The following is a 57,671-nucleotide window of genomic DNA, read 5'->3' as shown; positions in this document are numbered from 1 at the left end:
ACATTGAGCAGGTTCTGGGTGGTGAGGAAGTCGCCGGAGAGCAGCGACATCGCCACGACCAGGACTATCAGCGCGCTCAGCGCGCCGTTGTCGAGCAGGACGCGGCGGAGCGTCGCCGCGCCACCCGCGCCACCCGCGTCGCGCTTCATGGTTTCAGTGGCCACGGGAGCCCTCCGCTTCTTCTTCGTTCTGTACGTCCGTCGGGGACGCGGTGCCGACGGCGAGCGCCATCACCGCGTCCTGGGTCGCCTCGTCGGCGGTCAGCTCACCGGCGATCCGGCCCTGCGCCATCACCAGGACCCGGTCGCTCATGCCGAGCACCTCGGGCAGGTCGCTGGAGATCATCAGGACGGCGTGCCCGGAGGCCGTCAGTTCATTGATCAGCTGGTAGATCTCGACCTTCGCGCCCACGTCGATGCCGCGCGTCGGCTCGTCGAGGATCAGCACCTTGACGTCGGCGAGCAGCCACTTGCCGATGACGACCTTCTGCTGGTTGCCGCCGGACAGCGTGCGCACATGCTGGCCGAGGCCGGCCATCCGCACCCCCAGCTGCTCGGCGATCCGCGCGGCGGCCCTGCCCTGCCCCTTGAGGTCCACGAGCCCGGCGCGGGTCGCCGAACGCAGCGTGACCAGGCCGAGGTTCTCCCGCACGGAGGCGTCGAGGACCAGGCCCTGACCCTTGCGGTCCTCCGGTACGAGGCCGATGCCCGCGCCCATCGCGGCGTTCACGTCATGCCGGGGAAGCCGCTCGCCGCGCACGTCGACGCGGCCCGCGTCGTACGGATCGGCGCCGAAGACCGCGCGCGCCACCTCGGTGCGCCCCGCGCCGACCAGCCCCGCGAGGCCGACGACCTCACCGGCCCGCACCTCGAAGCTGACGTCGTGGAAGACGCCGTCGCGGGTGAGCCCCTCGACCGACAGCAACGGCGGTCCCGTGTCCGGGCGTCGACGCGGATACTGCTGCTCGATGCTGCGCCCCACCATGAGACGTACCAGCTCGTCCTCCGGGGTGGAGGCGGGCACCTGGTCGACACTGCGTCCGTCACGCAGGACGGTGACGCGGTCGCCGAGGGCGGCGATCTCCTCCAGGTGGTGGGTGATGAAGACGATGCCGACACCGTCCTCGCGCAGCGCGCGCACGATGGCGAAGAGCTTGTCGACCTCCTCGGAGGTGAGGACGGCGGTCGGCTCGTCCATGATGAGCACGCGCGCGTCCAGGCTCAGCGCCTTGGCGATCTCGACCATCTGGAGCCGGGCGATGCCCAGGTCACGCACCTTGGCGCGCGGGGACACCTGGACGCCGACCCGCTTCAGCAGCGCCTGGGCGTCGGCCTCCATCTTCTTGCGGTCGATCATGCCGAAGCGGCGCGGCTGGCGCCCCAGGAAGATGTTCTCGGCGACCGTCAGGTCCGGGACGAGGTTGAACTCCTGGTAGATGGTGGCGATGCCGAGCCGCTCGGCGTCCTGCGCGCCGTGGATGCGTACGTCCTTCCCGTCCACGACGATGCGGCCGCTGTCGGGGCGGTAGGCGCCGGAGAGCATCTTGATGAGGGTGCTCTTGCCCGCGCCGTTCTCGCCGAGCAGGACGTGCACCTCTCCGCGCCGCAGATCGAAGTCGACGGTGTCCAGCGCGACGACACCGGGGAACGTCTTGCGGATGCCTTCGATGCGCAGCACTTCGTCGGCGTGGCTCACGGCTTGCTCCTTCGCGTGCTCGGGGCGGGCTCGCCGCAGGAACGCCGGACGACGAGGCGGGCGGGCAGGGTCACGGACCGGGGATCGCGGCCCTCGATCCGGTCGATCAGCGCGTGCACGGCGGCCCGGCCGAGGTCGCCCGTCGGCTGGGCGATCGCGGTGACCGGCGGGTCGGTGTGCACGAACCAGGGGATGTCGTCGAAGGCCGCGAGCCCGATGTCGTGCGGGACCCGCAGGCCGTGCGCGCGGATCGCGTCGAGGGCGCCGAGCGCCATCAGGTTGTCGGCGGCGAAGACGACCTCGGGCGGGTCCGGCAGGGCGAGGAAGCGCTCGGTTGCGCGGCGCCCGCTGTCGGCCTGGAAGTCGCCCTGGCCGATGTAGGCGTCGGGCAGCGCGATGCCGTGCTCGCGCAGCGCCTCGCGGAAGGCCTCGACGCGCTCGCTGCCGGTCGTGGTGGCGGCCGGGCCCGCGATGATGGCGAGCCTGCGGTGGCCGAGTCCGTGCAGATGGGCGACGAGGTCACGGACGGCGCGGCGCCCGTCGGAACGTACGACGGGCACGTCCACGCCCGGAATCCACCGGTCCACGAACACCATTGGAGTGCCGGCGCGCACGGCGTCGAGCATCAGCGGGGAGCCGCCGTCGGTGGGGGAGACGAGCAGGCCGTCGATCCGCCGGTCCAGGAGGGTCCGTACGTGGTGGTCCTGGAGTTCGGGGCGCTCGTCGGCGTTGCCGATGATCACGCTGTAGCCGAGCGCGCGGGCGGCCTCCTCGACGGAGCGGGCCAGCTCCGTGAAGTACGGGTTGAGTACGTCGCTGATGACCAGGCCGAGAGTGCGGGTCTGGTCGGTGCGCAGGGACCGGGCGACGGCGTTCGGCCGGTAGCCGAGCGCGTCGACGGCGGCGACCACGCGGGCGCGGGACACGGGGCTGACCGAGGGGTGGCTGTTCAGCACGCGTGACACGGTGGCGACGGAGACGCCGGCTTGGGCGGCGACGTCCTTGATGCTCACGGAGCCCGAAGCCATCTTCGGTCCACCTCCTTGTGGAATCGATTACACGGAGAATTGGAATCGATTACACGGGGGTGTGGCAAGAGGGGGAGGGGGAGTGCGGGGTGAGTGAGACCTGATCGTGATGGACCGCCCGGCCGGGGGCTCAGGCCGTCCCGAACCGCACCGTCAGCCATGGGCTGTCCGGGTCCGTGGTCAGGACGCGGTGCGCGTGCAGTACGTCCGTGTACCAGGAGCCGAACGACTCCTCGTCGAAGTGGAGACAGCGGCCCAGGATGTAGCCCGCGGAGAACTCCTCCCATGAGGAGTACGCGGAGCGCGCGGCCTCTGACGTCCGTTCGATGGCGGCACGCAGCTCCGCCTCGGTCGCGTAGCGCGCGCCCCGGCCCCAGCGGGCCATCTTGGAGGCCCGGCCGATGTCCCAGGCCGCGACGGTACGGACGAAACCGTCCGGTGGCAGCAGTTCATCGGCGCGGAAGCGGGCCTCGTAGCGCAGGACCTTTCCGACCAGGGCGCGCATGGCGGCGACGAAGTCGTCAAGGTCGGGGTCGTCGCCAGGCCGGTGCGGGGCGTCGGGGCCGCCGGTCTCCACGACGCGGTTGCGCAGCGTCACCTCGACGCACTCCCGCCACCGCTCCGGGTCCAGCCGCGGCCCGACCTCGGCGATCACCGCGAGCCGGGCGCCGAGGACGAAGTCCCAGTACCAGGGGCTCACTTCGCGGTTGAGCAGGCGTTCCTGCGTGGCGAGCCACTGCTCCCGGCTGCCCACACCCCAGGACTCGGCGAGGCGGCCCACCTCGTTGCGGTGGCCGGCGCCGTGCCAGTCGAGCGTGTTCCACGGGTCGCCGTTGGCGAAGCACAGGTGCGCGCCGCAGGCGAGGCCGTGCAGGAGCGGGCCGGGCCCGGGCGCCCCCGTACGGCGGGTCTCGACACGGTCGCCGAGGCCGCCGTCCCGGTGGTGGCGCTCGTGCAGGTCGGCCCAGACCTGCCGCTCCTCGTCGGTGGTGAGGTAGTACTGCTCGCACGGCGTCGCCGCGTTGATCACCAGGATGTCCACGTCGTCGGGGCAGCCCTCGGCGAGCGCGCCGAGCGTGACGAACTCGTACACGACAGCGGGGTGCGGGCGCGGCAGCAGCCCCGCCGTGTACACCTGCGCCGCCTTCCGGCCGTCCGGCAGGTCGACGGTGAGCAGCGGGCTCGCGTCCGCGTCGGGGTCCTTCTCGTGCGGCGCCACCGGCCGGTACAGGCCCTCCACGGCGACGGCCCGCAGGTAGGTGTACGCGTCGTCGGCCTCGCAGAGTTCGTACAGATGCTCTTCGAGGTCGGCGGGCGCCTGCCAGCGGCTGCCGTCCGCCGGGGCGGGCACGAAGGGGAAGATCTCATCGTGGAACTCGTCCCCGGCCTCTTCCCCGGCTGCCGCGTGCATCATCGTTCTCCGCTTTCGGGTCCGGGCTAAGCAGTACGTGAATCGATCTTGCACCTTACCCGGGCACCTCGAGGCGTAGCGACTTCAAGCCGTTGATGAAGTGCGAGACCAGTCGGCGGGGCGGCGCCGCGAGGCGCGGCAGCGGCAGCGCACGGGTCACCTCCTCGTGGAACACGCGCAGTTGGAGGCGGGCGAAGTGCGCGCCCAGGCAGACGTGCGGGCCCTCGCCGAACGCCACATGGGGGTTGGGCGAGCGGGACAGGTCGAGGCGGTGCGGGTCGGCGAAGACGCGCTCGTCGTGGTGGGCGGAGGCGTGGAAGACGACGACCTTGTCCCCGGCCGCGATCGGCGTCCCCGCGAGGTCGGTGTCGCGCGCCGCGGTACGCCGGAAACTGAGCACCGGCGGGTGGCTGCGCAGCAGTTCGTCCACGGCCGTGGCCATCCCTGCCCTGCCGTCGCGCAGCCGCTCGTACTCACCGGGGTTCTCGGCGAGCGCGAGCAGCCCGCCCGGCGCGGCGCTCCGCACGGTGTCGTTGCCCGCGACGGTGAGCAGGAAGAAGAACATCTCCAGCTCGGGGGCGTCGAGTCCGGGGTCCGTGGCGAGGGTCGTCAGGATGTCGTCCTCGGGGTGGTCGCGCTTGTGCGCGACCAGCGTCCGCGCGTACGCGAACATGTCGCGCAGCATCGCGGGCGAGCGCGGATCGACGGGCCCGCCGCCGGGTCCGGGCACGGCCGGTGCGGCCTCGTCCGGGTCCTGGTAGCCGATGACGCGCCGCGTCCAGTGCAGCAGGAGGCCGCGGTCGTCCGGTGGGACGCCCAGCAGGTCGGCGAGGTTGAGGAGGGCGTACTCGTCGGTGACCTCGGTGACGACGTCGAAGGTGCCGTCGCCCGCGCGTGCCCCCTCCAGTGCCGCTGCGATCAGGGCACGGGCCCGCTCGCGCGCCCGCACCTCGAAGCGCGCGACCCGCTTCGGCGTGAACGCCCGACTGACGAGCCTGCGCAACCTGCCGTGTTCTGGGGGGTCCTGATTGAGCATCATGCGGCGGATGAACGGCAGATCGTCGGGGGCTGGGTCGCGGATCTGCGTGGCGCCCAGGTACGAGGAGAAGGTGACCGGATCCTTCAGGACGCGGACGACGTCGGCGTGCCGGGTGACGGCCCAGAACCCGGGCCCCGCGGCCCAGCCGAACACCCCGGGCTCCTCCTGCCAGGCCACCGGGTGGTGGTCGCGCAGCACGCGGTAGCGGTCGTGGGGGACCCCATGTGCGTACAGGCGAGGGTCGAAGATGTCGGGGACGGGTGGGGGCGGGGGCGTCGGCGAAGTGCGGGGGCTCATGCCCTGGGGGTCCCGGGGCTCGCTGAGGTCCCGGACGCCCCGGACCCCGTGTCCGCCCGCAAGAAGTCCTCCACCGTGCGGATCAGTTCAAGGGGCACCTCGTCCATCGCGTAATGCCCGGCCCCCGGCAGCTCCGCCAGCTCCCCCTGGGGGTACGAACGCAGCCACGTGCCCCGCATGAGGTCCGCCGACAGTGCCGGGTCGAGCGTGCCGGTGACGGCGAGCGCGGGCACCGGCGACCCCTCGACCTCGGAGTGGAAGTCGTCGTCCGCCCACGAGTCCAGCCAGGCGCGGAACGCCTTGGAGTCGCTGACCGCGAGGGAGCGCTCCACCATGCGGTCAAGCCAGGCCCCGGGGCGCACGCCACCCGTGGTGAAGTCGATGATGGCGCGCCGGTTCTCCGGAAGGTGCGCGGCGGAGGCGAACAACTCCCGCTGCTCCGGGGGAAGTCGCAACCCCGACGCGGGCACGGGCGACACCCCGACGAGACGGCGCACCCGGTGCGGGGCGGCGGCCAGGACCCGCTGCGCCACACTGCCGCCCATCGAGTGGCCGATCAGCGAGAACCGCTCCCAGCCGAGCCGGTCGGCGAGGTCGAGCACGTCGGCCGCGCCCTCGCCCGTCGTGTACGGGCCGACCGCGTCCTTCGCCTCGCCGTAGCCGCGCAGATCCACCAGCGCGTACTGGAACGCGCCGCCGTCGAGATCCGCGCGCACCGGATCGTACGCCGACCGGTCCGCGAACCAGCCGTGCACCGCGATCACCTTGTGGGCGCCGTCGCCGAGCAGGGTGTGGGGGAGCATGAAGGAGGCCACATCGACTCCGATCGCCGGCACGGTCCGACACCGGCATGGTCCGGGCGACACCGGCATGATCCGGGCGACGCCGGTCGACGCCGGCCCGCGTCCACGGTGACCCGAACCGTACGGCCGCGCAAGGGCGCGCCCCCAGGGCTGAGTGCGCTTCAGGGAGCGCGCCGACGAGAACGTCACCGGTACGGGTGGTGCGCGAGCAGCCCCGGGGTGAACTTGCCGGACGGCCTGCGGCCGGGCGCCGCGGTTGGTCAGAATGTGGCATGGCCATCCGTCGCCTCAGTTACCGGCTCGACAAGGAGCCGGACACCGGAGCCGTCCGTCTGATCCCCGCCGGGAGGCGAGGACGGGGATCAGAAGGACAGGAACCGACACAGGACCCGGATGAGTTCGGCGCCGCCGTCGAACGCGTCATCGGGTCGGGCTCCGAGCTGAGCTACAGCCTGCTCCCGGACGGCGGCCGCCTCCTGTGCGCGGCCCTGCCGGGACAGCGCGTCGAGGCGCTGCACCTGAGCGCCGACACACCGGGGCCGGGGCCCGTGTGGCCGATCGACACCTGGCGCTCCGCGGCCTGGGCGCCGGGCGCCGAGGAGACGCTCGGCGCCGGGTTCGTCGAATCCGAACTGCCCGTGCCCGAACTGCCCGTGCCCGAAGCGCACTTCGACCGCGGACTCCTCGTGGACCTCGCCCGGGAGCGCGCGGACCGCGTCGCGCCCTTCCTCACCGATGTCCGCCGCCTCTTCGAGGACCCCGCCGGGCGGCAGATCGTCCTCGTCGAGGAGGACCCCGAGACCGTGGCCCGCTGGGTCGCGCTGGCCTGCGCCTCGCTGCCCGAGGCCTACGTCCCCGCGCTGACGTTCACCACCTGGACCGCCGACCCGCGTCGCGCCCCGCAGCAGATCATCGGGACCGGCCCGGACGCGGACTTCGACCGCGCCGACGCGGCGACCGTCGAGTACCTCTACCGCGTGCACGACGCCACCGGCGGACCCCAGAGCCCGCCCGCCGAGTTCGACGCCTGGGCCCAGCTCACCGCCGAGCGGTGGATCTCCGGGAACCCTCCGCGTCCCGCACCCGGCGTGGGGGCACGGGCCGACGACGCCTTCGCGCTGCTCCCGCTCATCTCCGGCACGGCTGACGGCGCGGCTGACGGCACGGCCGACGGCACGGGCCACGGCAGGACGCCTTCCGGCGCCGACCTGGCGGGACTCGGCGACGACTGTCTGCGCGCGGTCTTCGACGCCCTCAGCCGCTCCGTGGCCCGGGGCGAGGCCGACTCCCGCGCCCTCGACGAACTCGACCGGCTCTGCCGAGGCCTCGAAGGCGACCGGGCCCGCGCGGCGCGCCCGCTGGCCCTGGCCCTCGCCAAGCACCGCCTCGACGCACCCCGCGCCCGCGACGCACTGCCCGGCCTGACCGCCCTCGAAGGGCTGCCGCTCGGCCAGGAGGCCTGGCGGCAGCTCCGCGAGGAGTACGGGGACCGCGCCGACGACGCCCTGCGCCGCGGACTGCGCGGCGCCCTCCCCACCTGGACGGAGCCGCTGCGGCTCGCCCTCGCCGTGGGCGCCGACGGCGGACCCGGGCTCACCGAGGCCATGGACCGGCTCGCGGCAGCACTGCTGCGCCCCGACAAACGTGACTGCGCGCACGCCGTCCAAGTCCTCGAAGAGGTCGACCACCTGCCGCTCACCCGCCGGGTACTGCGCCTGCTCACCGTGGACTTCACCGAGCGCAAACTCGACCGCCTGCGGGAACTGGCCGACTCCCCGCAGGGCGACTGGCTGCGCCGGCACATCAAGGAGGCGCCGCTCACCGTCCGTCTCGCCGCGGCCGCCGCGCACTGGCACGGACCACCGGACCACCTGCGCGGCGCCGAACTCTTCAGGCGGCTCACCGAACTCCTGCCCGGACAGCGGGTCGAGAACAAGGTGACGCTGGCGCTGCTGTGGCACATCGTGTGGCGCAACGACCCGCCGGACCGCGCCGAGCAGTCCTGGATCGCCCGCACCTGCACGCCCCGCCTGATCGCCGAGGCGGATCTCGGCCGCCGCGTCATCGGCTGGCTGAGGGACCCCGACCGCTGCGACCCCGAACTCGTCGAGTTCGCCCGGCAGATGCGCGAAGACGGCAAGCTGGGCGCCGGCGACCGCCACACCGCCGCCCTCCTCGTGGCCGCCCAGGACCTCGCCGACGGACGGCTGCCCCTCACCCGGCCCTCCATCGACCGCCTCGGAGAACTGTTCCGCAAGGCCCCGCCGCCGGGCCCGGTCCTGCGGCAGGGCATCGACGAGCGGGTGGGCCGCGCCCTCGCCGGAGCCAACCCTCTCGACGTCTGCGAGTCCCACGGAGTGCGGATCCTCTTCGCCGCCGGACCCGAGCTGCTGCGGCCCTACCGCGCGTACTTCCTGGACGACCGCACCCACGACCGCCTCCTGCGCGAACTGCCCGCGAAACCCGTCGAGTTGGCCGCGTACTTCCACATCTGGCGGCCCCGGCAGCGGTACGGCGTCAGCGCGGAGTGGCGCTCGGTCGCCGCGGAACTGCTCGACCAGGTCCTCGCGCCGGTCCTCGCGCACGTGGACGACCATCACCTCGGCCGCGTGGCCACCGTTCTCCAGCGCGAGAACCAGGACGTACAGAGCTGGACGGCCTGGCGCCACCAGATCAGACACCGGGACGAGTGACCCGTACGCCCACACCCACCCCCACAAGCACCCTTCACCGCACCACCGGAAAGGACCAGAGTGAGCGACACCACCGACACCGTCGTCGTCGACAACTTCCCCGGCGGCAGTATGGCCAGCCGGCCCGTGCACTTCATCTGGATGCTCGACTGCTCGGGCTCCATGGGCGTCAACGGCAAGATCGGCGAGCTGAACTTCGCCATCCGCGAGGCCATCCCCGAGATGCAGCAGGCCGCCCAGTCCAACCCCGCCGCCTCCCTGCTGGTACGCGCCATCACCTTCGCCAGCGGGGCGAGCTGGCACGTCAGCGACCCGACGCCGGTCGACCAGTTCTCCTGGGAGGACGTGCACATCTACGGCGGCACGGACATGGGCGCCGCGTTCAAACTCGCGGCCGGCGCGCTCCAGACCCCGCCGATGCCGCAGCGGGCCCTGCCGCCGGTGCTCGCGCTCGCCTCCGACGGGCAGCCCACCGACGACTGGCGCGCCGGGCTGCGCGCCATCGACGGGACCCCGTGGGGCAAGCGGGCCGTGCGCGTCGCGGTCGCCATCGGTGACGACGCCGACAAGAGCATGCTCAAGGAGTTCCTCGGCAACCCCGAGCTGGAGCCGCTCCAGGCGAAGAACCCCCGCCAGCTCGCCGCCGCCATCCGCTGGATGTCCACCGCGGTCGTCAAGGACGCCTCCACCCCGAAGGTCGACGACGGCGCGAAGCCCGCGACGCCGATCGACGTCCCGTCGATGACCAAGGGCGAAGACGACATCTGGTGAGCGGACCGCAGACAGCGACCGGACCGGATCCGGTGTCGGGCCGCCGGACGGCCGCCGCCCCCTGGGAGCTGCTCAGCGGCGCGGTCAAAGGAGTGGCGAAGAAGTACAGCCAGGACCGCGGCGCCGCCCTGCCCGTCGCAGGGGGCCGCGCGATCGTCCTCGCCGTCGCCGACGGGCACGGCAGCGCCGCCCACTTCCGCAGCGACCTCGGGGCGCTCTGGGCGGTCGAGGAGTTCACGGCGTGCGCCAGGACCTTCGCGTACGAAGTGGTCCGTGTCGGCGGTGACGCCGCGGCCTGGACCGCACTGCGCGAAGAGGCGCGCCGCCTGCCGCAGCGGGTCGGCCACGGCTGGCACGAGCGGGCCCTGCTGCACGACCGCAACTCGCCCGCGCACGGCGCCCGTCCGGCGACGGCGTGGCGCGCGGCGACGGAGCGCGACCGCAAGGAACCCCCGGACCTCGCCGCGTACGGCAGCACCCTCATAGGCGCGGTGCTCACGGAACGCATGGTTTTCTGCTGGCAGTTGGGCGACGGCGACATCGTGCTCGTCGACGACGCGGGCACCCCGCACACCCCGCTCTCCACCGGACCCGACATGGGCGACGAGACCGACTCGCTCTGCGAGTCCGAGCCCTGGCGCAAGACCCGCTCGCACTGGCAGCCCTTCACGGGCGGCGCCCCGCCCTGCGTGCTGCTCTCCACCGACGGGCTCTCCAAGAGCTTCGCCGACCACCAGGGGTTCCTGGACTTCGCCACCGGAGTCGGCGACCGCGCCGCCGAGCAGGGCGTGGCGGCGGTCCAGAGCCAGCTGCCGGACTGGCTGACGCGGGCCGCCGCGTTCTCCGGGGACGACACGACACTCGTGGGCGCCGTCGCGGCGGGCCCACGGCGCGGCGACGAATCGTAGACGAAGCTCAAGAGCAGAAACGCAGAGAGGAACACAATGGTGAACGGCATGCTCGCCGCCGGAAAGACCCTGGTGGCCGAGTCGGGGGAGAAGCTCGAGGTCGCCGAACTCTTCGGCTCCGGCGGCCAGGGCGAGGTCTACCGCGTCAAGACGCCCACCGGCGACCGCGCGGTCAAGTGGTACTACCCCCAGCTGGCCGACGCCCGCCAGCGGGAGATCCTCGAAGGGCTCATCGCCAAGGGCTGGGACGACGACCGCTTCCTGTGGCCGCGCTCCATCGTGATGGACCCCGAGGGCAAGCAGCCCGGCTTCGGCTACCTCATGGACGTACGGCCCGCCCGCTTCTGCGACCTGCCCGCCCTCTTCCGCCGCGACCCCTCGGTGTCCGCCGCGACGATGCGCACCCTGGTGACCGTGGCGCTGCACACCGTCGAGGCGTACCGCGCCCTGCACTCCCGGGGCATCGCCTACCGCGACATCAACTGGGGCAACATCTTCTTCGACCCGCGCACCGGCGACGTACTGGTCTGCGACAACGACAACGCCGTCGTGGACGGCGCCGAGGCGGGCGTCGCGGGCACCATGGACTTCATGGCACCCGAGCTGGTGCGCGGCGACAAGGACACGCTGCCCGGCACCCAGAGCGACCTGCACTCGCTCGCCGTGCTCCTCTTCTACCTCCTGATGAACGATCACCCCTTCAACGGCACTCTGGAGTTCAACATCCGCTGCCTCGACATGGCGGCCAAACGCAAGCTGTACGGCACGGATCCCGTCTTCGTGTACGACCCCGAGAACACCCGCAACCGCCCGGTGGCCGGCGAGCAGCCGACCGTCGTCGCCGGCTGGAACGCGCTGCCGCAGATCCTGCGCGACCTGTTCGTCCGCACCTTCACGGTCGGCCTGCACAATCCGTCCCTGCGGGCGCGCGAGACACAGTGGCGCGAGGCGCTCAGCCAGGTCCTCGACGCCATCACGCAGTGCGGCACCTGCGGCAAGCAGAACCTCACCCAGCCGGACGGCGCGCCCCCCGAGTGCTGGAAGTGCCGCACCACGCTGACCCTGCCGCCCCGACTCGAACTGGTCACCGGCACCGGCACGTTGCGCACCCGGCGCGGCATCCGGCTCGCCCCGAGCGCCCGCGTCTACGCCCACCACCTGCGCGACGACCCCGAGCGCCACGACTTCACCGCCGTGGTCGGCGAGGTCACCGAACACCCGCAGCAGCGCGGGCGGTTCGGCCTCACCAACCGTACGAAGTCCGTGTGGACGGCGCGCAAGGACGACGGCACCGTGCGGGACGTGGACCCGGGCAGGACGATCGCGCTGCGGTCGGGGCTGCTCATCGAGTTCGGGGGCGGCACGGAGGCCGTGGTCAAGGAGTAGCCCCCCGGCCGCCTCATGGCTGCTGACGCCGCCGGCGCCGCCACCACGCCCACCACCGGGGCGGCGCGGGCGGCGGCGGAGGCGGTGGCGGAGGTGGTGGCGGCGGAGGTGCCGCCGGCAGGACCGCGTGGGCCGGGGGCGTGTCGATGGCCACGGCGTCGGGGCGGGGCAGCGGCACCGCGGTGACCGCGCACCGCTCGGCGGAGACGGGGATCTCCACCCGCCCGGCCAGCAACGCGCTGCGCGCCACGCGCCGCTCACCGGCCCGCAGCCCGTCGCCCCACGCCACGCGCACCAGGACCGCCGGCTCCGGCCACTCGAAGCGCACCTCGGCACGGTCGGAACCGAGCCGACGCACCGACAAGTCCTTTATGGCCACCAGGTGTTCGATGACGACACTCGGTCCGGACACCGCCCGCTCACCGAGCACGCTCACCGCCGTCACACGGACGCGCTGCTCGGGCCGCGGTGCCAGCTCGGCGCACGACTGAGCGTCGACCGACGTCGCCGGGATGCGGTCCACCGCGCCCACGAGGTCCGACACGTCCGTGCCCGGCGGGACGGGCCCCGCCGCCCACGGCAGGAGCAGCCCGTCGCCGACCGCGGGCGGCCGCCAGGCGATGGTGACGCGCCCGCCGTCCGCGTGCCGCCGCACGGTCAGCTCCTCCACCGGCGAGGGCCACTGCTCGGCGCGCGCGGTGACGGTGACGCCACGGGACCACACGAGGCCGCCGTCCGGATCGCGGTAGCCACAGCGCACCTCGTAGGTGTACGTCCCCGGGGCGAGCGGCACGTCGAGCAGCCGCTCGTGCTCGCACTCCACCCGAACCAGCGACGCCCCGCCCCAGGCCTCGGTGTCGTCACCCGTGCCCGAGCGCGTCACCCGCACCTCGGCGGCCGCCGGGTCGGGCCGCCAGCGCAGCCGTACGCCGCCCGGTACGACGGTGGCACGCAGCTCCGTCACGACGGGGGTGAGCAGCACCGGGCCGGTGACGCGCGGCACCCCGGCGATGCGGTCGCGGCGCAGCGGGAACACGGCGTACCGCAGGGGGCGGCCCACCGGGGCGTCGGCGTCGGCGCTCCACGGCCCCGTCTCGCCCGCCGCCGTCTCGACCGCCAGGTCCGGCGCGCCGTCCGGGAAGCGCAGGACACGGTAGGTGACGCCGGCCGCGCGGCGCGGCGGCGCGCACCAGGACAGCCGTACGGTCCGCTCGTCGGTCACGGCGCTCACCTCGGCCTCGGCCGGGGCGAAGGGGTCGTCGGCGAGGAGGGCGGCCGCGCGCAGCAGCCCCGTCTGCGCGTGCGGGTCGTCCCTGGCCAGGCGGAACGCGCCGAGCCAGGCGGTGGCGGCGGCGCGCAGTGCGCCGGCGGCCTCCGACTCCGCGCCGTCGGCGGCGAGCCGGTCCACTTCCGCCGCTCGCGCGCGGACGGCGTCGACGAGTGCGGTCAGCCGGTGGTCGTCCGGCCCGTCCGGGGGGACGGAGCCGCGTGGGAGGCGCGCCACGATCCGCTCCGCCTCGCGCAGCCGCACCCCCGGCCATACGTCGTTGAGCGTCTCGGCGGCGTGCCGGGCGGGCCCCGGTCCGGGGAACCCGGCGGCCACCGCGGCGGCGAGCTGTCCCGCCTCGCCGCGGTGCACGCCGAGGGCGACGGCCTCGGCGGCTCCCGGGGTGCCGCCGTCGTTCGTGAGGAGGCAGCAGATCTCCCACAGGACGATGCGGCGCAGGCCCATCGCGTCGTCGAGCAGGACCGTCTCCAGTACGTCCACCAGGGCCGCGGCCTCGTGGGCACGCGGCTCCCCGGAGGCCCGCCACCGGGCGCTCGCCTCCTGGACGTACGGCCGGTCGACGCGCCGCCAGATGCCGCCTCGGCCGGGGAACCAGAGGCCGTCGAGGACACGGAAGCCGTCGTCCGTGTCGGCTTTCGGAAGCGTGCCGAAGACGGCGTCCGTCGCGGACGCGGCCGACGGTGCGCGCAGCACGTCCGCCGCATGCCGGAAGCCCGACTTCCGTATGGCCTCGCGCAGCGCGACGTAGCCCCGCATGCCGGGGCAGCGGGGCAGGGCGGGCAGCGGCGCGCTGCCGCCGCTCGCCCTCGGGTGCTCGCCGGGGCGCAGGACGGGCATGTCTCAGCCGCCCGGCGCCGTGTAGAAGTACACCCGGACCACGGCGGTCCCGGGGCTCTTCCCGAGATTGTGGAAGTCGTCCGTCGCCGTCTTCTTGGTGAACATGTCCGGACGGCCCTTGCCGAGCAGCGCGTTGACGCGGTGGGCGTAGACGGTGCCGTTCGGGCCGCCGCCGAACGTCAGCACGAGCGCGGCCGTGCGGCCCGACCACTCCCGGGTGCCCTTCGAGATCTGCGAGACGAGGGCGCCCTTGCCCCTGCCCGACACCCGGAACTCCTCCGGGTCGCGGTCCACCGAACGGGGTCCCGTCGGGGTCGGCGACGCCGTACCGCCCTCCGACGGTGAGGGCTTCGGGCGGTCGTCGGCCCGCGGGTCCGGACGGTCGGCCATCGATACGAGCGCGAGCACGAGCAGCAGATCGGCGAAGAGCCACCCCGCGAGCACGACCACCCCGAGCCGCCGGCCACGCCGGCGCGCTCCCCGCCCTCGACTCACGCGACGCCTCCGTCGCGCGGGGCGGAGGGCGGGGGCAGCCGGGTCGTCCAAGGATCATCGAACGGAGGATCCGGCGGAGAGTCCATGCCCGGCTCAACGGGCCACCCCGACGCGGGCAGGGGACTGCCGTCAGCGGCCAGACCGTCGGGCCCCACATCACCGCGCGCCGCGCCTGGCCGGGCCCCACCCACGCTGCCTCCATACGACCGACCCACTCCACCCCCGAACACCTGCCCCGAGCTGCCGCCGTACGGTTGGGTTGGGCCCGCGCCGTATGTCTGGCCGGAGCTGTCATCGTACGGTTGGGCTGGGCTGGGGCCAGGGGTCTGGGTTGAGGTGCCGCCGTACGGTTGGGTGGGGCTGGGGCCGTATGTCTGGCCGGAGCTGTCATCGTACGGTTGGGCTGGGCTGGGGCCAGGGGTCTGGGTTGAGCTGCCGCCGTACGGTTGGGTGGGGCTGGCGCCGTATGTCTGGCCCGAGCTGTCATCGGGCAGTTGGGCTGAGCCGTTGCCGTATGTCTCGCCCGGGCTGCTGCCGTACGGTTGGGCTGAGCTGTCGCCGTACGATCCGGCCACGTCCCCGTGGGCTCCGCTCGGGCTCGCGCTCGCGCCGTACGAGCCGCCGTTCGCCCCGTGTGCTCCACCGTCGGAGCCGTACGACCCGCCGCCCGCGCCGCCGTTCGCCGCATATGCGGCGCTGCCGGAGCCGTACGACCCGCCATCCGCGCCGCCGCTCGCCGCGTACGCCCCACCGTCCGTGCCCTGCGTCCCGCCGCCGCTCGCCGCGTACGCCCCGCCGCCCGTGCCCTGCGCCCGGCCGTCCGCGCTGCCGTAGGGCCCGCTGTCTGTGCCCTGCGTCCGGCTGCTGCTCGCCGCGTACGCCCCGCCGTCGGAGCTGTACGCTCCGCCGTCCGTGCCCTGCGCCCGGCCGTCCGCGCCGCCGTACGTCCCGCCGCCACCCGCCCCGTACGCCCCGCCGTCGGAGCTGTACGCTCCGCCGCCCGTGCCCTGCGCCCGGCCGTCGGCGCCGCCGTACGTCCCGCCGCCGCTCGCCGCGTACGCCCCGCCATTGAAGGGCTGCGGCCCCGTGCCCGCGCCGTACGACGTGCCGGGCGTGCCGCCCTCCGATGGCAGCGGAAGCGGCAGCGGAAGCGGCAGCGGCAGGGAAGGCAGGGCGGAGGCCAGCGTGTCCATGCGGGCGTCGAGGCGGGCCGCCGCGTCCTGCCAGTGGGCCGCCGCCGCGTCCCACCGCTCCGTGGCCTCCCGCATGCCGTCCACCGCGTCGACCGTGCGGCCGGTGCTCGACACCAGGGCCTGTGAGGCCAGTTCCGTAGCCCTCGCCACCGACTCGGACTTGGTGACGAGCGACTGCTGAGCCGTGACCAGCGCCTTCAGGGAGGCCTCTACCGTGTCGCCCGCCGCCTTGACGTGGTCGGCGATCCCGCGCGCCGCGAGCGCGTTGGCCCGGCCCGCCTTGGCGGTCGCCGCCGCGCCGTCGCGCAGGGTGGTGTCGATGCGGTCCGCCGCGTCACCGAGCTTCGGCACCTCCTTCGTGAGGGACAGCGCCGCGGTCTTCAGCGCGTCGGTGGCCCGGCCCACGGACGCCGTGGCGCCACTGAGCGCCTTGTGGCTCTGCTCCGCCTTCGTCGCGAGGTCGCCCATCTCCTTGGCGGCCTTCGTCAGCTCCGCGGTGAACTGCTGCGGCGACGCGGTGCGATGCGGCGCCAGCACCATCTGCGTACGGGTCAGCACCGACGCCAGCTCGGCGAGCAGCCGCTCCCTGTCCGCCTCCTGCGCCGCGTCGTCCCGCTCCGCGCGCACCCTCACGCGCGCGTGCCACACCGACACCGCCACGAGCAGGGCGATGAGGAGTACGGCCATCAGCGCCACGTTCTCGAACCGTCCGAGCGACGACAGATGCCCGCCGAAGCCCGACTGCCACAGCTGGAGGAAGGGGCGCGTCGCCTGATCGGGGTCCACCTCGGCCAGTTCCCCGTACGCGCGCACGGCCTCCCGCAGTCCGAACCAGGTGATCAGGAGCGGGATGAAGACGAGCACCCCGAGGGCCGCCTCCAGGAGGCGGTCGCGACGCCCCGACGTCTGTTCGGGCGGCGTATGTACGCTCTCCGGGCGTACATACGTCCGGACGAGGTCGACCTCCGCCCACCGGTCGAGCTGCGACATGCCACCCAAGTCCTTGTGGAGAACAGCTAGTTCGGCCGAGCGCGGCGCGAGCGCGGACAGGGCCGCCAGCCGCTGCAACTCCTTGATGATCAAGGCTTTGTCGAGCAGTTCTGCGGGCGTCAAGCGGGTTCCTCCCTGGCTTGCGGGGTGGCTTGAGACATGGCTCACAGGGCTCTATCCGAGGGCGTCACCCCTGCCACGCCGGTTCCTGCCGTCACGGCCGATCCGCCGCAACAGCGCCTCGGCGTCAGCGTGTTCAGGGTCCCACGTCAGACACTTCCCCAGGGCCTCAATGGCCTCATCCCGCTCCCCGCGCCGGTCCAGTTCCACCGCGTGGCGGTAGGTGCGCTCGGCGAGCAGGCCGCGCACCCGTACGTTCGTCGGATCGTGGTTGTACGCGCAGTTGAGCCACCGATCGGCGTCGGCGAAGTGCTCCGGGGACATGTCGGCCATCGCGGCCGCGCAGTGCACGTCGATCATCGCGTCCAGCATGTCCGCGCCGGCCGGTCTGGTCGCCGCGTCCTGCCAGGCGATGTGCGCTGCCTGCACGGCGTGGTCGTACCGGCCGAGGGACAACAGTGCCTGCGCGCGAGCCAGTTGGCGCTGCGAGGCGTAGTCGAGGGACGGGGCGGGTGCGGGCTCCGGTGGGGTTGAGGGCGCGGGCGGTGTGGGGGCGGGGCGGGCCAGGTCGTCGAGCAGCTCCTGGGCCTGAGCGATGATCTCGCGCAGCAGGGCGGCGGCCTCGACCGGCCGCCCCTGACGGGCAAGCAGCCGCGCCCTCTCCATGTCACGGGCACCGCCGTGCCCGCCGTGGTCATCGGGTGGTGCCTCGCGCGGGGCAGCGGCCTCCCGTGGATCACGTACGGCCTCTCGTACGTCATCACGTACGGCCTCTCCCGGGCGGCCCGCATCCCGTACCGCACCCGATTCCGGTACGACCCGAGGGTCCACCAACGTCGCCGTGAGCGGCGGCGCGTCCGAGAGCGTGTCCTGCGTGGGCGCCGCCGGTTCCAGCGGGCCCTCCTCCAGGGCGGAGGGGCCCGAGGACGCCGCGCCGCCCGCGAGCCGCACCGCGTGCTTCAGCGCGCCGAGCGCCAGCAGCTCGGACGGCGCCTGCACGCTCCGCTCACCGAGCCGGGCGACCCGCGAACGCACCTGCTCCATACGCGTGCTGCCGCCCACAAGGAGCAGCGTGTCGACGTCCGCCGACCGCATCCCGGACTGGTCGAGCAGCGCCCCCGCCCGGTCGAGGGTGCGCCGCGCATGCCGGTCCAGATACGCGTCGAGGTCGGGACGGGCGATCCGTACCCACAGCGGGGGCCCCACGCCGAGCTCCAGGTCCAGTACCGCCTCCTCCGGGCCGCCCCGCGCCCCGAGCGTCTCCCGTGCCTCCTGCCCGCGCGCGCGAAGCTCCTGCCACACGGCCGCGTCGAGCCCGGTGACCGAGCCCGGACCGCGGTGCCTGCGCAGCAGCCGGACCGCCGAGGACAGCGTCTCCGCGTCGAACGCGCGCCCCCCGGACGTCGTACCGCCCTCGTAGCCGAGGGAGCGGAAGTGGCCGCGCACGCTGCGGATCAGGCCCAGCTCGAACCCCTCGTACCCCATGCCGTAGACCAGGCACGTGCCGCTGTCCCGCTCCGTCATATGGCCGATCACCGCCGCCATGGAGTCGCTGACGAGCCGCGCCGGATCAAGGCCCGCCTCGCGCGCCGCGTCCCGCAGCGCCGCCCGCTGCGCCGAGCCGAACCGCGCGGGCACGCTGATCACGGTCTGCGCCACCCGCCCCGGCGCCGCCGCCTCCACGCGCTCGCGCAGGGACCGCAGCAGGCGGACCACGAGCTGGTCCGCGTCGCACGCCCCGCCCCCCACCCGCACCGGACGCCCGCTGCCGAGCCGGCTCTTGAGGCTGGGGAAGGTCACCGGCAGCTCGCCCGTCTCTGCGGGCTCGCACAGCAGCATCGGCCCTTCCTGCGGCCCGTCCTTCGCGCCCGCGTCCAGCCGCCGCGCCGGCCGGTCCGGCAGCGCGAAGAGCGCCCGCAGCCCCGTGGCGCCGAAGTCGATGCCGAGACTGACAGGGGCCGCCCCGGCCGTCCCCCCCGGCGCGGGGAGGCGGCCGTCCTGGCGCGCCCGCGTCATCCGCCGGCCGTCTCTTCCGCGAACCGCAGGATGCCCTCGTAGTCCGGCTTGTCGGGGAGGGTCGGCACGGCGCGCTCGGACTGGGCGATCGCGACCAGGTTGACGAGGTTGCGTGCCTGCTGGGCGGTCTGCACGCGGTTGCCCTGCCGGTGGGCCTGTTTGACGTACTCGACCGCTTCGTTGATCTGCCGGACCGTCTCGCGCGGCGCGCCCTCCGAGGCCAGTTCGGCCTGGCGGAACTGGCTCGCCAGACCGCACTGGCGGTACATGTCGTCGAGCAGCAGCTCGGTCAGGCGCTTGTACTCGCCGCTGTCGCCCATCGCGACCGCCCGCTGCGCCTGCTCGATGTCGCGGCGCACCTTCATCGCCTGCACCGGCTCGATGTAGGGCCCGTACCGCTTCAGGAAGTGGTCGGCCTCCCGCTCGGCCAGAGCCAGCTGCTCGCGCAGGACCGCGCTGTCCACCAGCTCCTCCACCGGCTCGGGCGGCGGGGTGCGCGGCTTCTCCCGGTTGGGCGTGGCCTCCAGGACCATGTCCGTGCCGCGCACGCTGATCTTCACCGTGATGATGCGGTCCGCCGAGTAGTTGAAGGAGACGTCCACCTGGCGGTTGACCTCGATCTCCTGCGGCAGCTCGAACTCCACCACGCCCTGCTCGTGGTTCTCGCTCGCCACTCTGCTGTGGCCCTCGTACACCGGCACCCGGATGCGGCGGCTGTCCGTCGCGTGGAACGTGCGCCGGCGGGGTTCGGAGAGCGGGTACGGCGAGCCCGCCTCGATGATCTCGACGAACACGTCGCGCTGGCTGCCCTTGATCGCGGCGATGCCCATGGCCATGGGCGTCGACTCGTACAGGCCCGTGTCGCCCTTGGAGCGGCCGTCGGCCAGGCTCCGGCCGCAGGCCGCGCAGGCCTCCGCGCCGTACTCGTTGAGCCTGGCGCACGCCGCGTCCGAGCACTCCACGCCGCGCAGCGTCTCGGCGAGGACGCCCGCGCCGAAGGCGACGCACTCCATGGGGTTGATGTTCCTGCGCACCTTGTCCGCGCCGAAGAACCCCTCGACCGCCTCGTACACGGGCCGCGTCAGCGTGCCGCCGCCCACCAGGAGCACATCGGAGATGTCGTCCGTGGAGAGTTCGTAGCGCGCGAGGGTCTCTTGGACCAGCGCCATGGTGCGGCCCACCAGCGGCGCGATCATCGCGTGGAACTCGGCGCGCGTCAGCTTCATCTCGACGTCGATCACACCGTCCTGCCCCCGGTACGCCGCCGGGATGACGATGTACGTCTCCTCCATGTCGTTCAGCTCACGCTTGGCCCGCTCGGCGGCCTTCTTCGCGTGGAAGAGGAACGCTTTGTCGCCGGCCGGGTCCACGTGGTGCTGCGCGCGCATCCACCCGATGATGTGCTCGACGACGGTCAGGTCGAAGTCGTCGCCGCCCAGCCAGATGTCACCGGCCGAGCGCAGCACCTGGAACTGGCTCCTGCCCTCCTGGTCCTTGACCGCGTTCAGGACGGAGATGTCGAACGTGCCGCCGCCGAGGTCGTAGACGAGGACCCGGCTGCGCGCCCCGCCGGGCTTGTGCAGGCCGAAGGCGACCGCGGCGGCCGTCGGCTCGTCCACGATCTTCTTCACCACCAGGCCCGCCTTCTCCGCGGCCTCGCGCGTGGCGGCGCGCTGCGCGTCACGGAAGTAGGCGGGCACGGTGATCACGGCGTGCGTCACCGGCTCGCCGAGCGTGCGCGAGGCGTCCCGCACCAGCTTGTCCAGGATGACGCTGGAGATCTCGGCGGGGGTGCGGGCCCGGCCGCCGAGCACCACGTGCGCCCGCGGGTCCTCGTCGGGGCCCGCGACGATCTCGTAACTCATCCGGTCGCGCGCCCGCGCCACCGAGGCGTCGGCGAAGTCCCGTCCCATCAGGCGCTTCACGGAGGCGATGGTCTCCTTGGGCTGTCTGGTCGCCCAGTTCAGCGCGTCCTCGCCGACCAGCGGCTGGTCCTTGCCGTCGCGGTGCATGACGCCGACGACCGACGGGGTGAGCCGCTCGCCCTTGCTGTTGGTGAGCACCGCGATGTCCGCGCGGTGCGGGTCGTGGGCGGCGACCGCGCTGTTGGTGGTGCCGAGGTCGATGCCGATGGCCTTCATTCCCGTTCCGTCCCTTGCTCCGTGCCGCCGTCCACGGCGACCACCACCCGGGCGGCGCGCAGCACGTGCCCCCGGTATCGATACCCGCGCCGCAGAATCTCAAGGACCTCGTCGTCAGCGGTCCCGGGCGGCGCGGCGCGCACCTCCGTCACGTGGTGCGTCGCCGGTTCGGCGCACTCACCGACCCGCCCGACCCGTTCGAGTCCCTCCTCGGCCAGGGCGGTCTCCAGCTGCCCGGCGATCAGCGCCAGGCTTCCGCGGTACGTCTCCACATCGCTCGCCGCGCCGTCCGCCAGGAGCCGGTCGAAGGAGTCGAGTACGTCGGCACAGCGCAGCAGCAGCCGTTCGGTGAGCGCCTGATGGGCGGCGTCGCGGGCGGCCAGGTCGCGGGCGTGCTCATAGGCGAGGCGCGCCGTGACGGCCGCCCCCGCGCGCTGCGGCGCCGGCTCAGACATCGAAGCGGATCAGGTCGTCGAAGAGGCGTGCGGCGGCCTCCGGAAGAAGCGGGTCCGGCGGCGTCTCCTGTGCGGTGACGGCGGCGAGCTCCCGGTCGATCCCGGCGATGGCGAGCGGGAGTTCGGCGTCGAGGTCGACGTCGTACAGGAGCAGGTCGAGGAGCATTCTGCGGCGTACGACGCGCAGTTCGTCCCACGCCTGCTGGGTGACCGGCGTCATCAGATGCCGGGCGAGCAGCTCGAAGGAGACGTCCCGCATGTCGGCGTGGGTCGTCCAGGGCGTCACACCGGCCGGGGCGAGCGCGTCGTAGGGGAAGGGGCCGCCCTCCCAGCTCGCGTCGGGGTCCTTGATCACGCGACACTGCCTCCTGCTTCGTTCTCGGGTTCTTTGACCTCGGGGTTGTTCTGCTCGGGGTTGTCCTGCTCGGGCCTCAGCTCGGCGAGCCAGCGGCGCACCGCGTCGAGCAGGGCCCGCCTGATCCGGCTGTTGGCGGGATCCGCGCGGGTCGCGCGGAACAGATGGTGCAGCGCCCACAGGATGTCCCCGCGACGCAGCGCGCTCTCCGCCTTGCCCGTCAACTCCGCCGCCCACGACGGCAGATCGTCGTCGTCGGGCGGGGTCTCCTGGCCGTCGCTGCGGATCAGATCGCCCATGCCGCCGACGCCGAGATGCCGGGTGAGGAGCTTCTCCATCTCGTCGAGGGCCTCGCCGAGCGTCTCGCGGTAGCGGTGCGTCAGGGCCTGGCCGAGGCCGACGTCCAGCAGGCCCAGCGCCTCGTGGAGCAGCTCCAGACGCTCGGGCACCTCGTACGTCCGGTCGTCCAGGGTGAAGACGAGGGCCCGCGCGAGGTTGTCGCGGGCATGGCTCGACTCCGGGTTGAGGGCGAGGGCGCGGCGCAGGTCGGCCTCCGCGCCGTACACGTCGCAGCGCATGCCGTGCTTGGTACGGGTGTAGCCGCGCCACACGCCCCGCATGGACAGCAACGCCGAGAGTCTGGCGTGGAGTTGGCCGAGCAGCTCGCGGTCGAGCGGATGCAGTACGGCGGTGGCTGTCTCGACGAGCGTGACGGCCTCGTCCAGGCAGGGCCCGAGCTGCACGCCGTCCTCGTCGGTGAGCGCCTCGACACGGCCGAGAACGGTGCGGATCACGGCCTGCTTCGAGCGGGCCTGCATCCCCGCGTCGCGGGAGACCCGCACCAGCTCCCGCCAGTGTCCGAGAGCCTCGTCAAGTCCGCCGTCACCGCGCGTCAAGGCGGCCCTCGCGAGTGCCAGCCGGACGTGTACGGCCAGTTCGGCGCCGTCCTGGAGGAGGCGGGCGTGGCGGCGCGGCAGCCGCACGTAGGCGGGGTTGCGCCGCAGGAAGTCCTGGCAGTGCCCGCACCCTTCGGTGTGCCCGGCCGCAGCCGACGCGGGGCCCGCGCAGTCGTCCGGCAGGGTGCTCAGCGTGCGCAGGACGGGCAGGGCGCGCAGCGCGTGCCCGAACTTGCGCACCTCCGAGAGGGCGAAGCTCCGCGCCAGCTCCGAGAAGGCCCAGCGCAGCTCGCGCACCGCGTACTCACCGGGGTCCTTGCCCTGCTGGGCGGCCGCGTCCAGGCTCGCCACGAGATCGCCCAGGGGTGCCTGGAGGTCCAGCAGCCGCAGATAGCGCGGCCCGCAGGCGAGCGTGGCGCCCGCGCCCGGCACGGCCGGCAGACCACCCACGTCCTTCAGCACCCGCGCACCGCCCAACTCGGACTCCAAGACCCCCGCCAACGCCTGGTAGGCAGCGGCCTGTTGAGGCCGCTCCTGCTCGGTGTGCCGCTGTTCGTACGCCGACAGCCGGCCGAAGAGGTGCTGGCTCAGCTCCCAGCGCAGGGACGCCATGTCCTCGTGGGTGAGGTCGCGTTCGTAACAGGCGGCCCGCTCGGCACGCCAGCCGTCCCAGTACTCGTCGTCGCTCAGCAGCGTCGCCCAGTACGCGAGCGCCGACTCCCAGGCGCTCACCGCGTGCTCCCACGCGCCGCTCTGCTCCAGCTCCTGCGCCTGCCACAGCCGGGCCGCGGCCAGCCCGTGCACCACGGCCATGTCACCGGGCGCCTCCTTCAGACGCCGTTCCCACTCCGCGACGGCGGCCTCCCGGCCTCGCGCGAGGAGCAGCAACAAGGGGGTGTCACGCGGGAAGCGCTCGCACAGGGCGTCCAGCAGCCCCGGCCCCTCATCCGGCGACAGCCCGGCGAGAGCGTCGCGCAGGGCGTCGGGGGAGTGCCAGCGGTACAGCAGCGCGTCGAGCCGCAGCCGCCGGCCCGGCAGGCGCAGCCGCTCCAGGGCGACGCGCTCGTGCCACGACAGGGACCCGCGCTCAAGCAGCGCGTACGAGGCGTTCTTCACCACGTCCATGGAGGCACCGGGGTCGACGCCCGCGTCCCGCAGCGCGAGATACGGGAACGCCTGATCCCGCACGGCGAAGGGATCGGCGACCAGGGGAGCGCCGGTGAGACCGTCCGCCCAGGGGAGCAGCCCGATGAGGCGCCGCAGCCTGCGGCACCGCACATCGGCCCGGTCGAGGGTGCCGCGCGCCCGCTCGTACGCGGTGACGGCCGCGCTCCACTTCCCCGCCGCCTCCAGCGACCGCCCCTCGGCGTACGCGAGATGCGCGTCGGCGTCCCGGTGCCCCGGACACCGCCGGAACGCGTCGGCGGCCCGCTGCCACTCCTGGTGCGCGTCGGCGAGGCGCCCGTGCGCGTAGGCGGCGACGGCGGGTGCGTCCCGGTAGGCGCCGAGGGCCTCCGCCTCGGCGACGACACAGGCCCAGTCCCCTTCGGCCTCGGCGAGCCGCACGCGCGCGTACCGCCCCCGCGTGGCGGCGTCCACCCCCTGGGCCTCCGCCCGCTCCAACTCCTCGTACGCCCGGACGACCCGCCGCCAGGCGTCGCTCGCCTCAGCACCTTCCTCGGCGCCTTCTTCGGCGATCCGCACCCGGGCGTAGCGCTCACGCGCGGCGACATCGGCCCAACTGCCGTCCAGAGCCTGATAGACGCCCAGCGCGTCACGCCACTGCCCGGCCAGCTCGTGGGTGCGGGCGAGGGCGTAGCGGTAGAGGTGGGCGGCTTCGTCGGGGGGGTGGGGTTTCGGGTCCGGTAGTTCAGGCAGGTCCGGCAGGTCAGGCAGGTCAGGCAGGTCCGGCGGGCCCGGGACGCCGCCCTTGGGGAACGCTCGGGCGTAGATCTCGCAGGCCCTCGGCCAGTCGTCCGCCTCCTCCGCCTGGCGGCCCTCCGCCTTGCGGCGCAAGGCCGCCACCGCGCCCTCGCGGGCGTCGTCCGGAACGCCGGTGAGCAGGCTGAGTACGGCCGTCCAGTCGGCGCGCAGATCGGCGGCTACGCGCGCGCGTGCGTAAAGACGCCGGACGCCCACCTCGCCATCCGCGTACGTGTCCGGCAGCCGCCCGAAGCCGTCGATGACGCCGGTCCACTCGCCCCGCTCGTCAGCGGCCCGCCCGCGCGAGTACAGCACTCGGTCCGGTACGTCCGTCAACGCGGACGGCAACCCCGCGAAGTGCGCCAGCGCTTGCGACCAGAGCCCCCGCTCCTGGCAGAGACGGCCCTGGGCGTACGCGTGCAGGTGGGCCGCGTCGGAGGGCAGGCCGTCTTCGGGGTCGGCGCCGGCCACCGCCCCGAACGCCTCCGCCGCCGCGCCCCAGTCACCCGCGACCGCCGCCGACCGGCCCTCTACGTAGCGTCGCAGCGCCCCCGTCACTCGGTACTCGGCAGGCAGGAGGGCCAGGTGGGTGAGCGCGGCCGACCAGTCGGTGGACTCCGTCGCCGCGAGGGCGGCCTCGTACGCGCGGTGACGCAGCTCGCCGAGCCACGGCTCCGTCTCCAGGCCCAGCGAGGCCGCCGCCGACAGATCGGTGAGCGCCTCGACGACGCGACCGGCGTCCGCCGCGCCACGCCCCCGCGCGAACAGCAGCCGCCCTCCGCTGTCGAGAAAGCCGCCCGCCGCCGCATATCCCGCCACCGCGTCGGCCCACGCACCGCCCACCTCCGCCGCCCGCCCACCCGCATACGCGCACCACGCACCGCGGTCGGACCCTGCCTGGTGGGGGCCCACCTGGTCGAACTCCGCCTGGTCGGACCCTGCCTTGCCGGGCCCCACCTGGTCGGACTCCGCCTGGTCGGACTCCGCGTAGTTAGGCCCTGCCTCGTTGGGCCCTGCTTGGGCGGACCCCGCCTGGCTGGGCCCTGCTTGGGCGGACCCCGCCTGGCTGGGCCCCGCCTTGACGGGCCCCGCGTTATCTGGCCGCGCCCCGTCGGGCCCCGCGTTATCGGGCCCCGCCTCGGCGAAGGCCTCCCGCGCGGCCGGCCAGTCGCCGGCCCGCGCCGCCGACCGGCCCCGCGCGTACGCCGCCCGCCTCGCCGCGTCCTCCAGCCCCGCGCACGCCTCGTACGCCGCCTGCGCCGTCCCCCAGTCCTCGCTCTCCTCGGCGGCCCGCCCGCCCACGTACGCCGCCCACGCCGTGGCCGTCCCGTGGTCCGGGCGCAGCGTGAGGACGGCGGCGTACCCGCGCGCGGCCGTGGCCCAGTCGCCCGCCCGCCGCGCCCGCTCGGCGGCCTCGCAGGTGCGCGCCACGTGGAGCTCGTCCCGCGCGGCCGCCAGCCGCTCCACCACGTCCCGCAGCCCGCCTGGCCGCGCGGCGAGCACCTCCTCGTAGCGTCCGATGGCGGTCGCCCAGTCCGCCGACGCCTCCGCGGCCCGCGCCGCCCCGACCAGCGCGGTCACGCGCTCCAGCTCGGCCACCTCCGCCGCGAGGCAGCCCGGCACCGGCCCCGGCAACTGCTCGCGGACCACCGCGAGCTGCGCCGCGGCGGCCACCGCGTCCCGCTCCCCGGCGAGCAGCGCGCACAGCCGCTCCACCTCGGGCCAGGCCAGTTCGAAGGCGGCCTCGGCCCGCATCCGCCGCTGCTCATCGGCGTAACTCCGGGTCGGCGTGCGCAGAATCCGCTGGACCTGCGCCCAGTGCCCGCGGTCCCGCTGGAAGCGTGCCGCGCCGATCAGGACGGCCGAGCCGACATGGCCGACGGGGCTCTGGAACGTCCGCAGCGCGTCCGCGCCCTCACGCAGCGGATCCGCCACCGCCCCGGGGCCGAACTCGTCGTCCCGCACCTCACGCGCCTTGAACAGCCAGCCCTGCCGGCACTCCTCGTGCAGGAACAGCGTGGGCGTCGCCCACTCCACGGCCGTGTGCTGCGGCTGGTGGGAGATGCGCAGCCGCGCGGCCGCCATGGACTCGTCGACGGTCTTGTTGGCCGCGATGCCCTTCAGAAGCTCGGGGCTGAACGCGCCCGCCGACTCGTCGCTGACCAGCTCCCGCATAGCCACCACCGCCGGCACGCCCCCGCCGATCAGCGCCTGCGCGAGCCCGGAGAACGGTTCGAGGTGCGAACTGTCCGCCCCGAAGCAGAGGTTGAGCGCGACCAGCCGCAGCCGCTGCGCCTTCAGCAGGATGCCGCTGAGCAGATCCGACGGCACCCGGTCGACGCCGCCGCCCTCCGTCTCCAGGGCCACCACGCCCTTGCCCAGCTCATGGTCGTACGCCCCGTGCGCGATCAGCACGACCGCCGTGGGCAGTTCGGGGTGCGCGCCGATCGCCGCCTCCAGGCTCGCGCGCGTGGCCCGTTCCACCACCGTCGCCTGCACGGCGACTTCCGGCAGGTCGTGACGGAGCGCCGCCACCTCCGCCGAGGCCCGCAGCCGCGTGAGGCCGCCGGGCGACGCGCAGGCCACCAGGAGCCGGATCACGCTCGGCTGGTCGACGGGTTCGGGCAGCCGCTGCCCCAGCGGCCCGCCCGGCAGCGAACGCGCCAGCGAATAGCCGTGGTTGAGCGCGAGGGCCTGCTGAGGGCTGCCGGGTGGCGCGCACAGCGACTCCAGAGGGAGGTCACGCAACTCGGGCGGCAGATCGAAGCGGAGACGGAGCCCGTGCGGCGGACGCATGCGCTGGGCGCGGTCGAGCGCGGCGGCAACGCAGTCGCCGACGCGGTTACCAACACGGGCGTCGACCCTGTCACCCGCCTGATCCGTACCCGTACCCGTACCCGTATGTGTATCCGTACGTGTATGTGTATCGCCGTCCACCGGTGTCTTCCCCTCGCCGCCGAACAGCAGGTCGTACACTCCGCGCCCCAGCTCCCGCAGCCGCACCACGGTGTGCCGCTCACCCATCGGCGCGAGCCCCAGCTCCGCCGCGATCAGCCGGTCCCACTGCTCGCGGAACACCGCGGGCTCCTCGCCGACCGCGATGACCTCGGCGGCGGACGCCGGGCCGTTGGCCGTCACGAGATAGCGGTCGGCGCCGACGCGGCGGACCCGGATGCGCAGTTCCTCGTACGCGAGCACGGCCGTCACTGCTCGCTCTCGTCGGACTGCCACATGACGTGGTCGAGATCGGCGATCGCGGCTTCCCGCTGCTCCTCCAGGTCGGGGTCGCCGGGGAAGTGCGCGAGCGCGGCGGTGAGTTGCTCGATGGCCTCGCGCAGGGTGGCCCGCGCGCCGGACAGGCTGCCCGAGCCATAGCGGGCCGCGGCGAGCCCGCGCAGCACGATGCCGAGGCTGATCTGCGCCCGCAGCAGGTGCGGGTTGAACGCGACGGAGCGGCGCAGGTCCGCGGCGGGCTCGTCGAGCAGGGCGTCTTCGGCATTGGCGACGGAGATACCGCGGTCGGCCAGTACGCGCGCCAACTGTCCCTCCAGTCGCCCGCGTTCATTGGCGCCGATCACCGAACGGGCCGTCTCCAGTGTGGACACCGCGAGGTTCAGCCGCCCCGCGCGGTGCGCGTCGCGGGCGGCGCCGAGCGCCATGTCGACGATGGCGGTCTGCGTCTCGCGGTACCGGTCGAGCTCCCGGCTGTGGACCAGGGCGCGTCGCCAGTACGCCGCGGCCGCCACGAAGTCGGGTCTGGCGGCGCTCAGTTCGGCGCGGCCCATGCTGAGCCGCGCCTCCAGGGCCAGGCCCCGCGCGTCGAGGGAGAGCCTGCGGTGCTTGTCCGCGAGCCCGGCGTACCCGGGGTTCAGCTCGTCGAAGCGCGCGCACTCCGGCTCGCATACGGCCGCCGCTCCGGGCCCGCCGCCCCGAGCCCGGCAGTCGGGGCAGCGCAACTCGGAGAGCGCGGCGAGGGCGTCGGCGGGCTTGCCCTGGCCCAGCAGTAGCTGGGCGAAGCCGAGTTGGGAGAAGGCGTAGGTGAGGGAGGCGTACGTCGATGAGGTGCCGGGGCTCGGGAGGGCGGCGCCGACGACGTGAGACGATCCCTCGGCCGGGGACAGGACACCGGTCGGAGACAGGGCACCGGCCTGAAGCGCCCGCGCCTCCTCCACCGCGGCGAACGCGCCGAACTCCGCCGACCTGCCCAGCTCCGCGATGCGCAGTGGCCCGCAGAACAGGGGCACGCCGCCGCCTTGGGCCGACGGGAAACCGCCGACGGCGGCGAGCAGCTTCGCGGCGTCGGCCTCACGCTGGAGCAGCGGCCCCGGCGCGACGCGCGTACCGGCGTCGTCACCGGGCATGCGCCGCTCCAGCGCCTCGCGCAGACCGGCCCGCAGGACGGGCACGAGGGACGCCTCCACGGTGGTGCCGTACCGCCGGGCGGCGGTGGCCCGGGCCCGCTTCCAGAACCTCGCGTCGTACAGCAGGGCCGCCCACGCGGCGACGCACGGCGCCCACGCATGACCAGACCCTGTTCCAGGGCAGTTGAGCAAGGCCAACGCCAAAGTGTGGGTGACCCTGTGGTCGGCGGGATCGCGCCGGACGGCCTCCCTGAGCAGCTCCACGGCGTCGACCCGACGACCACCACGCACCATCACGACGCCATACAGCGAAGCGAACCCCCCCGTCTCCGGGTCAACCCCCTGAGCCGCCCCCACCAAGACCCCGGCCTGCTCCCACCGGGCATTCTCGGCCTCGCCCCGGGAGGGCTCAGCTCCCCACCGCGAAGGCCCCGGCTTCCGCCCAGAAGGCGCCCGCGGCCCTCGGCCCTCGCCTCCCGTCAACCCCTTGAGCGCCGCCCTGCGCAGCCGCAGCGCCACCTCGCGTGCGGAGCGGCCCGACAGTGCCGCCATGACCCAGCGGGCCTCGTCGTCCAGTGGCGCGATGTGGGACGCGGCGCGCAGGTCGCTGAGGGCGGCGTCCGGATCGCCCGCGCGGGCGTGGACGTAGGCGCGCTGGACCAGGCTGCGGCTGTGCGGAACGGCACAGGCGAGGGACGCGGTGAGATGGGTCTTCGCGGCGGCGAGGTCACCGCGGTGCGCGGCCGCGCAGCCCAGCCAGTGCAACGGCCCCGCCGCCGCGGGCCGCAGCCGCCGGGCCCGCTCGAACTCCGCCACGGCCGCGTCGACGTCACCGGCGGCCAGCCGCACACGCCCCACCCCGGTACGGGCCCGAGCCACAACCCGCCCCGCCTTCCCGCCCCCGACCCCACCACCGTCCGAGGCACGGCACCCGTCACCGCCCCCACCCCCACCCCCGACGCCATCACCCTCCCCAGCCACCACCGATCCCGCCCCGGACACCAAACCGAACGCCTCCCGAAAGTGCCCCTCCGCCGTCGCGCCATCACCCCGCGCCAGCGCCGACTCCCCGTCGGCGCAAGCCTGTTCGGCGCGGCTCAGTGCCGCGTCGGACGCGTCCGCGGTGCCCGCGGTGCCCGCGGTGCCCGCGGTGCCCGCGGTCTGCGCAGTCACAGTCAGCCCCCGATCACAGTCAGCCCCGATCCGCGGCGCACGTCCCGCCGCGTCCTCCGGCCGGCGGATCAGCCGGCGGCCTCGTCAAGGAACGAACGCCAGCGGCCCTGGGCGCGGTCATAGTGCAGCGGCCCCACCGTGAACTCCGTCAGGTCCAGCGCGACGAGCGACTCGTACGCCTCGGCGGGAAGGTCGGGTTCCAGCACGATGCTCAGCCCGCCCGCCGGGTCCTGGAGCACCAGTGGCCGGGCGGCCTCGCCGCCCCCCGCCCCGGGGCGCGCTGTTCTTCGTACGACCGTCTTGAACGCCGCGTACGCGTCCTTGACGGCCTCCGACCCGAGGCCACTGAGGAACGCCTGCAAGGGCAGGGACGCCAGGACGATCCAGGGGATGTCGGCCACCCCGCGGTGGGCGAGGGCGCGGCGGACGCGGACCGGTGGGGCGCCGAGTCCGTCGAGGGCGGCGACCAGTTCCTGGCTGAGGTCTTCGGGGACTTCGCGGTCCAGGAGCAGCTCCGCCCGCAGCGGCGCATCGGTCATGGAGGTGATTCCTTCCGGGGACGTGGACCGCAGCCTAGAGGCGTGAGCCGTGCGCACGCGGGGAAACCAGCGATTCACGAGTAGAGGCACGAGTAGAGGCCGAGTAGAGGCACGAGTAGGGGTATGTCAGTACGTCAGGAAGGGGCGTCGGCCCATACCCCCGTACGCCCTCTTCCCGCACTCTCACGTCCCCGATTCACGCAATGGTGTGATCATGTGCCGCCATCCGGATGACGGCACAGACCCCCGGGTAGGGCCGGGCCATGACGCAGCCGTTCGAACTGCCGCACTTCTACATGCCGTATCCCGCGCGGCTCAACCCCCACCTGGAGGAGGCGCGCGCGCACTCCTCCCGGTGGGCGCACGACATGGGCATGCTGGAGGGCTCCGGCATCTGGGAGCAGAGCGACCTCGACGCGCACGACTACGGCCTGTTGTGCGCCTACACCCACCCGGACTGCGACGGCCCCGCGCTGTCGCTGATCACCGACTGGTACGTGTGGGTGTTCTTCTTCGACGACCACTTCCTGGACATGTACAAACGCAGCCAGGACCGGGCGGCCGGCAAGGCGCATCTGGACCGGCTCCCCCTCTTCATGCCGATGGACCTCGCGACCCCCGTACCGGAGCCGTGCAATCCGGTCGAGGCCGGGCTCGCCGACCTGTGGGCCCGTACGGTCCCCGCGATGTCCGCGGGCTGGCGCCGCCGCTTCGCCGAGTCCACCGAGCACCTTCTGAACGAGTCCATGTGGGAGCTGTCCAACATCAACGAAGGGCGGATCGCCAACCCCGTCGAGTACATCGAGATGCGCCGCAAGGTGGGCGGCGCCCCCTGGTCGGCGGGGCTCGTCGAGTACGCGACCGCCGAAGTCCCGCCGGCCGTCGCCGGTACCAGGCCGCTGCGCGTGCTCATGGAGACGTTCTCCGACGGCGTCCACCTGCGCAACGACCTCTTCTCGTACCAGCGCGAGGTCCAGGACGAGGGCGAGCTGAGCAACGGCGTGCTCGTCCTGGAGACCTTCTTCGACTGCACGACCCAGCAGGCCGCCGACGTCGTCAACGACATCCTGACCTCGCGCCTGCACCAGTTCGAGCACACGGCGGTCACCGAGGTACCCGCACTCGCCCTGGAGAAGGGCCTCACCGCGCCCGAGGTCGCCGCGGTCGCCGCGTACGCCCGCGGGCTCCAGGACTGGCAGTCGGGCGGCCATGAGTGGCATCTGCGCTCCAGCCGGTACATGAACGAGGGCGCGCTCACCACCTCGCCGCTCGCCGGCCCCACCGGCCTCGGCACCTCCGCCGCCGACATGGGCGCGCTGTTCGCGGCCGCCGGGGCGCAGCGGCTGCGCGCCTTCACCCACGTCCCGTTCCAGAAGGTGGGCCCCTCGCTCCTGCCCGACTTCCACATGCCGTTCGAGCTGCGGCTCAGCCCGCACCTGGACGCCGCGCGGCACCGCGTCACCGGCTGGGCGCACGCGATGGGCATCCTGGAGGAAGGCGTCTGGGACGAGGACAAACTCGACGCGTACGACCTTCCCCTGTGCGCGGCCGGAATCGGCCCGGACGGCACAGCGGAAGCGCTCGACCTCAGCTCGCAGTGGCTGGCCTGGGGCACCTACGGCGACGACTACTACCCCTTGGTCTTCGGCCACCGCCGTGACTTCGCCGCGGCGAAGCTCTGCACGGAGCGCCTCGCCGGGTGCATGCCGATCGAGGGCGCACCGGCCACGCTGCCCGCGAACGGCATGGAGCGCGGCCTCGCCGACCTCTGGCTGCGCACCACCAAGGACATGTCACCCGAGCAGCGGCAGACGGTACGCGACACCGTCGTGGTGATGACGGAGAGCTGGGTGTGGGAGCTGGCCAACCAGTTCCAGAACCGCATCCCGGACCCGGTCGACTACCTGGAGATGCGCCGCGCCACCTTCGGCGCCGACCTCACCATGAGCCTGTGCCGGATGGGCCACGGCCCGTCCGTGCCGCCCGAGATCTACCGCAGCGGCCCCGTCCGCTCCCTGGAGAACGCCGCCGTCGACTACGCGATGCTCCTCAACGACGTCTTCTCGTACCAGAAGGAGATCGAGTACGAGGGGGAGATCCACAACGGCATCCTCGTCGTGCAGAACTTCTTCGGCTGCGACTACCCGACCGGGCTCGGCATCATCCATGACCTGATGACGCAGCGCATGCGGCAGTTCGAATACGTCGCCGCGCATGAATTCCCGGTGTTGTACGAGGACTTCGAGCTGTCGGCGGAGGGGCGTGCCGTCATGGACGGTTACGTCACCGACCTGCAGAACTGGATGGCGGGCATCCTCAACTGGCACAGCGGCTGCCGGCGCTACGGCGCGGAGGACCTGGCGAGGCGGGCGCACGGCTTCCTGCCGGACCGTGCGCCGAGGATCCCCTCGATCGCCGGGCTGCGCTGACGCCACCCGGCGACCGACCGATCATGGCCCACTACGGCTGCGGCTGCGGCTATGCGGGCACGCGCGCGTGGTGCACTGCGGCTCGCGCCAGCGCCCGCACGACCGGGTGCGGGCGCGAGCCGTCGCCGAACAGCTCGGGCTGGAAGAGCGTGGCCAGGAAGAAGGGATGGCCGGGGAGTTCGGCGATCCTGACCCGGCCTTCCTCGTCCTCGCCCGTGAAGCGCAGGCCGTGCGCGCGCAGCGTGTCGAGGTGGGGCCCCGGGCCGTACATGCAGTGGTAGCGCTCGACGGACCGGTCGGCACCGAGCACCGACTCGGCGAGCGAGCCGGGAGTGAGCGTCACCGTGCCCTCGTGGCCGACCAGCGAGCAGGCGAGCGGCTCGATGAGCAGGTCGTCGGCGCCGGGGTCGTTCTCGGCGTGCGCGACACCGGCCAGGCCGCAGACGTTGCGCGCGTATTCGAGCAGCGTGTGCTGGAAGCCGCCGCAGGTGCCGAGGAAGGGGATGCCCTCCTCGCGCGCCGTACGGATGGCGGTCAGCGCTCCCGCCTCACTGCGGTACGGGCTGCCGGGCAGCACCCACACCGCGTCGAAGCCGCGCACGGCGCCCGCGTCCTCCGCGTCCTCGGTCGAGACCCAGTACGCGTCGAGGACGAGGCGGTCGTGGGCGGCGAGGGCGTCCAGGAGGAGCGGGATCCGGGTGTGGGAGGTCACGTTCGGCGAACGCTCACCGATCAGGGCGATGCGGGCGGTGGGGGCAGCGGAGGCGGTGGAGGCGTGGGCCGGGTCCCGGGTCATGGTTGCGTCAGTCGTCATGCCGATCATCCTCCGCGCGCCTGCCGTTCACGTCCAACGATGAAAACTGCACCCCCCATAAGCGTTGCTGATGGAGTGGGCGATCCTTGGGCCCATGGATCCGCACCTCCTGCGCACGTACGTGACGGTGGCCCGCCTCGCCTCCTTCTCCGAGGCCGCGCGCGAACTCGGCTACACCCAGTCCGCCGTCTCCCAGCACATCGCCGCCCTGGAACAGGATCTCGGCGCCCCCCTGCTGACCCGCCGCCCCGTCAGCCCCACCCCGGCGGGCACGCGCCTCCTGGAGCACGCGGGCCCCCTGCTGCTGCGTCTCGACGCCGCTCGCGCCGAGGTCGTGCGCATGGCGGCCGCCCCCGAGCAGGGGCTGACGCTGGCCGCCACGCCGACCGCGCTCACCCTGCGTACGGCCAGAGCGCTGCCCCCGGCGGGCGTCACCCTGACCGTGCTGCCCCGCGACGAGATCCCCGCCGCCGTCGCCACCGGCGCCGTCGACCTCGGCCTCGTCGACGGCCTCTCCGCGCCGAACGATCCCCTGCGCCTGCCCGACGTGGCCCCCCTCACCGCGCGTGGCCTCGGCCAGGAACCCGTCGCCGTCCTGCTTCCCGAGGGCCACCCGCTGGCCCGCCGCCCCGGACTGCGCCTCGGCGACCTCGTCGACGCCCGCTGGATCGACGCGCCCGGCACCGGCCTGCCGCTGGCCCAACTCCGCGCCGCGAACGGCACATCGGGCTTCCGGCCCGCCCTGCGCTACGACGGCACTGACCTGCGTACCCTCGCCGCGCTTGCCGCCGCGGGCCACGGCCTGACGCTGCTGCCGCGCTCGGCCGCCGCCGAGGCGCAGGGCACGGTCGCCGTGCCGCTGGCGGCGCCCCGTGTCGTCCACCGCACGGAGCTGCTCCACGCGGGCGCCCTGCGCGGGCCCGCCGCGGCGCTGGCCGCACAGCTGGACGTCACCCGTTCGTGAGGCATCGCCGCCGGGCCGCGCCGGGTAGAGCTGTGGCCGGAGGCGAGCCATGGATCAGACAGCGTTGCGTCCCAAGCCGATGCCGGGCCGGAATTCCGGCCGGGTCCCCGGCGACAACCCCCGCCGGAGTTCCGGCGACAAACCGCACATCACGAGGCGTGGCGGCCGACGCCTGACGGCCGTACTGTCCGGTCTGCTCCTCGCGGTGCTCCTGGTGCTCTCCGGGATCGGCATCGGCACGGTGGGCACCACCCTCGTCAGCATGAGCAAACTCGCCGAGATGCAGAAGGCGGCGCCCCCGCCGGGTGCGCCCGGGCCGCCCGTCGCCGGGGACGGCGGCCCGGCGCTGGAACCGGAGGCTCCATCCTCCGGGGCGCCGAAGCCGGGGCCAAAGCCTGGGCCCAAGCCCGGGCCGAAACCCGGGCCGGGCCCCGGGAAGCCGCCCAGGACCGCCACCCTCGGCATCGAAGTCGTCGACGCCCCCGGCACCGCCCCTGGCGGCCCGGGAGCCCTGATCGTCGGTGTACACATCCCGGGCCCCGGCCACACCGCCGGTCTCGTGCGCGGCGACACCCTCCTCGCGGTCGGCAGGACGCGTACCCGCTCGGCGGTCCGGCTGGCGTCGGCGGTCGCCGCCGTGCGTCCGGGCATGGCGGTGGCCCTGACGGTCCGCCACAAGGGCGGCGGCCGTCAGACCCTCTCGGTCAGGCCGGGCGTCGTGACCTGAGCGGGCGGTCCCGTGGGGCGAGAAGCCGTGGCCCACGTTCCTGGGCGTCCGCGCCCTGCCTCAGCGCGCGCCCACGACGGCGCACGACTCGGCGGGCAGCCGAAGCACGCCGTCCGTGCCGGGCGGCTCGACCGGCTCCCAGGCGGCGAGCACGCGCGCGTGGTTGTGGCCGAGGGGGACGGCGGCGGGCTCCTTGCCGAGGTTCACGGCGACCTTCAGGTCCCCGCGCCGGAACGCGAGCCAGCGGGCCTCCTCGTCGTACACGACCCGCACCGCCGCCAGATCGGGATCCATCAGGTCGGCCCGTTCGCGCCGCAGGGCGATCAGCTCGCGGTGCCAGCCGAGCAGGCGCGCGTGGTGGCCGGACTCCGGCTGCGACCAGTCCAGGCAGGACCGCGCACGGGTGGCCGGGTCCTGGGGGTCCGGAATGTCCTCCTCGGCCCAGCCGTGTGCCGCGAACTCCCGCCGCCTGCCCCGCCGTACGGCCTCGGCCAGTTCGGGATCGGTGTGGTCGGTGAAGAACTGCCAGGGCGTCGTGGCCCCCCACTCCTCACCCATGAACAGCATCGGTGTGAACGGGCCCGTCAGCGTGAGCGCGGCCGCGCAGGCGAGCAGCCCGGGGGAGAGCGAGGCGGAGAGCCGGTCACCCTGCGCGCGGTTGCCGATCTGGTCGTGGGTCTGCGCGTAGCCGAGGAAGCGGTGGGCGGGCGTCCTGGCGCGGTCCACGGGGCGGCCATGGGCGCGGCCCCGGAACGTCGAGTACGTCCCGTCATGGAAGAAGCCGCGCGTCATCGTCTTGCCGAGCGCGGCCAGCGGGGCCCGCGCGAAATCCTCGTAGTAGCCCTGCGCCTCACCGGTGAGCGCGGTGTGCAGCGCATGATGGAAGTCGTCGTTCCACTGCGCGTGCAGACCGAGGCCGCCGCTCGCGCGCGGGGTGACGACGCGCGGGTCGCCCAGGTCGGACTCGCCGATCAGCGACAGCGGCCTGCCCAGCTCACCGGCCAAGGAGTCGACCGCCGCCGACAGCTCCTCCAGGAAGTGGCACGCGCGCGTGTCCCGCAGCGCGTGCACCGCGTCGAGCCGCAACCCGTCGAGCCGGTAGTCACGCAGCCAGGAGAGCGCGCTGCCGATCAGGTACGCGCGTACCTCGTCCGAGCCCGGCGCGTCCAGGTTGACCGCCGCGCCCCAGGGCGTCTGATGCGTCTCGGTGAAGTACGGGCCGAACGCGGGCAGGTAGTTGCCCGACGGGCCGAGGTGGTTGTGCACTACGTCCAGGACCACGCCCAGACCGTGCGTGTGCGCCGCGTCGACAAATCTCTTCAGCGCCTCGGGGCCGCCGTACGGCTCGTGCACCGCCCACAGCGACACCCCCTCGTACCCCCAGCCGTGCCGCCCCGGGAACGGGCACAGCGGCATCAGCCCCACATGCGTGACACCCAGCTCGGCGAGGTGCCCGAGCCGGCCGGCCGCCGCGTCCAGCGTGCCCTCGCGCGTGTACGTCCCCACATGCAGCTCGTACAGGACCGCGTCCCGCACGCCCCGCCCCGCCCAGGACGTCCGCCACTTGTGCCGGTCGTGCTCGACGACCGCGCTCAGGCCGTCGGGACCGTCCGGCTGACGCCGCGAGCGCGGGTCGGGCAGGAGCGGGCCACCGTCCAGTGAGAAGCCGTAGCGCACCCCGTCCCGCGCCTCCGCGTGCGCCGTCCACCAGCCGGCGCGGCCCCCGTCACGCTCCATCGCCCGCGCGGCGCCCGCGCACTCCAGCGTGACCTGCTCGGCCTCCGGCGCCCACACCTCGAACTTCACCGACGTTCCCCTCGTCCGCTGTTCGTGTCTTCGCCTGTTCGTCTGTTCGTCCGTTCGTCACTCCTGCGCCCCATGGTGCGTCAGAAGTGCTCCATCCGTGGGCGGAAGTGATCGATCGGCCGCCGCCCGGCCCATTCTGGACACCTGGGCCGACAGTGCCCGACAATCGGCTGGTGACATCCTCTTTCGAGTTCTCCACATACCCCGCGCGGGTGACGGACGCCGAGCGCGACCGGGCGCTGGACGCACTCAAGGAGGGCGCGGCCGTCGGCAGGCTGTCGCACGACACCTTCCTGCGGCGCATGGAACTGGTCCTCGCCGCCCGCAGGCCCGACGAACTGGCCGCCCTCACCGCCGATCTGCGGACCGAGGGCCGCTGGTCGCGCATGCTGCTCGGCAGCGTGGAAGCGGTCTCCGGGTTCACGATGAAGCTGCGCCGGGCCTGGCAGGCCGAGCGCCTGCCGAAGCTCCTGCTGCCCTCGCCCGACAGCCCCTACCCGCTGCGCATAGGCCGCGACCCGGCCAACGGCCTGCGGCTCAGCCACGACACGGTCTCCCGCGTGCACGCCGAGCTGCGCCGGCAGGGCGGCATGTGGGTGCTGCGCGACCTCGGCTCCACCAACGGCACGTCGGTGAACGGCCGCAGGGTCACCGGCGCCGCCCTCGTCCAGGACGGAGACCTCGTGAGCTTCGGGCGGATGGCGTTCCGCCTCGCCACGGCCTGAGCGCCAGGCCGTGTCCGACCCGGCGCTACTCCACCCGCTCGGTCTGCGGCTCCCGTTCCAGCAGCGCCACCGGTGACTCTGCGAACAGCTCCTCCACGCGCGCGTGCCCCTCGAACTCGCGCCCGGGAGCGAGCAGATCCACCCACCGCCCCGCCGGGAGCGGCAGCTCCGTCCCCCGCCAGCCGCCCTCCTCCGCCAGGCGCAGGGACAACCGCGTCGCCGCCACCACGACCTGCCCCGAACGCGCGTACGCCACACAGTGCGCGGCGCCCGGCCCTTCGGCCACCAACGGCTCGTACGTCGCCGCGTCCCCGAACAGCTCCGGACGCCGCGCCCGCAGCCGCAGCGCCACCGCCGTCAGCGCCAGCTTCTCCTCCGAGAGGCCCCAGGGCTCCCGCCGGGCGTCCAGCCGCTCCAGGACATGCGGCTGGAAACGCGCGGGCCGCCGATTGTCCGGATCGACCAGCGCCCGGTACTCGCCCTCCGTCCCCTGATACAGATCCGGCACCCCGGGCATCGTCAGATGCAGCAGCGCCGCCCCCAGGACGTTCGCCCGCACATGCGGAGCCACCTCCCGCGCGAACGCCGCGACCGCGTACAGCGGCGGCCCGCACGGCCCCGCCTCCACGAAGGCGCCCACCGCCTTCTCGTACGCCTCGTCGGGCTCCGTCCAGCTGGTGTGCAGACCCGCCTCGCGCACATGCTTCACCAGCGCGTTCCGCAACCGCCCGTCATAGGGGAAGCCGAACCCGACCGCCGTCTGCCAGGCCGCCCACGCCACCTGAGGATCAGGCGCACGGACACCACCCTCGCGCGCGGTCTGCTCGGTCAACTCGGCGAGCAGGTCCGCCCAGCGCCCCGGACACTGCGTCAGGACCGAGATGCCCGCTCGCACGTCCGCGCTGCGTTTTGTGTCATGCGTCGTGAGGACCGTGCCGGTGCAAGGCCAATCGCGCTGCACGCGCGTGCAGTACGCGTGGAACTCCTCCACCGGGACCGCGGGGCGCTCCGGCGCGCCCCCCACCTCCGTGGCCGACAACAGCGGCGCATGCCGGTAGAAGGCCGTGTCCTCGACCGCCTTCGCACGCAGCGCGGACGCGGTCTGCGCGAACCGCGCGCGGAACGCCGCCACAGCGTCTCCCGAGCCCCCGTCCGCCGCCCTCACCCGGCCCAGCGCCATATCCCGTACGACATCGACCGTCGCGGCCTCCTCCGGCACCGTGAACGCCGCCCTGGCCTCCTCGGCCGCCCGCTCCGTCAGCACCGTCTCAGGCGCCGCGCCCCCGGAGACGTACGGCCGGTAGACCTGAAGCCGCACCAGCAGCTCCCGCAGCGCCGTCCGCAGCGCCCACGGCGCGTGGTCCCGCAGCGCCGGCTCGGCCGCGCAGATCGCCGCCGCCGTACGCGTGAGGCGGTCGACCTCCGCGGCCAGCCCGTGCGTGACGACCTTGTAAGCGGCGCGGCGCACCGTCGCGCCCCACTCGCCACCCCGGTCGGCGGGCGGCGCGGCGAAGCGGCGGTACTGGCCGAGGAGTTCCCCCGCGCCCGCCGGATCGGTGAAGACGCCGTCGAGGTGGCGCAGCGCGTCGTAGCCCGTGGTGCCCGCCACCGGCCAGGCGGCCGGCAGCCGCTCGCCGTCGGCGAGGATCTTCTCGACGACCGTCCAGCGCCCGTCCGTCGCCTCGTGCAGCTTCTGGAGGTACGCGCCCGGATCCGCAAGGCCGTCCGGGTGATCGATCCGCAGCCCGTCGAATACGCCCTCACGGAGCAGCCGCAGAATCGTCCCGTGCGTCGCCTCGAAGACCTCCGGGTCCTCGACCCGCACTCCGATGAGGTCCGAGATCGTGAAGAACCGCCGGTAGTTGAGCTCCGTACGGGCAAGCCTCCACCACGACAGGCGGTACCACTGCGCGTCCAGGAGCTCGGGCAGAGGCAGTTCCCCGGTGCCCTCGCGGATCGGGAACGCGTGCTCGTGGTAGCGCAGTACGTCACCGTCGACCCGCAGCGCCGTCAGCTCGTCCCCGAGCCTGCCCCCGAGGAAGGGCAGCAGGACGCGCCCGCCGCCAGCGTCCCAGTCGATGTCGAACCAGCGCGCGTACGGCGAACCGGGGCCCTCCCGCAGTACCTCCCAGAGCGCGTGGTTGTGCCTCGGCACCGCGGCCATGTGGTTCGGCACGATGTCCACGACCAGGCCGAGCCCGGCCTCGCGGGCGGTGCGCGCCAGCGACCGCAGCCCTTCCTCACCACCCAATTCGTCCCGCACGCGCGCGTGGTCCACCACGTCGTAGCCGTGCGTCGACCCCGGGACCGCCTCAAGGACCGGCGACAGATGCAGATGCGAGACACCCAGCGAGGAGAGGTACGGAACAGCCGCCTCGGCGGCGGCGAAAGGGAACCCCGGCTGCAGTTGCAGCCGGTACGTGGCGGTCGGCGAAGGAGGCACCGCGGGCCTGGAGCGCTCTGACGTCATGCGAAGGTACGTACCCGCCCCGACGGCTTTCGTGTCATCCGCTCATGCGTGTGCGCGCCACGGCGTCGTTAGCGTCGGACGATGGCTCAGAGCACGCGCAACGCGTATCGCACAGTGATCGGGATGACCGGGCCGCTGCTGCCCGTCGTCTCGTTCTTCGGCAGGCTCCCCGTGGCCATGATCCAGTTCGGCAGCGTGCTCCTGGTGACGGAGACCAGCGGATCGCTGGCCACCGGCGGCATCGTCGCCTGCGCGCTCGCGCTCGGCCAGGTCGCCCTCGGACCGTACGTCGGGCGCCTCGCGGACCGGCACGGACAGCGCACCGTCGTCCTCGCCTTCTCGCTCGTCAACGCCGTGGCGATCGCCGCGTACACCGCGGGCGCCGTCGCGGACCTGCCCACGCCGGCCCTCGTCGCCCTCGGCGTCCTCGCGGGCGCGACCATCCCCGGCATCGGCCCGCTGGCCCGCGCCCGCGTCGTCCCACTGGTCCGGCAGAGGGGCGGCGACAACCGGCTCGCCGGCACGGTGCTGTCCCTGGAGAGCACCATGGACGAGCTGTCCTTCGTCCTCGGCCCCGCGCTCGTGGGCCTCGCGTCCGTGGCGGGCCACCCGGCGTACGCGTTCGGGGCGGCGGCGCTGCTGGTCGCCGTCTGCGGCACGGGCTTCGCGCTGCATCCCACGGGACGTACCCCCAAGGCGGACACCGCCGGGCCGTCACGCGCGCGTGGGGTGCGTCCGCGGCTGCCGCGCTCCGTGTACGTGGTGCGGGTCGGGCTCGTCTTCCTGGGGGTGCTGCTCGGGGCCTGCGGGGCGGGCATCACCGCGCTGACCGAGGAGCTGGGGCAGCCGGGACAGGCAGGGCTCGTCTATGCGGCGATGGGCGTCATGAGCGCCGTGGTGGGGCTCTCCATGGCCGCGCTGCCGGAGCGCTTCGGGCTGCTCGCACGCTGGCGCGTGGCGACGGCGGCCGCGGCGCTCCTGTCGCTGCCCCTGGTGTGGACGGACACCCTGGCGGGCCTCTACGTAGTGGTCACCTTCTTCGGCGCGATCTACGCACCGAACCTCATCACGGGCTTCGCGCTGACGGAACGCGCTGTGCCGCCGCAGCGGCTCGCGGAGGGCATGACGTTCGCGGCGAGCGCGTTCATCGGCGGCCAGGCGGTGACGCTGGCGGTGGCCGGGCGCCTCGCGGAGGCGTACGGGGCGGGAGCCGCCTTCGGGCTGGGGAGCGCGGCCGCGGCGGTCGCGTTCGTCATCGCGCTGATCGCCCGCCACGAGCCGCCCCGCGCCGCGACCCCCGCTCAGCCGCCCCGCGCCTCCGTCACGCCGGACGTTGCAGCACCGTGAGGCTCCGGTCGGCCAGCCTCACCCGGTCTCCCGCCCGCACCTTCGGCCCCGCCTCCGACGGCACCCCGTCCGCACACGCCGTGTCGACGACGACCTGCCACTGCCGGCCGTGGTTGACCGGCACCACGAACTCCAGCGGCTTCGGCGACGCGTTGAACATCAGCAGGAACGAGTCGTCGGAGATCCGCTCGCCGCGCGGCCCCGGCTCCGAGATCGCGTTGCCGTTCAGGAACACGCTCAGCGCCCGCGCCTGCGAGGCGCCCCAGTCGCGCTGCTCCATCTCCTCGCCCTCCGGCGTGAACCACGCGATGTCGGACAGCTCGTCGTGCGTGCCCTGCACCGGGCGGCCGTGGAAGAACCGGCGCCTGCGGAACACCGGATGGTCCCGCCGCAGCATCGCCATCGCGCGCGTGAACGCCAGTATCGGACTCTCGCCGTCCGGCCAGTGCACCCACGCCACCTCGTTGTCCTGGCAGTACGCGTTGTTGTTGCCGCCCTGCGTGCGCGCGAACTCGTCACCATGGCTGAGCATCGGCACACCCTGCGAGAGCATCAGCGTCGCGATGAAGTTCCGCATCTGCCGCTCCCGCAGCGCGAGCACGTCCGGATCGTCCGTGGCGCCCTCGGCGCCGCAGTTCCAGGAGCGGTTGTGGCTCTCGCCGTCCTGGTTGTTCTCGCCGTTCGCGTCGTTGTGCTTCTCGTTGTACGAGACGAGGTCGTGCAGGGTGAAACCGTCGTGGCAGGTGGTGAAGTTGATCGACGCCAGCGGGCGGCGCCCGTCGTCCTGGTAGAGGTCGGACGAACCGGTCAGCCGGGACGCGAACTCCGCGAGGGTGCGCTGCTCGCCCCGCCACAGATCGCGCACGGTGTCGCGGTACATGCCGTTCCACTCGGTCCACAGCGGCGGGAAGTTGCCCACCTGGTAGCCGCCCTCGCCGACGTCCCAGGGCTCGGCGATCAGCTTCACCTGGCTGACCACCGGGTCCTGCTGTACGAGGTCGAAGAACGACGACAGGCGGTCCACCTCGTGGAACTGCCGCGCGAGCGTCGCCGCGAGATCGAAGCGGAAGCCGTCCACCCGCATCTCCGTGACCCAGTACCGCAGCGAGTCCATGATCATCTGGAGGACGTGCGGGGACCGCATCAGGAGCGAGTTGCCCGTCCCCGTGGTGTCCATGTAGTAGCGGGGATCGTCCATGAGGCGGTAGTACGAGGCGTTGTCCAGGCCCTTGTAGGACAGGGTGGGGCCCAGGTGGTTGCCCTCGGCGGTGTGGTTGTAGACGACGTCGAGGATTACCTCGATATTCGCCTCGTGCAGCGCCTTCACGGCCTGCTTGAACTCCAGGACCTGCTCGCCCCGGTCGCCCCAGGAGGCGTACGCGTTGTGCGGGGCGAAGAATCCGATGGTGTTGTAGCCCCAGTAGTTGTTGAGGCCGATGTCCACCAGACGGTGGTCGTTCACGAACTGGTGGACCGGCATCAGCTCCAGCGCGGTCACGCCCAGCTCCGTGAGGTGCTCGATGATCGCCGGGTGGCCGAGCGCCGCGTACGACCCGCGCAGCTCGTCCGGGAGGTCCGGGTGCAGCATCGTCAGGCCCTTCACATGGGCCTCGTAGAGCACGGTCTCGTGGTACGGGGTGCGCGGCGGCCGGTCGTCGCCCCAGTCGAAGTACGGGTTGACGACCACCGACGTCATCATGTGCGGCGCCGAGTCGAGGTCGTTGCGCTTGCCGGGGTCCTCGAAGTGGTAGCCGTACACCTCCTCGCCCCACGCGATGCGCCCGCTCACCGCGCGCGCGTACGGATCGAGCAGCAGCTTCGCGGAGTTGCAGCGGTGCCCCCGCTCGGGTGCGTAGGGGCCGTGCACGCGCAGGCCGTACCGCTGTCCCGGCATGATGCCGGGGACGTAGGCATGCCGTACGAACGCGTCGGACTCGCGCAGCTCGACGGCCGTCTCCGAGCCGTCGTCGTGCAAGAGGCACAGCTCCATGCGCTCTGCGGCCTCGGAGAAGACCGCGAAGTTCGTGCCGGCTCCGTCGTACGTGGCACCTAAGGGATACGCCTGCCCAGGCCAGACCTGCATGAATAAGACTCTTTCACTAACGCCCCCTCGGGTCGGGGCCACTTTGGCCAGAGTCTGCCCAAAAGTGGGGCAACCACCTGGGAGTTGAACCCGTCTATCCGTCTGACCACATACTCGGCATGCCCATGAACAGGGCGCCAGGGGAGTAGGGGGAGTAAGTGCGAGAGATAGTCAGACGCCACCTGGGGAAGGTGGTGGCGGGCGCGGCGGTCGCGACAGCCGCCACCGCCGTACTGGTGGGCGTCAATCTGCCCGGGTCGCAGGCGGACGCGTCGGGGGACCGTCCGGCCAACGCGGCAGCGGCGAAGCAGGACGCCATCGCGAAGGACGGTGTCATCGAGGCCGCGCCCGAGGAGGGCGCGAAGGGCATCGGCAGCGATCCGCTGACCGACGAGGAGATCGAGCGGGCCGAGAAGGTTTCGGTCAGCGGCCAGATGCGCTCCAGCGCCCGGGACGTGGAGGGGGACCGCGGCCCGCAGCTGCTGTCCACGAACCTCAGCGAGCCGGACCCGACCGACGTCGGTGCCGCGGCCCCGCGCAAGGCGGAAGTCGTCTACTACGACTACAAGAAGGACGCCGTCATCACCAAGACGGTCAACCTGGAGACCGGCAAGGTCGACGACTCGACCACCGCGCAGAACGTCCAGCCGCCACCCAGCCAGGAAGAGCTGACCGAGGGCGCCAAGCTGCTGATCGGCGATCCGCTCGGCAAGGGCCTGAAGAAGGACTTCAAGCACGCCACCGGCAAGGCGCTGGCCGGCCCCGACCAGCTGCAGCTGAGCGGCATGGTCTTCCGCAAGGAGACCGTGAAGAACGTGCCGTCCGGCCTGACCGAATGCGGCAAGCACCGGTGCCTCCAGGTCGTCACGAAGGTCAAGAGCGGCCCGTGGATCGACACCAGGTCGCTCGTCGTCGACCTGAGCACCCGCACCGTCGGCCGCCTCGGCTGATTCCGGCCATCCGCGCAGGACACCACAGACCAACTTCTCCTCGTACGAGGGAGTCCACTCCACCATGCACGTCAAAAGACTTTCGCGCGCCCGCGACCGGGCCACCATGGCCGTAGCGGTCTCCGCGCTCCTCGGCGGCGCCCTGAGCGTCGCCGCCCCCGCCTCCGCCGCCCCGCAGGCACCGAGCGCGCCCACCGCGGCGGCCGACTGCAGTGACGCCTACAAGATCGAGCAGACCGTCGACGGCGGCACGACCTGGCGCATGTGCTGGCACTACAACTCGCTCTCCGGGCTGATCCTCGACAAGATCAGTTACCAGCCGAAGGGCGAGGCGAAGCCGATACCCGTCCTCACCAGCGCCCGGCTCGCCCAGGTGCACGTCCCCTACGACGACGGTCAGGCCGAGTACGACGACATCACCGGCACCGACTTCGGCCAGGCGCTGCAGAACCTCCAGCCCGGCGAGTGCCCCGGCGGCACCATCAAGACCGTCAAGGTCCCGAACCGGGGCGACGTGAAGGGCCTGTGCACCACCACGCGCGCGCGTGGGCACGCGTACCGCCTCAACGACGACCAGAGCACGGGCGGCACCGGCAAGGTCTACACGGGGCAGGGCAAGGACCTGCTGGTGTACACGGTGAACAAGGCGTCCTGGTACGAGTACATCACCGAGTGGCGCTTCTCCTCGGACGGCACCATCACCTCCAACGTGGGCGCGACCGGCAGCCTCTCGCCGTACGACTACGACGGTGGCGACAGCCGCGGCTGGCCCATCGGCAAGGGTGACCAGGCCAAGGCCGAGAGCCACGCCCACAACGTCTTCTGGCGGCTCAACTTCGGCCTGGACGGTTCGCCGAAGGCCAAGGTCGAGCAGTACGACTCGAAGGTCACCCCGCCCGCCGGCCAGGGCAGCCCCACCACGAAGACGACCCGTACGAAGGTCACCAAGGAACTCGCCGGCGACCGCAAGGACATGCGCTGGTGGCGCGTGGTCAGCGGGGCCGGCAAGAACACGGACGGCCACCCCAGGTCGTACGAGTTCGTGCCCGGGGCCAGCAACAAGCACGCGGGACGGCCGTTCACCAAGCACGACGTGTACTTCACCCAGTACAAGAAGTGCGAGCAGTACGCGAGCAACAACATCGGCTGCCCGGCGGGCTCGCCGACGAGTGTCGACAAGTGGGCCGACGGAGAGAACCTCACGCACCCCATCAGCTGGGTGCACATCGGTTTCCACCACATCGCCCGTGACGAGGACCAGCAGCCGATGCCGGTGCACTGGCAGGGCTTCTCGCTGGCCGCGCGCGATGTCACGGCTATGAGCCCGCTCACTCCGCAGGACCTGGCGAACCAGAACGGCCAGCCGCCGGTGGGCCGTTGAGAAAACACCCTGTGCATCCGGCTGCACCGCCCGCCGCTCCCGGAGTACCCTTCCTTGATCGTTGACCGGGGGAGTGGTTCGGGGGAGCGGAAGGCGGTGCGCGGGTGAGCTCGGGTGGGCGGGAGCTGCCCCCTGGTGACAAGGGTCACGAGGGGGGCTCCGCGGACGTACCCGCCGGAGCGGTGTCCTTGGCGCGGCCGATGGAGATGGGATCTCAGATCGGACCGGAACTGGACTGGGACGCCGACGCCTGGCGCGAGGTCCGTACGCGTGCCCAGCGTGCGGGGCGGGCCTACATCTGGCTGAATCTGGTCGAGCAGCGGCTGCGCGCGGTCGTGGCCGCTGTTCTGCGCCCCATCTACGAACCCGTCCACACCGACGACTGGGTGGTCGCCGCGGCCGGTCCCGCCGGGCAGGAGTGGGTGCAGCGGGCCGTCGCCGTACGCGAAGTGAGCCGCCGCAAGGGTTACTTGCTGGACCCGGCCGACGACAACGTCCTCAGCTTCCTCACGCTGCCGCAGCTGCGCGAGCTGATGGTGCAGCACTGGCCGTGTTTCGAGCCGTACCTCGACGACCGGCGCGACGTCGAGCTGGCCCTGGACGAGCTGGAGGTCACCCGGAACGTCGTCTCGCGCAACCGCGCCCTGTCGGAGGCGGTCCTCGCCCAGGCCGAGCGCGCGTCGGCCAAGCTCTTGGACATACTCGGCGCGGGCACCGACACGCCGTCCGCGCGGCGGCTTCCCGTGGACGCGGTCGAGGATCTGGTCGGCGACCGTTACGCGGATGTGGTGGCCGTGCACCCGGACCGGGTGCGCCTCCTGCGCCAGTTCCCCGCCGAGGACATCTTCGGCGGCGCCCGCCGCCTCGACGCGATCGGTATCGGCCTCAACCTGCTGGTGCAGAACTTCTCCGGACGGCGTCTGGTCCGGCTGGCCGAGTCGGGGTGCCGGGCGCGGCTGCTCTTCCTCAACCCGGCGAGCAGCGCGGTCAAGCGCCGGGAGCGGGAGCTGGGCATCAAGAAGGGCGAGTTGAGCCGCTCCGTCGAGATGAACATCCTGCACATGCGCCGGGTGCGGGCGCGCCTGCGTGATCCGGGGGCCTTCGAGATCCAGGTCTTCGACGAGACGCCGCGCTTCACCGCGTATCTGGTCGACGGGGACGGGGCGGACGGAATAGCTGTCGTCCAGTCCTATCTGCGCAGGACGCGCGGGATGGAGGCGCCGGTGCTCGTGCTGCGCGGCGGCGGCCGCGTGGTGAAATCGGGCGATCCGGGTGATGGTGGCCTTTTCGCCACATACCGCGAGGAGTTCGAGGTGGCGTGGGCGGACTCGCGGCCGGTGTCCTGACCCGCCCCATGACCTGCCCCGGTCCGGGAAAGCGGAACGCGGCCCTCGGATTGTCAGTGGCGCATGGGATCGTGGTGGTCACTGGGGGAAAGCACCACGAGGAAGGGGGCGGCCATGGGCTGGCACCAGGAGCTGCTGATCGGTTTCGACCTGGAGACGACCGGGACGGATCCGGGCGAAGCGCGCATCGTCACGGGGGCCGTGATCGAGGTCAAGGCCGGTGAGACGCTGGGGTGCCGCACCTGGCTGGCGGATCCGGGAGTTCCGATTCCGGACGAGGCGGTGGCCGTGCACGGCGTCACGAACGAGCGGGCGGCGGCCGAGGGCAGGCCCGCCGCCGAGGTGGCCGACGCGCTCGCCGACGTCCTCGTCTCGTACTGGCAGTCGGGCGTCCCGGTCGTCGCGTACAACGCGGTCTTCGACCTGAGCCTGCTCGCCGCGGAGCTGCGGCGGCACGGCCTGCCGTCCTTGCGCGAGAGGCTCGGCGGCGCCGAGCCCGGCCCGGTCGTCGATCCGTACACGATCGACCGCTCCGTGGACCGCTATCGCAGGGGCAAGCGGAATCTGGAGGCGGTCTGCACGGAGTACGGCGTGGTCCTGGAGTCCGCCCACGACGCCGCGGCCGATGCCCAGGCGGCCGCCCGCCTGGCCTGCGCGATAGCCGACCGCCACCCCAAGGTCGCCACCCTCGGCCCCGCGGAGCTGCACCGCCGCCAGACCGAGTGGTATGCGGAGTGGGCGGTGGACTTCCAGGACTTCCTCAGGAAGAAGGGCAAGCCGGACGCGGTCGTGGACGGCGTATGGCCCCTCAAGGAGCCCATACCGTCGGCAGGCTGAGTCGGCAGGCTGAGTCGGCGGCCGTCGGCGGGCTGAGTCAGAAGGGGTACCAGCGCACCTCGGCGTCACCGTCCCGCAGGGACGCCACCCGCCGCCGGAACTCGGCGAGCGCCTTCGGGTTGGAGGGCGCGTGCTGCGCGACCCACGCGCAGCTGGCCGTCTCCCGGGCGCCGCGCAGCACCGCGCACCCCTCCCACTCCCGCACGTCCCACCCGTAGACCGACACGAATCCGTCGTACGCCTCCGGGGGGAGTCCGTACCGGTCGCGGGAGAGCGCCATGACGACCAGATCGTGCTCCCGCAGGTCGGTGGAGAAGGTCTCCAGGTCCACGAGCACCGGCCCGTCCGGACCGATCAGGACATTGCGGGGCAGCGCGTCCCCATGGATCGGTCCCGGCGCGAGGTGCGGGGTCAGCGTGGCCGCGGCCGCGGCGAACCCGTCCCTGCGCTCGCGCAGATAGTCCGCGTCCGCCGGATCGATGGCGTCGCCCGCGAGCCGCAGCCAGCGCTCCACACCGCCGAGCAGTTCGCGCCGAGGGAGTTCGAAGGAGGGGGAGTCCACTGCGTGCACCAGACGCAGCAGCACGGCGAGGTCACGCGGCTCGGCGGGGCGCACGGCGTCCGGGAGCCGGTGCCAGAGCGTCACCGGGTGGCCCTCCACCACCCGGGGCTCGGCCTCGGCGGCCCGCACGGCGGGGACGCCCGCCTTCTCCAGCCACCCGGCGACGGCCAGTTCGCGCCGCGCCCGGTCGAGGAGTTCGGGGGCGTCGCGGCCGACCTTGACGACCAGGCCGCCGACGCCGAACACCGCGTTCTCGCCGAGGGCGAGCAACTCGGCCCCGCTCACCGGAACCGCCGGCTCCGCCGCGTCCAGTACGCGCCGCGCCCGTGCCTCGTCCATGCCGTGCCTCCCGCACCCGTTGCCCCGTTTCGCCGACAGTCTCGCATTCGCACAGGCCAACAGGCGTGCGAGGTGGCTGCGCAGCTGCTTGACGTATCAAGATCACATCAGCACGATGACGGGGGCCGCCAGGGCGGCCAGACCCGTATGAGCCGCCCGAAGGAGCCGATTCCGTGACATTGGCGACCGCGACGAAGCGGTCAGCGAGAGGCGCGCCGGACCGCGGGGTCGCGGACCACGGCGCGTGGTTCCTCGTGCTGCCCGCGCTGATCCCGATCCTCGTCCTCAGCGTCGGCCCCCTCCTCTACGGCATCGCGCTGGCGTTCACCGACTCCCAGGCGGGCCGTACGGAACCGACCCAGTGGATCGGCGCCCTCAACTTCCAGGACCTGCTGCACGACACCTTGTTCTGGGACTCGTTCCGCATCGGGCTTCTGTGGGCGTTCGGCGTGACCGTGCCGCAGTTCTTCCTCGCGCTGGGTCTGGCCCTCCTGCTGAACCAGCCGCTGCGGATGCGCTGGCTGGCGCGGGCGCTCGCGATCATCCCCTGGGCGATGCCCGAGGTGGTCGTCGGCATCATGTGGCGGCTCGTCTACCACCCGGACGCGGGCGTGCTCAACGAGACGCTCTCCGACCTCGGCCTCGGGGCCGGCAAGGACTGGCTGACCGGCACGGCCACCGCGCTCCTCGCCGTGATCGTCGTCGGCGTCTGGGCGGGCATGCCGCAGACCACCGTGGCCCTGCTCGCCGGGCTGCAGAACACGCCGCGCGAGCTGCACGAGGCCGCCGCGATGGACGGCGCGGGCGCCTGGCGGCGCTTCCGGACCGTGACCTGGCCCGCCATCAGACCGGTCGCCCTGGCCATCACGGCGCTCAACTTCATCTGGAACTTCAACTCCTTCGCCCTGGTCTACGTCCTCACCCAGGGCGGCCCCGGCGGCCGCACCCGCCTGCCCATGCTCTTCGCCTACGAAGAGGCCTTCCGCTACGGCCAGTTCGGCTACGCCGCGGCCATGGGCTGCGTGATGGTCGCCGTGATCTCCGTCCTCCTCGCCTTGTACCTCGTGGGCCGCCTGAAGGGAGGCGACGAGGCATGACGCGTACGAAGAAGTCGACCCGCGCCGCGCAGTACGCGGCGCTCGCCGCCTACCTCGTCTTCCTCGCCTTCCCGTTCCTCTGGCTGATCTCCACGGCCTTCAAGCCCGCACGGGAACTGGGCAGCCTGCACCCCACCTGGATCCCCAAGGACCCGACCCTGGAGAACTTCCGGCAGGCCTTCGACGAGCAGCCGCTCCTCCAGGCCGCCGGCAACTCCCTGGTCGCGGCGGTCGGCGCGGCCCTGATCTCGGTCGTCATCGCGACACCGATGGCGTACGTCATGGCCAGGCACCGCACCCGCCTCGCGCGGGCGGCCACCGGCTGGGTGGTGGTCAGCCAGGCCTTCCCGTTCGTCCTGATCATCATCCCGCTCTTCCTGATCCTGAAGAACCTCCACCTGATCAACTCGCTGCTCGGACTGATCATGGTGTACGTGGTGTGGTCGCTGCCCTTCGCGCTGTGGATGCTCGTCGGGTACGTCCGCGCGGTGCCCGCCGAGCTGGAGGAGGCGGCGGCGGTGGACGGAGCGAGCAAGGCGCGTACGTTCGTGTCGGTCGTCGCGCCGCTGCTCGCGCCCGGCGTCGTGGCCACCGCGATGTTCGCCTTCATCACCGCATGGAACGAGTTCTTCTTCGCGCTCGTCCTGCTCAAGACCCCGGAGAAGCAGACATTGCCGGTCATCCTCAACCGCTTCATCGGCGCGGAGGGCGTCGCGGACCTCGGACCGCTCGCCGCCGCGGCGTTCCTCGCGACGATCCCCTCGCTGGTCATCTTCGCGATCATCCAGAAGCGGATCACGGGCGGCATGCTGGCGGGGGCGGTGAAGGCCTGATGCGTGCCGTAGCGCGCCCGATCGCCGCCGCCGCGACGGCTCTCGCCCTGCTGCTCACCGGCTGCGGCGGCGACTCCGGCGACGGAGACGGGAAGATCACCCTTCAGTTCCAGTCGCTCGCCTGGCAGAAGGAGTCCGTCGACGCCAACAAGGCGCTGGTCAAGGAGTGGAACGCCACCCACCCCGACGTCAAGGTCGAGTATGTCCAGGGCAGTTGGGACAGCGTCCACGATCAGCTGCTCACCTCCTTCGAGGGCGGTGAGGCGCCGGACATCATCCATGACGCCTCGGACGACCTCGCCGACTTCGCGTACGGCGGCTACCTCGCGGATCTCGGCGACCTGCTCCCCGAACGCCTCACGTCCGACATCCCGAAGCGCAGCTGGGAGACGACGACGTTCGGCGGCAAGGTCTACGGCGTGCCGTTCCTCCAGGAGCCGCGCGTCCTGGTCGCCAACGCGAAATGGCTGAGGGAGTCGGGCGTACGGATTCCCACGCCCGAGAAGCCCTGGAGCTGGGCCGAGTTCCGGGACGTCACCAAGGAGCTGGGCGACGGCGAGGACGGGAAGTACGGCGTCGCCTGGCCGCTGAAGGAACCGGTCTCCGCGACGCTCAACCTCTCCCTGTCGGCCGGCGGCCGGATGTTCCACCGCGGCGCGGACGGCAGGGTCGACGTCCGCTTCGGCGAGGGCGACGAGATCATGCCCCGCACGGTCCACGACCAGGTCAACAACGACAAGAGCGCCTCCGGGACGACCCTCGGCATGGGCGGTTCCGACACCCTGCCCGGCTTCTTCGGCGGGAAGTACGCGATGGTCCCGCTCGGCTTCTCCTACCGCCAGCAGATCGCCCAGCAGGCCCCCGAGGGCTTCGACTGGCAGGTGCTTCCCGCGCCCGCCGGGTCCCAGGGGCTCGCGCAGGGCGTCAGCCCGCAGACCCTGTCCGTCTCCGAGGACAGCCCGCACAAGAAGGAGGCGGCCGAGTTCATCGACTTCTTCCTCCAACCGGGGAACATGGTGAAGCTGGCGCGCGGCGACTGGATGCTGCCGACCGGCAAGGAGGCGCTGAAGGACCCCGCGCTGCACACGGAGAAGAACGACTGGGCGACGGGCACCGCCCTCGCCGAGCATCTGCGCTCGGCACCCGCCCAGTCGGTGCGGGGCTACCCCGAGTGGAAGGACAAGGTCGCCACCCCGGCGTTCCAGGAGTACTACAGCGGGGCGATCGGCCTCGCGGAGCTGCGGAAGCGGCTGGTCAAGGACGGCAACCTGGTCCTTGCCCGGTATCAGCGCTAGGGCTGAGGGTCCTGCTCGCGGGTGCGGACGAAGATGTCCTGGTCTCCGTTGGTGTCGCCCGGCACCAGCTTGTCCGAGCCGGAGTTGAAGCCGACGTGACGGCCGTCCGGGGTGATCGCCGGGTTGAAGGCCGATTCCCTGTTCGCGGCGACCGGGTCACTCATCACGCTGGTCGTACGGGTCTGGCGGTCGTGCAGGTAGATCGGGTTCTGGTAGTCGTCGAACCCCGGGACCAGCCCGTTCTGATCGCAGGAGAAGAAGACGTACCGGCCGTCCGCGGTGATCTCGGCGTCTGCGGCTCCCATGTCGAAGATCCAGTTCCGCTCGCCCTCGGTGCCGTCACTGGCCACGCTCACCCGTTCGGTGGTCTTCGCCTGGAGATCACGCACGAAGATGTCCGCGGTGGTGTTCGTGTCCTTCGGCACCATGTTGTGCGCGTCGGACTCGAAGGCGACGTGGCGGCCGTCCGCGCTGATGGAGGGCTCGAAGGAACCGCAGCACTCCTGGGTGACGGCCTGCCCCCCGGTGCTCGTCAGATTGGCGCGAGTGATGGTCCCGGTCTGCCGTTCGTATACGAAGACGTCCGTATCGCCGTTGGTGTCGCCGGGAACCAGGTCGGTGTCGTCGGAGGTGAAGGCGATCCGGCGTGCGTCGGTGCTCAGCGACGGGGAATCGCCGTGGAACGTGCCGAGCCTGCGGCCGGTGCGGGTCTCCATGTCGTACAGGACCAGACCGGGTTTCGCATGGACGGTGTGGGACAGGTAGCGGCCGTCGGGGCTGAATGCCGCGTCCGGGTACTGGTCGGTCGTGCCCGTGCCGATGCGGACGGTGGTGCGCGTCTGCCGGTCGTGCAGGAAGAGGTCGGGCCCCTTGGTCCAGGTGTCGCCCGCGACCAGGTTGTCCGCGTTCGAAGCGAACACGACGTATCGGCCGTCCGGGCTGATGGCAAGGCCATCACCCTTGGTCTCACCGGACGCCTGGGCACCTGAGCTGGACACGTTCACCCGCTCGGTCGTCTTCGACTGCCGGTCCCGTACGAACACGTCGAGGGCGCCGTTGGTGTCCCCCGGAGCCAGGTTGTCCGATGTCGAGGTGAACGCGACGTATCTGCCGTCGGAGCTGATCGCGGGGCCGTCCGAGCGCCACTTGGGCTCCTCCGCCTGCGTCCCGTCGCTGGAGACGCTCACCCGCTCGATGCCGGGGGTGTCGGCGGCCGACGCCGGATCGTGTCCGGCGAATGCCAGGGCCACTGCCAGGGCGGCGGCCCCCACGCTCAGGGTTGTCGCTCTCGGGCGTCCTCGACGTACACGTAAGGGTCGTGTGAACACGGCTTCTCCCCGGGTCTGTCGGGCACGCGCTGCCGTGCCCGACGCGGCTGTCGGACAGCGGCACAGCCTGGCGCACGCGCCTGACGGACACCTGACGTCGCCGGTGGGGAGGGGGCGGGAGGGGTGGTCGGGAAGGGCTGTCGGGAAGGGCGGTTGTCACACCGCGACCGACTCCTCCATCTCCTCTTCCCTCTCCTCCTCCTGTGCCGCCTCACGGGAGGCGACGGCGGAGGCCACCGCCGTGCGCCGGCGCCGCTCCCACAGCCCCGCGACGGCGACCATCAGCAGGCCGAGCGCCAGCCACGCGGTCAGCGTCAGGACGTGCCGGCCGAGGTCGTGGCCGCCGAAGTAGAGGTGGCTGCGAATGCCCTCGACGAAGCCCGCGCCGTTCCAGAACGCGTGCAGCGAGCCGAAGAAGCCGTTCTGCAGCTCGGGCCGGAAGAGACCGCCGGACGTCGTGAAGTTCAGCATCACGAAGAGCACCATCATCGTCAGCGTCGTCCAGCGCTTGAGGAACGTATGCAGTCCTACGCCGATGAAGAGGACCCCGGCCGAGTAGAGCCAGGACATCGCCCAGACGCCCCAGAGGCCCTGGTGCGCCAGGTGGAAGATCGGCCCCGCGAGCGCCGCACCGATCAGACTGACCGCGAGGGAGACCCCCACGACGAGACCCGCGCGCGCCCGCATCCGCAGCCCCGCGCCCGCCGCGCCGAGCACGGCCACCGAGGCGTAGGAGCCGATGCTGACGGCGACGAGCAGGAAGAACAGGCCCTGGCCCGTGGGGTCGTCGGCCACCGGCGCCGCCACATCGGTGACCTTCAACGGAACGCCCTGCTCCGCCGCGAACGGCGTGAAGATCTTCTGCACCGCCATCGCGCTCATGTCGGACCCCGCGGAGGCGACGATCAGCTCGGGCGACTCGGCGTCGGGGACATAGGCCCCGGCTATGTCCAGGGACTTGAGCGCGTCGACGGCCTGCTCGCGGTCGGCGAGGGTACGTACGTCGAGCGCGTCGCCCGCCTTGTCCTTGACGGTCTGCGCGAGGACCTGGGTCTGCGGGCCCGTTCCGACGACGGCGATCGGCAGGTCGTTCGGCTCGGGCGTGACGAACGCGCCCATGTAGGCGAGGCCCATGCCGAGGCACATCAGCAGGGGTGTCACCAGATGGAGGAGGACATGGCGCAGGGTGTCGCGCAGTCCGGGGGCGGGTGCCGCGGTGGCGGACATGGGGGCTCCAGGTAGTCGGTCGGTATGGAAGACCCGACAGATAGTTGGTAAATACAACTCTTTCTTGATGTTGTACTCTACAACCATTCGGGAAGAGGGAGAAATCGTGACCGAACGAGACGGTGTCCGCAGTGGCCCCACCCCGGGTCCCAGGGGTGAATCCATCGAGATCATCCAGCGGGAGATGACGGCGTTCGCCCGGCGGGCGCGCGCCACCGCCGCGAGGATGCACCCCGAGCTCTCGCTCGTGTCCTTCACACTGCTCAGCCACCTCGAAGATCAGGGAGGCTGCCGGGCCACGGACCTGGCCGCGCACTACACCCTCGACAAGTCGACGATCAGCAGGCAGGTGGGGGCCCTGGAGAAGGCCGGGCTCGTCGAGCGGCGGCTCGATCCGACGGATCACCGGGTCCATGTGCTGCACCTCACCGACCGCGGCAACGACGTGCTGGCGCAGGTCGGCAATGCCCGCCGGGTCGCTTTCCAGGAACGGCTGGGGGAGTGGAGTGGGCCGGATCTGTCGCGGTTCGCCGAGTATCTGCTGCGCTACAACGAGTCGGCGGAGCGTGAGCCGGGCGCCGAATGAGGCGGTGAGGCAGGGAGCGGGGCGCCGTATGCCAAATATATTGCACGAGACGTATCGTCTCGCTTAGGGTCCGGGTATGACCACACCCCGGCCCGACAGGCCCGCCCACATCGCCATGTTCTCGATCGCCGCCCACGGCCACGTGAACCCGAGCCTCGAAGTCATCCGGGAACTCGTCGCCCGCGGCCACCGCGTCACGTACGCCATCCCGCACGCCTTCGAGGCCAAGGTCGCCGAGACCGGCGCCGAACCCCGGCTCTACGACACCACGCTCCCGTCGCCGGACGACGACCCGGACGCCTGGGGCACCGAGCTGATCGACAACATCGAGCCGTTCCTCGCCGACGCGATCGAGGTCCTGCCGCAGCTCGCCCGCGCCTACGAGGGCGATGAGCCCGACCTCGTCCTGTACGACATCACCTCGTACCCGGCGCGGGTCCTCGCCCGCCGCTGGGGCGTCCCCGAGATCTCGCTCTCGCCGAACCTCGTCGCCTGGGACGGTTACGAGGAGGAGGTCGCCGAGCCGATGTACGCGGAGCTGAAGGAGTCCGAGCGCGGCCGGGCGTACTACGACCGCTTCATCGGCTGGCTCGCCGAGAACGGCGTCACCCAGCACCCGGACCCCTTCGTCGGCAGGCCGCCGCGCTCGCTCGTGCTGATCCCGAAGGCGCTGCAGCCGAACGCCGACCGGGTCGACGAGAACGTGCACACGTTCGTCGGCGCCTGCCAAGGTGACCGGGTGGCGCAGGGCGACTGGGAACGGCCCGCCGGCGCGGAGAAGGTGCTTCTCGTCTCGCTCGGCTCGGCCTTCACCAAGCAGCCCGGTTTCTACCGCGAGTGCGTCAAGGCCTTCGGGGACCTGCCGGGCTGGCACATGGTGCTCCAGGTCGGCAAGCATGTCGACGCGGGCCAGCTCGGCGAGGTGCCGGGGAACGTGGAGGTGCACCACTGGGTGCCGCAGTTGGCGATCCTCCGGCAGGCGGACGCGTTCATCACGCACGCGGGCGCGGGCGGCAGTCAGGAGGGGCTGGCCACCGCGACGCCGATGGTGGCCGTGCCGCTGGCCACCGACCAGTTCGGCAACGCCGACATGCTGCAGGGGCTCGGTGTGGCCCGGCATCTGCCGATGGCGGAGGCGACCGCCGACGCGCTGCGCGAGGCGGTCCTCGCGCTGGTCGAGGACCCCGAGGTCGCCCGCGGACTGGCCGCGGCCCAGGCTGCGATGGCGGCGGAGGGCGGTACGCGGCAGGCGGCCGATCTCATCGAGGAGGAGCTGGCGAAGGCACGGGCCGCCCGACCCTCGGCGTAACGCTCTGTGACGCCATTCAGTAAAAGCCGGGACATTTGGTAACGCTCAGGTAACGCGGCACTGTCCTGGAGGGGCCATTGACTCGTCCTGAAAGGTTGACTGTTACCCCCGGTGAAAGGTTGCACGCCGGGAATCTTGTGACTTGCACGAACCCCTCCCTAGCGTGAGATGAACTTTCGTCGAACGCCAGGAAGTTGACCCCACATGCGTCGAGACATACCGCCCCTCGCCGAGGTGCGTCGCATCACTCAGAAGAAGCGCGACGCGTGGTGGACCGTGTTGCTTGTCGACCCGGTCGCCACGCCGCTCGTGCGGTTCACCGCGATGCGCACGAGAATCACGCCCAACCAGATCACGTGGGGCGCGTTCCTTCTCGGTCTCGGCTCCGCCGCGTGTTTCGCGC

General features: G+C 72.6%; 41 protein-coding genes and 1 pseudogene (1 of these 42 running past the window's edge). 19 read left to right on the top strand and 23 right to left on the bottom strand.

What is annotated here, in order from left to right; genetic code table 11:
• The 6 genes from ACWDZ7_RS34700 to ACWDZ7_RS34675 form a co-directional block, all read right to left on the bottom strand.
• Window positions 1-164, bottom strand: the 5' end (the start) of a protein-coding gene (locus ACWDZ7_RS34700; protein WP_451802571.1) for an ABC transporter permease/substrate-binding protein. 1,792 nt of this gene lie to the left of the window's left edge; only the first 164 of its 1,956 coding nucleotides appear in the window; it begins with the start codon at window positions 162-164; its stop codon lies off the left edge, out of view.
• Window positions 154-1,695 (bottom strand): sugar ABC transporter ATP-binding protein, encoded by a 1,542-nt coding sequence (locus tag ACWDZ7_RS34695; protein WP_451802569.1) that lies wholly within the window; start codon window positions 1,693-1,695, stop codon window positions 154-156. Before ACWDZ7_RS34695 ends, ACWDZ7_RS34700 begins: the two co-directional genes overlap by 11 nt.
• Entirely contained in the window at window positions 1,692-2,723 is a 1,032-nt protein-coding gene (locus tag ACWDZ7_RS34690) for a LacI family DNA-binding transcriptional regulator (RefSeq protein ID WP_451802567.1), read from the bottom strand. The genes ACWDZ7_RS34695 and ACWDZ7_RS34690 overlap by 4 nt, the downstream gene beginning before the upstream one ends.
• 130 nt (window positions 2,724-2,853) lie before the next feature.
• The gene (locus ACWDZ7_RS34685) at window positions 2,854-4,134 is read right to left on the bottom strand and encodes a DUF1266 domain-containing protein (protein WP_451802565.1); all 1,281 of its coding nucleotides are present in this window, start codon (window positions 4,132-4,134) and stop codon (window positions 2,854-2,856) included.
• A 55-nt stretch (window positions 4,135-4,189) separates the two neighbouring features.
• Window positions 4,190-5,470 carry a cytochrome P450 gene (locus tag ACWDZ7_RS34680; protein ID WP_451802563.1) on the bottom strand — a complete coding sequence of 427 codons (1,281 nt, stop codon included), beginning with the start codon at window positions 5,468-5,470 and terminating at the stop codon, window positions 4,190-4,192.
• Window positions 5,467-6,285 carry an alpha/beta fold hydrolase gene (locus ACWDZ7_RS34675; RefSeq protein WP_451802588.1) on the bottom strand — a complete coding sequence of 273 codons (819 nt, stop codon included), beginning with the start codon at window positions 6,283-6,285 and terminating at the stop codon, window positions 5,467-5,469. Before ACWDZ7_RS34675 ends, ACWDZ7_RS34680 begins: the two co-directional genes overlap by 4 nt.
• 260 nt (window positions 6,286-6,545) lie before the next feature.
• Between ACWDZ7_RS34675 and ACWDZ7_RS34670 the strand changes: the two genes are divergently transcribed.
• The 4 genes from ACWDZ7_RS34670 to ACWDZ7_RS34655 all read left to right on the top strand — a co-directional run bounded on the left by ACWDZ7_RS34670 (window position 6,546) and on the right by ACWDZ7_RS34655 (window position 12,031).
• A complete protein-coding gene (locus ACWDZ7_RS34670; RefSeq protein WP_451802562.1) occupies window positions 6,546-8,966 on the top strand; it encodes a GTPase-associated protein 1-related protein in 2,421 nt (806 codons plus the stop codon).
• A gap of 111 nt (window positions 8,967-9,077) precedes the next feature.
• Window positions 9,078-9,737, top strand: coding sequence for a vWA domain-containing protein (locus ACWDZ7_RS34665; RefSeq protein ID WP_361181015.1), 660 nt, complete (start codon window positions 9,078-9,080; stop codon window positions 9,735-9,737).
• Window positions 9,734-10,645: a protein phosphatase 2C domain-containing protein gene (locus tag ACWDZ7_RS34660; RefSeq protein WP_451802561.1), complete on the top strand. Its 912-nt coding sequence runs from the start codon at window positions 9,734-9,736 to the stop codon at window positions 10,643-10,645. Before ACWDZ7_RS34665 ends, ACWDZ7_RS34660 begins: the two co-directional genes overlap by 4 nt.
• 48 nt (window positions 10,646-10,693) lie before the next feature.
• A complete protein-coding gene (locus tag ACWDZ7_RS34655) occupies window positions 10,694-12,031 on the top strand; it encodes a protein kinase domain-containing protein (protein WP_451802559.1) in 1,338 nt (445 codons plus the stop codon).
• Window positions 12,032-12,044: 13 nt separating this feature from the next.
• Here ACWDZ7_RS34655 and ACWDZ7_RS34650 read toward each other — a convergent pair whose 3' ends face one another.
• The 10 genes from ACWDZ7_RS34650 to ACWDZ7_RS34605 all read right to left on the bottom strand — a co-directional run bounded on the left by ACWDZ7_RS34650 (window position 12,045) and on the right by ACWDZ7_RS34605 (window position 30,813).
• Window positions 12,045-14,156, bottom strand: a complete 2,112-nt coding sequence (locus tag ACWDZ7_RS34650; RefSeq protein ID WP_451802557.1) for a hypothetical protein — start codon at window positions 14,154-14,156, stop codon at window positions 12,045-12,047.
• Between the two features lie 3 nt (window positions 14,157-14,159).
• Complete coding sequence (locus tag ACWDZ7_RS34645; RefSeq protein WP_451802556.1) at window positions 14,160-14,651, bottom strand: hypothetical protein; 492 nt, start codon at window positions 14,649-14,651, stop codon at window positions 14,160-14,162.
• A complete protein-coding gene (locus ACWDZ7_RS34640) occupies window positions 14,648-16,957 on the bottom strand; it encodes a hypothetical protein (RefSeq protein WP_451802554.1) in 2,310 nt (769 codons plus the stop codon). The genes ACWDZ7_RS34645 and ACWDZ7_RS34640 overlap by 4 nt, the downstream gene beginning before the upstream one ends.
• Window positions 16,958-17,008: 51 nt before the next feature.
• Window positions 17,009-18,970: an Hsp70 family protein gene (locus ACWDZ7_RS34635; RefSeq protein WP_451802553.1), complete on the bottom strand. Its 1,962-nt coding sequence runs from the start codon at window positions 18,968-18,970 to the stop codon at window positions 17,009-17,011.
• Window positions 18,967-21,111: an Hsp70 family protein gene (locus ACWDZ7_RS34630; protein ID WP_451802551.1), complete on the bottom strand. Its 2,145-nt coding sequence runs from the start codon at window positions 21,109-21,111 to the stop codon at window positions 18,967-18,969. Before ACWDZ7_RS34630 ends, ACWDZ7_RS34635 begins: the two co-directional genes overlap by 4 nt.
• Complete coding sequence (locus ACWDZ7_RS34625; protein ID WP_451802550.1) at window positions 21,108-21,566, bottom strand: nucleotide exchange factor GrpE; 459 nt, start codon at window positions 21,564-21,566, stop codon at window positions 21,108-21,110. The genes ACWDZ7_RS34630 and ACWDZ7_RS34625 overlap by 4 nt, the downstream gene beginning before the upstream one ends.
• The gene (locus ACWDZ7_RS34620; RefSeq protein WP_451802548.1) at window positions 21,559-21,921 is read right to left on the bottom strand and encodes a hypothetical protein; all 363 of its coding nucleotides are present in this window, start codon (window positions 21,919-21,921) and stop codon (window positions 21,559-21,561) included. The genes ACWDZ7_RS34625 and ACWDZ7_RS34620 overlap by 8 nt, the downstream gene beginning before the upstream one ends.
• Complete coding sequence (locus tag ACWDZ7_RS34615; protein WP_451802547.1) at window positions 21,918-27,947, bottom strand: CHAT domain-containing protein; 6,030 nt, start codon at window positions 27,945-27,947, stop codon at window positions 21,918-21,920. Before ACWDZ7_RS34615 ends, ACWDZ7_RS34620 begins: the two co-directional genes overlap by 4 nt.
• Window positions 27,944-29,950, bottom strand: coding sequence for a hypothetical protein (locus tag ACWDZ7_RS34610; RefSeq protein ID WP_451802545.1), 2,007 nt, complete (start codon window positions 29,948-29,950; stop codon window positions 27,944-27,946). Before ACWDZ7_RS34610 ends, ACWDZ7_RS34615 begins: the two co-directional genes overlap by 4 nt.
• Before the next feature lie 392 nt (window positions 29,951-30,342).
• Window positions 30,343-30,813 (bottom strand): hypothetical protein, encoded by a 471-nt coding sequence (locus ACWDZ7_RS34605; RefSeq protein ID WP_451802544.1) that lies wholly within the window; start codon window positions 30,811-30,813, stop codon window positions 30,343-30,345.
• A 263-nt stretch (window positions 30,814-31,076) separates the two neighbouring features.
• Between ACWDZ7_RS34605 and cyc2 the strand changes: the two genes are divergently transcribed.
• A complete protein-coding gene (gene cyc2 / locus ACWDZ7_RS34600; RefSeq protein WP_451802543.1) occupies window positions 31,077-33,242 on the top strand; it encodes a germacradienol/geosmin synthase Cyc2 in 2,166 nt (721 codons plus the stop codon).
• A gap of 49 nt (window positions 33,243-33,291) precedes the next feature.
• Here cyc2 and ACWDZ7_RS34595 read toward each other — a convergent pair whose 3' ends face one another.
• Window positions 33,292-34,038, bottom strand: a complete 747-nt coding sequence (locus ACWDZ7_RS34595; RefSeq protein WP_451802586.1) for a CTP synthase C-terminal region-related (seleno)protein — start codon at window positions 34,036-34,038, stop codon at window positions 33,292-33,294.
• Window positions 34,039-34,150: 112 nt separating this feature from the next.
• Here ACWDZ7_RS34595 and ACWDZ7_RS34590 point away from each other — a divergent pair, with 112 nt between their 5' ends.
• Both ACWDZ7_RS34590 and ACWDZ7_RS34585 read left to right on the top strand, forming a co-directional pair.
• Window positions 34,151-35,020, top strand: coding sequence for a LysR family transcriptional regulator (locus ACWDZ7_RS34590; protein WP_451802542.1), 870 nt, complete (start codon window positions 34,151-34,153; stop codon window positions 35,018-35,020).
• Window positions 35,021-35,069: 49 nt separating this feature from the next.
• Complete coding sequence (locus tag ACWDZ7_RS34585) at window positions 35,070-35,747, top strand: PDZ domain-containing protein (protein ID WP_451802541.1); 678 nt, start codon at window positions 35,070-35,072, stop codon at window positions 35,745-35,747.
• 60 nt (window positions 35,748-35,807) lie between these two features.
• Here the strand turns inward: ACWDZ7_RS34585 and treZ are convergent, their stop codons facing one another.
• Window positions 35,808-37,553 (bottom strand): malto-oligosyltrehalose trehalohydrolase, encoded by a 1,746-nt coding sequence (treZ, locus tag ACWDZ7_RS34580; protein ID WP_451802539.1) that lies wholly within the window; start codon window positions 37,551-37,553, stop codon window positions 35,808-35,810.
• Window positions 37,554-37,726: 173 nt separating this feature from the next.
• On the opposite strand from treZ, the gene ACWDZ7_RS34575 reads away from it, so the two are divergent.
• Complete coding sequence (locus ACWDZ7_RS34575) at window positions 37,727-38,278, top strand: FHA domain-containing protein (RefSeq protein ID WP_451802538.1); 552 nt, start codon at window positions 37,727-37,729, stop codon at window positions 38,276-38,278.
• 25 nt (window positions 38,279-38,303) lie between these two features.
• Here ACWDZ7_RS34575 and treY read toward each other — a convergent pair whose 3' ends face one another.
• On the bottom strand, window positions 38,304-40,748 hold the full coding sequence (treY, locus tag ACWDZ7_RS34570; RefSeq protein ID WP_451802537.1) for a malto-oligosyltrehalose synthase: 2,445 nt from the start codon (window positions 40,746-40,748) through the stop codon (window positions 38,304-38,306).
• 81 nt (window positions 40,749-40,829) lie between these two features.
• On the opposite strand from treY, the gene ACWDZ7_RS34565 reads away from it, so the two are divergent.
• Window positions 40,830-42,095: an MFS transporter gene (locus tag ACWDZ7_RS34565; RefSeq protein WP_451802535.1), complete on the top strand. Its 1,266-nt coding sequence runs from the start codon at window positions 40,830-40,832 to the stop codon at window positions 42,093-42,095.
• Here ACWDZ7_RS34565 and glgX read toward each other — a convergent pair.
• Window positions 42,070-44,178 (bottom strand): glycogen debranching protein GlgX, encoded by a 2,109-nt coding sequence (glgX, locus tag ACWDZ7_RS34560; protein WP_451802533.1) that lies wholly within the window; start codon window positions 44,176-44,178, stop codon window positions 42,070-42,072. The genes ACWDZ7_RS34565 and glgX overlap by 26 nt on opposite strands.
• 158 nt (window positions 44,179-44,336) lie before the next feature.
• Here glgX and ACWDZ7_RS34555 point away from each other — a divergent pair, with 158 nt between their 5' ends.
• From ACWDZ7_RS34555 to ACWDZ7_RS34540, 4 genes are all read left to right on the top strand, one after another.
• Window positions 44,337-45,128, top strand: coding sequence for a Tat pathway signal sequence domain protein (locus tag ACWDZ7_RS34555; protein WP_451802532.1), 792 nt, complete (start codon window positions 44,337-44,339; stop codon window positions 45,126-45,128).
• 64 nt (window positions 45,129-45,192) lie between these two features.
• Window positions 45,193-46,509 (top strand): copper amine oxidase, encoded by a 1,317-nt coding sequence (locus ACWDZ7_RS34550; protein WP_451802531.1) that lies wholly within the window; start codon window positions 45,193-45,195, stop codon window positions 46,507-46,509.
• A 104-nt stretch (window positions 46,510-46,613) separates the two neighbouring features.
• Window positions 46,614-47,855 carry an SAV2148 family HEPN domain-containing protein gene (locus ACWDZ7_RS34545; RefSeq protein ID WP_451802530.1) on the top strand — a complete coding sequence of 414 codons (1,242 nt, stop codon included), beginning with the start codon at window positions 46,614-46,616 and terminating at the stop codon, window positions 47,853-47,855.
• Between the two features lie 114 nt (window positions 47,856-47,969).
• Window positions 47,970-48,692, top strand: coding sequence for an exonuclease domain-containing protein (locus tag ACWDZ7_RS34540; RefSeq protein WP_451802528.1), 723 nt, complete (start codon window positions 47,970-47,972; stop codon window positions 48,690-48,692).
• A 37-nt stretch (window positions 48,693-48,729) separates the two neighbouring features.
• Here the strand turns inward: ACWDZ7_RS34540 and ACWDZ7_RS34535 are convergent, their stop codons facing one another.
• Window positions 48,730-49,593, bottom strand: a complete 864-nt coding sequence (locus tag ACWDZ7_RS34535; RefSeq protein WP_451802527.1) for a phosphotransferase — start codon at window positions 49,591-49,593, stop codon at window positions 48,730-48,732.
• Window positions 49,594-49,766: 173 nt separating this feature from the next.
• On the opposite strand from ACWDZ7_RS34535, the gene ACWDZ7_RS34530 reads away from it, so the two are divergent.
• The 3 genes from ACWDZ7_RS34530 to ACWDZ7_RS34520 are packed head-to-tail and all read left to right on the top strand — an operon-like array spanning window position 49,767 to window position 52,818.
• Entirely contained in the window at window positions 49,767-50,690 is a 924-nt protein-coding gene (locus ACWDZ7_RS34530; protein WP_451802525.1) for a carbohydrate ABC transporter permease, read from the top strand.
• Window positions 50,687-51,523, top strand: coding sequence for a carbohydrate ABC transporter permease (locus ACWDZ7_RS34525; RefSeq protein ID WP_451802523.1), 837 nt, complete (start codon window positions 50,687-50,689; stop codon window positions 51,521-51,523). Before ACWDZ7_RS34530 ends, ACWDZ7_RS34525 begins: the two co-directional genes overlap by 4 nt.
• Entirely contained in the window at window positions 51,523-52,818 is a 1,296-nt protein-coding gene (locus tag ACWDZ7_RS34520; protein ID WP_451802522.1) for an ABC transporter substrate-binding protein, read from the top strand. Before ACWDZ7_RS34525 ends, ACWDZ7_RS34520 begins: the two co-directional genes overlap by 1 nt.
• On the opposite strand, the gene ACWDZ7_RS34515 is transcribed toward ACWDZ7_RS34520, so the two are convergent.
• Window positions 52,815-54,089 (bottom strand): TolB family protein, encoded by a 1,275-nt coding sequence (locus ACWDZ7_RS34515; RefSeq protein WP_451802520.1) that lies wholly within the window; start codon window positions 54,087-54,089, stop codon window positions 52,815-52,817. The genes ACWDZ7_RS34520 and ACWDZ7_RS34515 overlap by 4 nt on opposite strands.
• 213 nt (window positions 54,090-54,302) lie before the next feature.
• Entirely contained in the window at window positions 54,303-55,373 is a 1,071-nt protein-coding gene (locus ACWDZ7_RS34510) for a hypothetical protein (RefSeq protein WP_451802519.1), read from the bottom strand.
• A 184-nt stretch (window positions 55,374-55,557) separates the two neighbouring features.
• On the opposite strand from ACWDZ7_RS34510, the gene ACWDZ7_RS34505 reads away from it, so the two are divergent.
• The 3 genes and pseudogenes from ACWDZ7_RS34505 to ACWDZ7_RS34495 form a co-directional block, all read left to right on the top strand.
• A complete protein-coding gene (locus tag ACWDZ7_RS34505) occupies window positions 55,558-55,959 on the top strand; it encodes a MarR family winged helix-turn-helix transcriptional regulator (RefSeq protein ID WP_451802584.1) in 402 nt (133 codons plus the stop codon).
• Window positions 55,960-56,035: 76 nt separating this feature from the next.
• A complete protein-coding gene (mgt, locus tag ACWDZ7_RS34500; protein ID WP_451802518.1) occupies window positions 56,036-57,268 on the top strand; it encodes a macrolide-inactivating glycosyltransferase in 1,233 nt (410 codons plus the stop codon).
• Between the two features lie 204 nt (window positions 57,269-57,472).
• A pseudogene (locus ACWDZ7_RS34495) lies at window positions 57,473-57,671 on the top strand (CDP-alcohol phosphatidyltransferase family protein); the annotation flags it as partial.

Source organism: Streptomyces sp. NPDC003032 (genome assembly GCF_053591415.1).
The sequence above is the reverse complement of the archived record's forward strand: the minus strand, read 5'-3'. Positions and strand labels throughout refer to the sequence as shown.

What these genes read in the sequence shown, in the direction of transcription:
- ACWDZ7_RS34690 (WP_451802567.1), bottom strand. Translation starts at nt 2,723, where the DNA reads ATGGCTTCGGGCTCCGTGAGCATCAAGGACGTCGCCGCCCAAGCCGGC.
- ACWDZ7_RS34685 (WP_451802565.1), bottom strand. Translation starts at nt 4,134, where the DNA reads ATGCACGCGGCAGCCGGGGAAGAGGCCGGGGACGAGTTCCACGATGAG.
- ACWDZ7_RS34680 (WP_451802563.1), bottom strand. Translation starts at nt 5,470, where the DNA reads ATGAGCCCCCGCACTTCGCCGACGCCCCCGCCCCCACCCGTCCCCGAC.
- ACWDZ7_RS34670 (WP_451802562.1), top strand. Translation starts at nt 6,546, where the DNA reads ATGGCCATCCGTCGCCTCAGTTACCGGCTCGACAAGGAGCCGGACACC.
- ACWDZ7_RS34665 (WP_361181015.1), top strand. Translation starts at nt 9,078, where the DNA reads ATGGCCAGCCGGCCCGTGCACTTCATCTGGATGCTCGACTGCTCGGGC.
- ACWDZ7_RS34655 (WP_451802559.1), top strand. Translation starts at nt 10,694, where the DNA reads ATGCTCGCCGCCGGAAAGACCCTGGTGGCCGAGTCGGGGGAGAAGCTC.
- ACWDZ7_RS34650 (WP_451802557.1), bottom strand. Translation starts at nt 14,156, where the DNA reads ATGCCCGTCCTGCGCCCCGGCGAGCACCCGAGGGCGAGCGGCGGCAGC.
- ACWDZ7_RS34635 (WP_451802553.1), bottom strand. Translation starts at nt 18,970, where the DNA reads ATGACGCGGGCGCGCCAGGACGGCCGCCTCCCCGCGCCGGGGGGGACG.
- ACWDZ7_RS34630 (WP_451802551.1), bottom strand. Translation starts at nt 21,111, where the DNA reads ATGAAGGCCATCGGCATCGACCTCGGCACCACCAACAGCGCGGTCGCC.
- ACWDZ7_RS34625 (WP_451802550.1), bottom strand. Translation starts at nt 21,566, where the DNA reads ATGTCTGAGCCGGCGCCGCAGCGCGCGGGGGCGGCCGTCACGGCGCGC.
- ACWDZ7_RS34605 (WP_451802544.1), bottom strand. Translation starts at nt 30,813, where the DNA reads ATGACCGATGCGCCGCTGCGGGCGGAGCTGCTCCTGGACCGCGAAGTC.
- cyc2 (WP_451802543.1), top strand. Translation starts at nt 31,077, where the DNA reads ATGACGCAGCCGTTCGAACTGCCGCACTTCTACATGCCGTATCCCGCG.
- ACWDZ7_RS34595 (WP_451802586.1), bottom strand. Translation starts at nt 34,038, where the DNA reads ATGACCCGGGACCCGGCCCACGCCTCCACCGCCTCCGCTGCCCCCACC.
- ACWDZ7_RS34590 (WP_451802542.1), top strand. Translation starts at nt 34,151, where the DNA reads ATGGATCCGCACCTCCTGCGCACGTACGTGACGGTGGCCCGCCTCGCC.
- ACWDZ7_RS34585 (WP_451802541.1), top strand. Translation starts at nt 35,070, where the DNA reads ATGGATCAGACAGCGTTGCGTCCCAAGCCGATGCCGGGCCGGAATTCC.
- treY (WP_451802537.1), bottom strand. Translation starts at nt 40,748, where the DNA reads ATGACGTCAGAGCGCTCCAGGCCCGCGGTGCCTCCTTCGCCGACCGCC.
- ACWDZ7_RS34565 (WP_451802535.1), top strand. Translation starts at nt 40,830, where the DNA reads ATGGCTCAGAGCACGCGCAACGCGTATCGCACAGTGATCGGGATGACC.
- glgX (WP_451802533.1), bottom strand. Translation starts at nt 44,178, where the DNA reads ATGCAGGTCTGGCCTGGGCAGGCGTATCCCTTAGGTGCCACGTACGAC.
- ACWDZ7_RS34550 (WP_451802531.1), top strand. Translation starts at nt 45,193, where the DNA reads ATGCACGTCAAAAGACTTTCGCGCGCCCGCGACCGGGCCACCATGGCC.
- ACWDZ7_RS34540 (WP_451802528.1), top strand. Translation starts at nt 47,970, where the DNA reads ATGGGCTGGCACCAGGAGCTGCTGATCGGTTTCGACCTGGAGACGACC.
- ACWDZ7_RS34535 (WP_451802527.1), bottom strand. Translation starts at nt 49,593, where the DNA reads ATGGACGAGGCACGGGCGCGGCGCGTACTGGACGCGGCGGAGCCGGCG.
- ACWDZ7_RS34525 (WP_451802523.1), top strand. Translation starts at nt 50,687, where the DNA reads ATGACGCGTACGAAGAAGTCGACCCGCGCCGCGCAGTACGCGGCGCTC.
- ACWDZ7_RS34520 (WP_451802522.1), top strand. Translation starts at nt 51,523, where the DNA reads ATGCGTGCCGTAGCGCGCCCGATCGCCGCCGCCGCGACGGCTCTCGCC.
- ACWDZ7_RS34510 (WP_451802519.1), bottom strand. Translation starts at nt 55,373, where the DNA reads ATGTCCGCCACCGCGGCACCCGCCCCCGGACTGCGCGACACCCTGCGC.
- ACWDZ7_RS34505 (WP_451802584.1), top strand. Translation starts at nt 55,558, where the DNA reads ATGACGGCGTTCGCCCGGCGGGCGCGCGCCACCGCCGCGAGGATGCAC.
- mgt (WP_451802518.1), top strand. Translation starts at nt 56,036, where the DNA reads ATGACCACACCCCGGCCCGACAGGCCCGCCCACATCGCCATGTTCTCG.